We start from the raw sequence: 56,628 nt of genomic DNA, 5'->3' as shown, positions 1-56,628 counted from the left end.
GCCCGTACGCGGAGTCGGCCACGGGGAACCTCGCCACCGAGGACCTGCTCTGGATGCTCGACGGGCTCGGGATCACCACCGGCGTCTCCATGCCGCGCCTCGTGGAGACCGGGACCTGGCTGGAGGGGCACCTGGGGCGCCCGTCGCCGAGCCGCGTGCTGCAGGCGCTGCGGCCCTAGGCCCGTTCCTGCGCGGGCGCCTCCGCCGTCAGCCGGTGCAGCAGGGCCAGCGCCGCCTCGACCGGGCGCGTGGTGCGCGGCCGGCTGACGGACTGGAGCGAGAAGGGAAGCGCCGGGTCCAGGGGCCGGGTCACCGCGCCCGGGGTGGGGCGCAGCACGAAGGTGGGCACCACGGCGACGCCGAGCCCGGCGGCGACGAACCGGGAGACGAGCCCCATGTCCGGGCTCTCGACGACGACGTCCCGGCGCAGCCCGCGCACGGCCAGCAGCCGCTCGACGACCACCCGGTGGCCGAACCCGGGCGGCCCGTCGACGAACGGCTCGGCGACCAGCTCGTCGAGCGAGAGCACGGTGCGCCGCGCCAGCTCGTGGGACTCGGGGACCACCGCCACGAGCTCGTCCACCAGGATCTCGCGCGTGCGGAGGCCCTTGAGGTCGGCGAGCGGGAGCCCGGTGATCGCGACGTCGAGGTGACCGGCGCGGACGTCGTCGGCCAGGCCGGTGGAGCCGGTGGGGGACGCCACGACGCTGAGCGTGACCCCCGGATAGAGCTCGTGGAACCGCCCGGCGAAGGCGGGGGCGTCAACCACGTCGGAGTTGGGGAAGACGCCGAGGCGCAGGCGCCCGCGCAGGCCACTCTCGGTGGCGGCCACCACGTCGAAGACGCGGTCCACGGACTCGATGGCGGCGCGCGCCTCGGGCAGGAGCGCCCGGCCGGCGTCGGACAGCTCGACGCGGCGCGTGGAGCGCACGAACAGCGTGGCGCGCACCTCCCGTTCGAGCGTGCGCACCCCCGCGGACACCGCCGACTGGACGGTCTGCAGCCGGTGGGCGGCGCGGGTGAAGCTGCCCTCCTCCGCGACGGCGACGAAGTACTCCAGGTGCCGGGTGTCCATCCGCCGAGTATCTCTCATATATCGCAGAGCGCGATAAGCGTGATCAGAATGATTCGCTTGTGTGGATGAATGGGGCGGCCGCAGACTGCGGAGGTGACTACCGCGCACTCCGTCTCCGCACCCGCCGCTCGACCCACTCCCGCCGGCCCGCGCCGCCACGGCGCCGGGTTCTGGGTCACCGGCCTCACCTTCCTGCTGCTCATGGCGTTCGCGGCGGTGCCGAGCCCGCTCTACACGCTCTACGCGGCCCGGGACGGGTACGGCCCGTTCACGGTCACGGTGATCTTCGCGGCGTACGCCGTGGGGGTCGTCGCCAGCCTGTTCTTCGTCGGGCACCTGAGCGACCGGGTGGGCCGCCGTCCGCTGATCCTGCTCGCGGTGACGCTGGAGGTCCTGGCCGCCGTCGGCTTCCTGGTCTGGGACGACCTGGCGGGCCTCCTGGTGGCCCGCGTGGTCTCGGGTGTCGGGATCGGCGCGCTGACCGCCACGGCCACCGCCTACCTCGCGGAGCTCGACGGCGCTCGATCCCGGCCCGCGCCGGGACGCGCCGCGGTCGTCGCCACCGTGGCGAACCTGGGCGGGATCGGTCTGGGTCCGGTCCTGTCCGGGCTGCTCGCGGCGCCGTCCGCCCACCCGCTGGTGGTGCCGTACGCGGTGTTCGGCGTGGTGATGGTCGCGCTCCTGGTCGCCACGCTGTTCGTCCCGGAGACCGTGCTGCACCGGCCGGGCCTGCTGCCCTACCGGCCCCAGCGCGTGGCGATCGGCAGCGAGCTGCGCGGCCGTTTCGCGGCGAGCGGGGTCGGCGCGTTCACCGCGTTCGCGGTCTTCGGCCTGTTCAGCTCGGTGGCGGCGTCGTTCGTCCGCGACGAGCTGGGCCAGCCGTCCCTGATCGTCGCGGGCGCCGTCGCGGGGACGCCGTTCCTGGCCGGCGCCCTCGGCCAGACCCTCGTGGCCGCGCGCACGCAGGAGTCCCAGCTCCGCCTCGCGGCCGTGCTCATCGTCGCGGGCCCGGCCGGGCTGTTCGGCGGTGTGGTGCTGGCCTCCACGTGGCTCTTCGTGCTGGGCGGACTGCTGGCCGGCGGGGCCGCGGGGCTGCTGTTCAAGGCGGCGCTGGGCCGTACGGCCTCGCTCGTGCCGCCGGGGGAGCGGGCGGAGGCGCTGGCGCTCGTGTTCCTCGTCGCCTACGCGGGCCTGGTGGTCCCGGTGCTCGCGGTCGGCGTCGGCCTGGTGTACGTGCCGACCGCCGTGGTCCTGGGAGTCTTCGTGGTGCTGGTGGCGCTCGCGGGCGGATGGTCGGCATCGGCGATGCGGCGCGCGTGACCTGCCCGGATGTGATCTGCGCGACCTCCGTGTTCGGGTGTCGGTGATCGAGCGTAGGGTCGCAGCTGTGACTCTGAAGATCGGTTACAAGGCGTCCGCCGAGCAGTTCGGGCCGCGCGAGCTGGTTGAGCTCGCCGTACGCGCCGAGGAGGTGGGACTGGACAGCGCGATGGTCTCCGACCACTTCCTGCCGTGGCGGCACGAGGGTGGCCATGCGCCGTCGGCGCTGGCCTGGCTCGCGGCCGCGGGCGAGCGTACCTCGCGGATCCAGCTCGGCACGAGCGTGCTGACCCCGACGTTCCGCTACAACCCCGCCGTCATCGCGCAGCAGTTCGCCACGCTGGCGCTGCTCACCGAGAACCGCGTGCTCCTCGGCGTCGGGACGGGCGAGGCCCTCAACGAGATCGCCGTCTCGGGCCGCGAGTGGCCCGAGTTCAAGGAGCGGTTCGCCCGGCTGCGCGAGGCCGTGCAGCTCATGCGGGCCCTCTGGACCGAGGACAGCGTGGACTTCAAGGGCGACTACTACGAGCTGGTCGGCGCCCAGATCTACGACCGGCCCGAGAACCCGGTGCCGGTCTACATCGCGGCGGGCGGCCCCCTCGTGGCCAGGTACGCCGGCCGCGCGGGCGACGGCTTCATCTGCACCTCCGGCAAGGGCATGGACCTGTACACGGAGAAGCTGCTGCCGGCCGTCGCCGAGGGCACGGCCAAGGCGGAGCGCTCCGCTTCCGACGTCGACAAGATGATCGAGATCAAGATCTCGTACGACCGCGATGCCGCCACCGCGCTGGAGAACACCCGGTTCTGGGCGCCGCTGTCGCTCACGCCGGAGCAGAAGCACAGCGTCACCTCGGCCACCGAGATGGAGCAGCTGGCCGACGAGCTGCCGATCGAGCAGGTCGCGAAGCGCTGGATCGTCGCGTCCGACCCGGAGCAGGCCGTCGAGCTGATCAAGCCCTACGTCGACGCCGGCCTGAACCACCTCGTGGTGCACGGCCCCGGCCACGACCAGGAGCGGTTCCTGACGCAGTTCAGCGAGGACGTGCTGCCGCGCCTCAAGGCGCTGTGAGCCCGGGGACTCGTGCGGCTCACGGCCGCACGAGCCCCGTCTCGTAGGCGAGGATCACCAGTGCCGCGCGGTCCCGCGCGCCGAGCTTGGCCAGCAGGCGGCTCACGTAGGTGCGGGCGGTGGCGGGGCTGAGGTAGAGCTCGCGGGCGATCTCGTCGTTCGTCAGGCCCCGGCCCAGCTGCTGCAGCACCTCGCGCTCGCGCTCCGTGAGCCCGGCGAGCCGGTCGACGCCGGACCGGGGCGCCGGGCCCGCCGCGACCGCCCGCAGCACGGTGGCCGTGACGCCCGGGTCGAGCAGCGCCTCGCCCGCCGCGACCACGCGGACGGCGCGGCGCAGCTCGGCCGGGGCGACGTCCTTGAGCAGGTAGCCGGCGGCCCCGGACCGGATGGCCTCGAAGACGTGCTCGTCCTCGTCGAACGTGGTCAGGATCAGCACCCGCACGCCGGCCAGCGCCGGGTCGCTCACGATCTCCCTCGTCGCGGCCAGCCCGTCCAGGCGCGGCATCCGGACGTCCATGAGCACGACGTCGGGCCGCAGCTCCCGCACCCGGGACACCCCCGAGCGCCCGTCGGCCGCCTCGCCGACGACGGTGATGTCGCCCTCGCTCTCCGCCAGGGCACGCAGCCCCGCGCGCACGAGCTCCTGGTCGTCCACCAGCACTATGCGGATCATGCTTCTCCCGTCTCCAGCCGCAGCGGCAGGTTTGCGGCCACACGAAACCCGCCGCCGGGGGCATCGCCCATGGTGAGGGTGCCGCCGAGCAGGGCCACCCGCTCGCGCATCCCCGAGATCCCGGAGCCGGGCACGAGGCCGGGGCCGGCACCACGGCCGTCGTCGGCCACGCGGAGGGCGAGGCGGTCGTCGGCGACCGCCGCGGAGACCGTGACGCGCGTGGCCGCGGCGTGCCGCAGCACGTTGGTGAGCGACTCCTGCACCACCCGGTAGGCGGCGGCGTCGATGGCGCCGTCGAGGGTCCCTGCCGGCACGTCCAGCTCGACCTCGACGGCGAGCCCAGCGGCCCGCGCCGAGGCCGCCAGGGCTTCGACACCGGCCAGGCCGGTGGGCGCGGCGTCGGGCGCGGCGTCCCGCTGCGCCGAGGCACGCGCCGGGTCGCGCAGCACCCGGACCGTCGACCGCAGCTCGTGCAGCGTGCCCGACGTCGCCTCGCGCACGTGCGCGAGCGCGCCCCGGGCCGCGTCGTCGTCCCGGCCCACGGCCTCGGCGGCCACGCCCGAGTGCAGCGCGATCACCGACAGGTTGTGCCCCACGACGTCGTGCAGGTCGCGGGCGATGCGCAGGCGCTCGGCCTGCAGCCGCTGCTCGGCGGCGTGGGCCTCGTGGACCCGCGCCTCGCGGCTCAGCCGCACCGCCACCCCGAGCGCGATCGCCGCCGCGACCAGCGCCACGTCGGTGACGAGCTCGTACGGCGTCAGAGCCTCCTCGGGTGTGTTGCCCACCGTCCGGTAGTAGGTCGAGACGGCGATCAGCGCGGTGCCCGCACCGACGGCCCAGCCGGTCCGCCGCATCTCCGCCGCCGAGTACAGCGCCGCGACCGCGGGCAGCGCCATGCCGATGGGCGCGAACTGGAGCGTGTAGTAGACGAACACGCCCAGCACGGTGACCACGAGCACGGTGCGCGGCACCCGGCGCCGCAGCAGCACCAGCGCCCCGAAGCCCGCCGCGAACAGGTACGCACCCGGGCCGGCGTGCCGCAGGGCGTCGGGGTCCGCCGCGATGACGACCGCCACCACCAGCGCCATGGCGAGCCCCAGGGCGATGTCGGTGACACGGGGGTCGACTGTCTGCGGGGACACACTCGGCTCGGACACACCGTCACCCTACGGACGGGGCGGCCCTGAGGCATCAGCCCCGAGCCGTCCGGGCGCTGAGTCAGGGTTCTTGTCGCCCCCGGGCGACACGTGGAGACGATCCAGGGCCGATGTGGGACGGGCACCCCGGCGGGCACCGTCGAGGTATGACATCACCACACCTTCCCGCACAGCCCGCACCGGGCCGACCCGCATCGCCCACCATCCCCTGGGCGGTCGTCGCCGGCCTCTCCACGCTGGCCCTGCTCTGGCCGCTGACCGGCCTCACCGGCGCCCTCGGGACCGGCGCACCCCGGGCGCTGACCATCATCGGCATCACCGCCGTCGTCTGGATCGGGGTGGTCGGGCTGGGCCGCGTGCCGCGGCCCGTGCTCACCCTCACCCTCACCGGCGTGGCGTACGGGCTCGTCACGGTCGCGCTCGGCCTGCTCGTCCCGGCGCTCGGCGGCTTCGACGGGCCCGGCGGTTCGGCCGCCGAGCCGGCCTGGACCATCATCCCGGCGCTGCTCAGCGACGCGTTCTGGGGCGCGCTCGCCGGCCTGGCCGCCGCCGGCGTGCAGCGGCTGCGGGGGGCGGACCGATGAGGCGGACCGCCGCGCTCACCGGCCTCGCGAGCCTCGCCGCCCTAGCGCTCGCGGGCTGCGCGCTCATCCCCGGCTCGGTCACGTCGGTCGACGAGCCGGAGTTCACGAACGAGCTCGCCATCCCGCCGCTGGCGCCGTCGCGGGTCGTGGACGGCACGCGCGTCTTCTCCCTCACGGCGCAGGATGGTGTCACCGAGTTCCGGCCCGGCGTCGAGACGGAGACGTGGGGCTTCGACGGCTCCTACCTCGGGCCGACGCTGCGCGCCGGACGCGGCGAGCGGGTCACCGTCGAGGTGACCAACGACCTCGGCGAGCCGACCAGCGTGCACTGGCACGGCATGCACCTGCCCCCGGCGATGGACGGCGGGCCGCACCAGGAGGTCGAACCGGGCGCCACCTGGCGTCCCACCTGGGAGATCGACCAGCCCGCCGCGACGCTCTGGTACCACCCGCACCCGCACGGCGCCACGGAGGAGCACGTCTACCGCGGCCTGGCGGGCATGTTCCTCCTGGACGACGACGCCTCGCGTGCCGCCGACCTGCCGCAGAACTACGGCGTGGACGACGTCCCGGTGATCGTGCAGGACAAGGTCCTCGACGAGGACGGGCAGCTCGAGCTCTCGGACGACGGCAGCGAGCCCGGTACGCTCGGCGACGTCGTCATGACCAACGGCACCATCGGCGCGTACCAGGAGGTCACCACCGAACGCGTGCGGCTGCGCCTGCTCAACGGGTCGACCGCGCGCACGTTCCAGCTCGGCTTCCCGGACCGGGAGATGGACCTCGTCGCCACCGACGGCGGGCTGCTGGACGCCCCCGTCCGGCTCGACCACGTGCGGCTGGCCCCCGGCGAGCGCGCCGAGGTCATCGTGCGGATGCAGCCGGGCGAGACCACGCGCCTGCACTCGTTCGAGGCCGACCTGGGCGGCGTCGTCGTCCCGTTCGCGATGGGCGCCAACGACGCGTTCGACGTGCTGGAGCTCCGGGCCGCCGACGAGCTCGCGCCGTCGCCCGAGCCCGCCTGGCAGTCGTCGGCTCACGCCGCGCGGGACGCGCTGCACGAGGACGACGCGGCCGTGACCCGCACGTTCGAGCTCGACGACCGCAAGATCAACGGCCGGAGCATGGACATGGGGCGTATCGACGAGGTCGTCGACGAGGGCAGCACCGAGATCTGGGAGGTGCGCAGCATCGTGCCGATGCCGCACAGCTTCCACGTGCACGACGTGCAGTTCCGCATCCTGTCGATCGACGGCGACGGCCCGCCGCCCGAGCTGGCCGGCCCCAAGGACACCGTGTACCTCGAGCCGAACCGCACCTACCGGCTGCTCATGCGGTTCGACGACTACACGAACCCCGACGTCCCGTACATGTTCCACTGCCACATGCTGCTGCACGAGGACGAGGGGATGATGGGGCAGTTCGTCGTCGTCGAACCGGGGCAGGAGGCGGGGACCCCGCCCAGCCGCGGGCACGGCGGCGCGGACACCCACCAGGGCCACCACTGAACCTGTGGCACGCTCACCGGGTGACCCTCTCGCTTCCCCACCGCATCACGCACGTCCTGCTCGACCTCGACGGCACCCTCACCGACTCCGCGCCCGGGATCATCGCGTCCCTGCGCACCGGATTCGCGGACGCCGGGTTCGCCGTCCCGTCCGACGAAGTCCTGCGGACCTTCGTGGGCCCGCCCCTGGGGACGAGCCTGGCCCGGATCGGCCTGTCCGCCGCAGACGCCACCGCCACCATCGCCGCCTACCGGCGCGACTTCGAGGTGCACGGCATGTTCGACAACTCGGTGTTCGCGGGCGTGGCGGAGGAGCTCGCCGAACTGCGTGCCGCGGGGGTGACGCTGCTGGTCGCCACGGCCAAGCCGCAGTACTACGCGCGGAAGATCGTCGAGCACTTCGGGCTCGACGAACACCTCGCCGGCGGGCTCGACGGCGTCCACGGTGCCGCCGACTACTCGGCCGGCGAGATGCAGGGCAAGGAGGTGGTGGTCGAGCGCGCGCTGGCGCACGCAGTCGCGCTCGGCGCCGACGCCGGCGAGGTGGTCATGGTGGGCGACCGCGAGCACGACGTGCACGCGGCCGCCCACCACGGCGTCCCGACCGTTGGCGTGACCTGGGGTTACGCGGCGCCCGGTGAGCTGGAGGCCGCCGGCGCCGCCGCGATCGCCACGACGCCGCGCGAGCTGCGCAAGCTGCTCACGAGCTGACTCACATACGCCGTCGGTAGGCCCACGCGGCGAGCGGGGCCAGGACCAGGAGGGCGGCTCCGCCCCACAGCAGGGTCATCAGCACGGGCTCGGCGACGGGCCCGCCGAGCAGCAGCCGCCGGCTCGCGTCGATCGCGTGGCTCACCGGGTTGACCTCGGCCCAGGCCTGCAGCCAGCCGGGCATCGTCTCGGCGGGTGCCGCCATGCTCGTGCCGAAGACCAGGGGGAACGGCACGAGGAACGCGACCCAGCTCACCATGTTCTCGTCCCCGAGCAGCACGGCCACGAGCACCGTGAGCCAGCTCAGGGAGAACCCGAACCCGATAGTGAGGGCCACGGCGCCCAGGGCGGAGGCCAGGTCCGTCTCGACCCGGAAGCCGAGCAGGTAGCCGAGGCCGAACAACATCGTCACGGCCACCGGGTAGCGGACGGCGTCACCCAGCATCGAGCCGAGGAGCGGTGCCGAACGGGCGATCGGCATGCTGCGGAAGCGGTCGAACACCCCCTTCTTCATGTCGACCACGATGCTCACGCCGGTCGAGACCTGCCCGGTGAGGATCGTGGTGAGGACGAGCACGCCCGGGAAGACGTACTGGAGGTACTCCCGGGACGAGCCGCTCACGGCACCTCCGAAGAGGTAGACGAACATCAGCAGGAAGATGGCCGGCATGAACAGCGCCTCCAGAAGCATGCCGGGATTGCGCCAGGTCTTGGTGAGGCTCCGGCCGGCGAGGGCGAAGCTGTGCCGGAGCAAGGGCCAGGGCCGGGGTGCGTCCACGGCGGGTCGGCGGACGGCGGGTGCCTGCGTGCTGAGGGTGGTCATGCTGTCTCCTCGGTCCCGGTCGCGCTGGTCTCGGTCACACCGGTCAGGCTGAAGAACACCTCGTCGAGGCTCGGCAGGCGGAGCGCGAGCTCGGCGACGTCCACCCGGGCGGTCTCCAGCGCCCGCACGACGTCGGTGAACGCCCGCGCGGACTCGACCGGCGTGGTGAGCGCGCCGCCGTGCTGCTGCTCGACAGGCCGGCCGGTCACGCGCTCGACGACGCGGGCGGCGGCGCCCAGCAGCGCGGGATCGGACGGGCGGACGACGATGGTCCGGCCCCCGACCAGCTGCTTGAGCCCGGCCGGGGTGTCGTGCGCGATCACCCGGCCGTGGTCGATCACCGTGATCTCGTCGGCGAGGGCGTCGGCCTCCTCCAGGTACTGGGTGGTGAGCAGGACCGTGGCGCCCTCGGCGGCCAGGGCGCGGATCGTGGCCCACAGGTCCTCCCGCTTGCCCGGGTCGAGGCCGGTGGTTGGCTCGTCGAGGAACACGATCTCGGGGCGGCCGATCAGGCCCGCGGCGAGGTCGAGCCGGCGCCGCATCCCGCCGGAGTACGCCGACACCCGCAGGTGCGCGGCGTCCATCAGGCCGACCTGCGTCAGCAGCGCCCTCGCGCGCGACCGGGCGGCGGCGCGCGGCAGGTCGAGCAGCCGGCCGAGGAGCACGAGGTTCTCGGCACCGGTGAGGTCCTCGTCGACGGTGGCGTACTGGCCGGTGAGCCCCACCAGCCGGCCCACGCGGGCGGCGTCGCGCACGACGTCGAGCCCGCCCACCGTGGCGCGGCCGGCGTCGGGCCGGAGCAGCGTGGCGAGGATCTGGATGGCCGTCGTCTTGCCGGCGCCGTTGGGGCCCAGGACGCCGAGCACGGTCCCGCGCCGCGCGTGCAGGCTGACGCCCGCGAGCGCCGTCGTGCTGCCGTACCGCTTGACCAGGCCTTCGGCCTCGAACGCGTAGCTCACTGGTCCGGTCCTTCCGTGGGTGTGCCGTTGCCGGGCGCGCTGTTGCCGGGCGCGATGTTGTGGTTGCGCCCGAGAACGTTGTCGGGGTCGTACCGGCGCTTGGCCTCGGCCAGGCGGGCGTACGTCCGCGGCGGGTAGGCGGTCGCCAGGTCGGCCGCGGCGTCCGACCCCTGGAAGTTGAGGTAGACGCCGGTGCCCTGGCGCGCGACGGCCGCCCACGGGGCGAGGACGGCGTCGGCGTCGGCGTCGGTGGCGTCGGGCGGGAGGAACGCGCCGCAGACGATCATCGCCTCGGCGTCGCGGTGCGCGAACGCGGTGGCGTCCGCCGGTACCCGGCCGAAGGCGCCGCCGAGGCTGCGCAGCACGACGGAGGTGCCGCCGCGGTAGACGGCGACGGCGGCCTCGATGACGTCGTCGTCGAGGGCGCGCACCAGGGTGTTGCGGGAGAGCAGGCGGCCGCCCGGCGGCCGGTGCGCGTCCGCGAGGACGTCGGGGTACGGGAGCACGCGGACGTTGTCGGTGAGCACCTGGCCGATGGCCCGCAGCGGGCCGATCGCCCGCAGCGGGCCGACGGCGTCGTCCGTGTAGCAGAGTGTCACCGTGGCCGCCGCCGAGCCGCCGAACATCGGCGGGACCAGCGCGAGGGTGCTGGTGAGGCTGTCGGGGGCGGCGCGCATGTGGTCGCGCCAGGCCGTGACGAGCCGTTCGGGGTCGTCGGGACGGTAGGTGATGGAGCCGAAGTGCACGAGCTCGATCCGCGCGGCGACGAAGTCGAAGCTGACGACCACGCCGAAGTTGCCGCCGCCGCCCCGGATCGCCCAGAACAGGTCGGCGTGCTCGTCCGGGCCGGCCACCAGCACGCGCCCGTCCGCGGTGACGACCCGGGCCGCGACCAGGTTGTCGACGGCCAGGCCGTGCTTGCGGACCAGCCGGCCGATACCGCCACCGAGCGTCAGGCCGCCGACGCCGACGCCCGCCGTGTCGCCGGCCGTCAGGCCCAGCCCGTGCGGCGCGAGGGTCGCCATCGTGCGGCCCCAGGTGGCGCCCGCTCCGACCCGGACCACCCGGTTGACCGGGTCGACGAGCTCGACGGTGTCGAGGTGAGCCAGGTCCAGGACCATGCCGTCGTCGTTGGTGGCGGCGCCCAGGAGGCCGTGGCCCCCGGAACGGACCGAGAGGGCGAGCCCCTCCCGCCGGGCGTGGGCGATCGCTGCGGTGACGCCGGCGGCGTCGCGGGGCCGGACGACGATCGCGGGCTTGCCGCTCGCGAAGAAGGTGGTCGCGGCGTCGGCATAACCGTCGTCGCCGGGCAGCAGGACGTCGCCGGACAGGTTGTCGGCGGATCGGTCGCCGCCGGGCCGGCCGGTGCCGGGCAGACTGTCGTCGATCAGGTCGCTGCGCGCGTGGTTGCGTGGGCCATTGCTCGGGTCCTTGCGTGGACCCTTGCCCTGGTCCGTTCTCGGTGGCTCGTGGATCACGGTCACTCCTCGGTCGTCGGTCTCGTGGCGGTCGGTCTCGTCCGTGGTCGGTTCTCGGACGACATCGATCCTTCGCGGGGTGACCTCGGTTTTCGTCGTCCGAGGGGTGACACCTGCGGCTACCGGTGCGGCAGCAGCGTCGCGCTTGGCTACTACCCAGGGAGTAGCGCGGAGTGCTCCCTGCGGGGGATGCGTCAGGTGGCGGCCGCGCCATAGGCTCGACGACCATGCGCACCGATCTGGGCTGGCGACGGTTCTACGCGGCGGGCTGGCTCGCGACCGCGGGCGTCGCCGCTGTCGCGTTCGTGCTGTGGCGCGCCCACGTGCGCGAGGTGGAGCAGCGGGCGGACGACGCGGAGCGGACCCGCGAGGAAGTGGCCCGCCGGCGCGCCGTCGAGGAGCGGCTGCACATCGCCCGCGAGCTGCACGACTCGTTGACGCACAGCATCTCGGTGATCAACGTCCAGGTCGGCGTCGCGGCGCACCTGGCTCGCAAGCGCGGGGAGGAACCGGCCCCGGCGCTGCTCGCGATCCAGGAGGCGAGCAGCGACGCCGCCCGCGAGCTCCGCTCGACCCTCGACACGCTGCGCCGCGAGGACGACGGGAACGGCGCGGGGCTGGACCGGCTGCCCGCGCTGGTCGAGCGGGCGCGCTCGTCCGGTCTGCCGATCACCGTCACGGTCGAGGGAACGCCGCGGCCGCTGCCGCCCGAGGTCGACCAGACGGCGTACCGCGTCGTCCAGGAGGCGCTGACCAACGTCAGCCGGCACGCCGGCGAGGCGACGGCGACGGTGCGGATCACCTACGGCGCCGGAGTGCTGAGGGTGGGCGTCGACGACGACGGATCGGCGTCCCGGACGCCGCCCGTGCCCGGCCACGGGCTGATCGGCATGCGGGAGCGGGTCACCGGGCTGGGCGGACAGCTGCGGACCGGTCCCGGCCCCGCCGCGGGGTTCTCGGTGGCGGCCGAGCTGCCGACCGGGCAGGCAGGTCCGGCCCGGCCTGCTGGGGGACGGCCGTGATCTCGGTGGTCCTGGTCGACGACCAGGAGCTCATCCGCTCGGGGATCCGGGCGCTGCTGGACAGCGAGGACGACCTGAACGTGCTCGCCGAGGCGGGCAACGGCGAGGAGGGCGTTGCTGCCGCGCTCGATCACCGGCCCGACATCGTGCTGATGGACGTGCAGATGCCGGTGCTGGACGGCATCGAGGCGACCCGCCGCATCGTCGAGGACGACCGCCTGGCCGGCGTGCGGGTGGTGATCCTGACGAACTACGGCCTGGACGAGCACGTGTTCCGTGCCCTGCGTGCGGGTGCGGCAGGGTTCCTGCTCAAGGACACCGACCCGGCGAGCCTGTTGCAGGCGCTGCGCGTGGTGACGCGTGGGGACGCGCTGCTCTCGCCGTCCGTCACGCGGCAGCTGATCAGCGAGTTCGTGGCGCGTCCGCCTGACGTGCTCTCCTCGCCCGACCTCGACCTCCTCACCAACCGGGAGCGCGAGGTCGTGGCGCTGGTCGCGTACGGACTCAGCAACGACGAGATCGCCGAGCGGATGGTGCTCAGCCCGACGACGGCGAAGACCCATGTGAGCCGCGCGATGACCAAGCTGCACGCGCGGGACCGCGCCCAGCTCGTCGTGCTCGCCTACCAGTCGGGGCTCGTCTCGCCCCCGGTGCGCCGGGACTGATCGGCCGAACGCGCTGGACGTCGCCGGCGGCGCCGCGTAAGAAACGACAGTGATGACGCACGAAGCTTGGATCGTCGCCCCGGAGCCGTTCGACTCGCCCGACGCCGTCGCGCTGTGGCGCGAGTGCTACACCCACATGAGTGACAGCTGGTACCTGCTCAGGGAGAACCGCCGCACCGACCCAGACGAGCTCGAGCGAGAGATCGCCGCCGACCCGGGCACGGACTTCGCACCACCCGGAGGAGCACTGGTGATCGCGCGCTACGAGGGCGCGGCGGCGGGCATGGCCGGCGTCCGGCTGCTCGACGGTGCGCGGGTGGGTGATGCGCGGGTGGCCGATGCGCGTGCGGGCAACGCGCGGGCCGAGCTGAAACGGGTCTACCTGCGCCCGGAGTTCCGAGGCAAGGGCGGCGCCGAGCTCATCGTCGGCGCTGCCGAGGACGAGGCCCGACGCCTGGGGGCGACCCGCATGGTCCTGGAGACCCGGTCCGACTTCGTGGCCGCCCGTGCCTTGTACGAGCGGCTCGGCTACGACGAGATCGAGCCGTACACGTTCGCCCAGTACTCGGAGCACTGGTACGGCAAGGACCTGTGAGGCGCGGCTCGACTGCCGTGCCGGTCATGCGCCCGCGGGTCAGCACCGGACGGGCGCCGTCGGGCGGACTCTCTTGGGCAGGCAGGCGCGCCCGGTTGCCCGTCAGGCCGCCTGGAGCTCGGCGTCGAACATGTCCCGTAGCCGCTGGTCGAGCACCACGAACCGGACCTGTTTGGGGCTGGCGTCCGGGTGCTCGGCGAGCCAGGTACGGCAGGAGCCGACGGCGATGCGAGCGACGTCGGCCGTGGGCCAGCCGTAGGCGCCCGCGCTCACCGCCGGGAAGGCGACCGAGCGTACGTCGAGCTCGGCGGCGACGTCGAGGGACCGGGTGAAGCATGAGGCGAGCAGCGCGGGATCGTCCTGGCCGCGGTGCAGGTTCGGCCCGACGGTGTGGATGACCCAGGACGCCGGCAGGTCGAACGCCGGCGTGGCGACGGCGTCGCCGACCGTCAGGCCGTCGCGGTGGGTGGTGTTGCGCAGGCGTCGGCATGCCTCGAGCAGTCGGGGCCCGGCAGCGGCGTGGATGGCGCCGTCGACCCCACCACCGCCGAGGAGCGTGGAGTTCGCGGCGTTGACGACGGCGTCGGCCTCGACGCGGGTGAGGTCACCGATCTCGACGGACATGTTCATCCAACTGCTCCCCGTGTGACGGCTCCGGTCCCCGGCCGCTCCATCCATTTGAACTGGTCCGTGACCGGTTGCCAGCCGAACTGCTCGTACAGGCCGTGGGCGTCGGCCGTCGCGAGGAGCGTGCGGCGCAGGCCGAGCGGCTCGATGTCGGCGACCACGCCCGCGACGAGCAGCTTGCCGATGCCCTGCCCCCGCTCGTCCGGGTCGACGATGACGTCGGCGAGCCAGGCGAACGTCGCGCCGTCGGTCACGACGCGCGCGAACGCCACCTGCTTGCCCGTGTCGCGGCGGTAGACGCCGTAGGGCCGGGAGCCGGCGAGGGCGGCGTCCATCACCTCACGCGGGCGGTCCTTGGCCCAGTAGGTGTGCCGGGAGACGAGCTCGTGCACGCGGGCGGCGTCGATACGGGCCGGGTCAATGGAGAACTCATAGAGCGCGTCGTTCATGGTCCGGAGTCAATCACTGGTCACTGACACCGGCCGAGCGCAATGAGTGGGCGGGGTTAGGGTCGCGAGATGTTTCCCCACGTAGAGCCCTACGAATCCGGAACCCTGGAGACAGCCGGCGTGGCCCTGTACTGGGAGCAGTCCGGAGATCCCGCGGGCCGGCCCGCGCTCTACCTGCACGGCGGACCTGGCAGCGGCCTGCGCGACGGCCGGTACCGGACCTGGTTCGACCCGTCGGTCTTCCGGGTCGTGGGCCTGGACCAGCGGGGGAGCGGGCGCAGCCGCCCCCTCGCGACCGCCGCGCTGGACGTCCTCGATCAGAACACGACGCAGCAGCTGATCCGGGACATCGAGGCGCTGCGCGAGCAGCTGAGGATCGAGCGGTGGCTCCTGGCCGGCGTGTCCTGGGGCTCGACCCTGGCGCTGGCGTACGCCGAGGCACACCCCGAACGGGTCGACGGGCTTGCGCTGCTGGCAGTGACCACTACGAGCCGGGAAGAGGTGGACTGGATCACGGACGGCGTCTCGCGGCTGTTTCCCGAGTCATGGGCCCGACTGCTCGGCGTCGCCGAGCCGCGACCGGGGGAACGGGTGGTGGAGGCTGTGGCCCGCCGTCTGCGGAGCGCGGAACCCGAGATCCGGGAGCTGGCCGCCACCGCCTGGGCTGAGTGGGAGGCGACGCATGTCTCGCTCGACCCGGGATTCTCGCCGGGCCCGGTGGCCGTCGACCGGAACCAGGCGACGCTCGTGACGCACTACTGGGCGAATGACGCGTTCCTCGGCCCGACCGGCATCCTCGACGGCGTCTGGGCCCTGCGGAAGATCCCGGCGGTGCTGATCCACGGCCGGCGGGACGTGAGCAGCCCGGTCGTGACCGCCTGGCGGCTGCACCGGGCCTGGCCCGCGAGCGACCTGCACATCGTGGAGGACGAGGGGCACGGCGGACCTCGGATGCTGGAGCTGTTCGCCGAGGCGATCGCGGAGCTCGGGCGGCGCTGAGCGCCGTTGGCGCGGGCGCCGGTACCAGTGGATCGAGGCGCTCACACCTTCTTCTGCCTTCCTTCTGCGGACAGCAGATGATCGGGCGGGTGTCAGTGGTCGAAGCTAGAGTCGAACAAACGTCCGCAGATATGGCGTTGATGGTTACCCTTATGAACAACCCCACCCCGGTGAGGAGTGTGCCGTATGAGCGAGAAACTGCCGGACGACGACCTGGCCGGCTCTCTCCTGGACGACCCTGCCGTGGACCACCAGGCGCGTGGTGAGGGTCCCTGGGCGGGCGCGGTGTCTGGTCCCGACGAGATGCCGGAACCTGGACCGGAGTGGCCGCCGGACGCTGTCCCGGTGTTCCTGTGGCCGGAGGAGACCCTGCGACAGGCCCTGACCGGTGCGCCCGGCCCGTGGCTGGCGCGGGTGGTCGCCGAGGCGATCGACCTGGCTGGAAACCTCGCCCCCGACCACCTCGGGCACCCGGCTGCGCCCGACGACCTCGGTTCGGACGGGCTGGGTTCGGGCGTGCTCGACGGCATGTCGGACGACGCCCTGGGCGACCTGATGGTCGCGTGCGGGCGCCTGCAGTCGTGGGCGGCCGGTATCCAGGCTCGCGTCGTGGCCGAACGCGCGGCCCGGGAGTCTCACCCGCTCGCGCACAGCTCGCTGGTCGGGCAGGTCACCAGCGAGCTGGTCGTGACCGAGCCCGAAGCGACCGAGGTCGTGGTCCGGGCAGAGTCCGGCGCCCAGCACCCGAGCGTGATCCAGGCTCTGGTCGCGGGCCGGATCGACGTGCGCAAGGCGCACACCCTGCTGCGGTCCGCGTCCCAGCTGACCGTCGCTGAGCGCGCCGAGGCGATCCGCCGGTACCTGCCCCACGCGCCACGCCGGACGTGGAAGTGGCTGCAGCGCAAGATGCTCGTGTTCGCGAAGAACCGGCACGGCGCCGCCCAGACTGCGAAGGCCGAGGCGGCCCGACGGTCCGTGCACGTGGACCGGGCGGAGAACGACATGGGCTGGCTGTCCGCCTACCTGCCCGCGACCGACGCCGCAGCCGTCTGGGGCGTCGTGGACGACATGGCCCACCAGCTCCGCCACGCCACCGGCGAGGACCGCACCCTGGGACAACTGCGCGCCGACTCCCTGACCGGCATCATCACCGGCCGGCTCCTACCCGCCGACCGGTTTACCCACACCGACACCGACGAAGAGACCGACACCGACACCGCTGGCACCGACGCGGACGGCGCTACCCAGGCGCCGGTGTGCACCTGCGGCGGCAAGGCACCCGTCCAACAAGTCGTCGTGCAGGAAATCGTGCAACCCGTGCGGATCACACCGACCCGCCCCGTCATCCGGGTCACCATCCCGGCCAGCACCCTCCTCGGCCTGAACGACGCCCCAGGCGACCTGACCGGATACGGACCCATCCCCGCCGAGACCGCTGCAGCCATCGCCCAGGACGCGACCTGGCAACGCCTGCTCACCGACCCCGTCACCGGGATCCTGACCGACTACTCCACCACCACCTACCAACCCGGCACAGTCCTACGCGCAGCCGTCGAAGCCCGCGACAAGACCTGCACCTTCGGCTGGTGCGACACCACGGCCAGCCAATGCGACCTGGACCACATCCAACCCTTCAACCACGACCACAACAACGACCAGGCCACGACCACGAACACGCACGAGAACACGAGCACGAACGAGAACAGGAGCAAGAACAGGAGCAAGGACGCCGGACAGGAACAGACCCGCGCCCACAACCTCCACCCCCTGTGCCGCAAGCACCACCTCCTGAAAACCCACGCCGGCTGGGGCATCGTCCGCGACCCCGACACCGGCATCACCACCTGGACCACCCCCACCGGACGCACCCACACCCGACCACCCACCGTCCTGGACACCCACATCGACCTCGACGACATCGACCCCGACACCAGCCACGACCTCACCCTCCGAGCACTCACCGGCCAACACCTACCCCGCACCTACCAGGCAACCGAACCAGGAGCCGTACCGCCCGACACGACGCCGATCGACACAACCGCAGACCAGCCCGCCGACCCGAACGACCCACCCTTCTGACCGGGCCCCACATCGGCGTCAGCGAGGTCAGTGAGTCCGCGTCGCGTCGCAGGCCCGGCACCCCGCGGACCCACTGACGCACCCGAAGAGTCGGTCGGCGCCGTCGTGGACGTCGTTCGGACGTGCTCGACGCAGTGCCCAGCCCACCGGAGTGGCACTCGCGGGAGACTCGGCCGGCTGCTACGCCGCGTACCGGCGGCAGAACTCTCGCAGCGGGCCGGCCGGGATCACGTCCAGGAGCTCGCGGTAGCGGCCGGCGGCCTCGTCGGTCCGTCCGGTGCGCCGGGCGAGGTCGGCCAGGGCGAGGCTCGCGTCCCGGGCGGCGTACGGGGGACCGTCCGCGACGAGGTCCTCGAGCTCGCGCTCGATCGGGTCGAGATCACGGCCGAGACCGCTGCCGTCGTCGTCACGCAGGGCGAGCCGGCCGAGCACGACCAGCCGCGCTACACGCGTCGCAGGCGAAGGCCAGACCTGCAGCAAAGCGTCGTAGAGCTGCGCGAGTCGCGACCAGTCCGTGCCGCCCGCATTCCGGGCCGAGGCGTGCACGCCGGAGATCGCGGCCTCCAGCGCGAAGCGGCCCGGCGTCCCCGTGCGAGCGATCGCCGCCGTGGCGTCGTCCAGGCCGGCGGACAGCAGCCGCTGGTCCCAGGCCGACCGGTCGACCTCATCGAGGGGCAGCGCCACGCCGTCGCGCACCCGGCCGGGGCGCCTGGCCAGGCCGAGGCGGCACACGGCGCGCAGGCCGATCACCTCGGAATCGTCCGGGTACTGGGCGGCCAGCGCCTCGGCGAGCGTCAGCGCGTCGCGGGCCGGGTCCTGTGTGGCGTCGGCGGGCTCCAGCCCGTCCCGCTGGCCCACGGTGAACAGACCGGCCACGCAGGCGAGCACCACGGGCAGCCGCCGGGCCCGCGCTGCGCCGTCGGGCACCGCGAACTCGCCGCGGGCTTTGGCCAGCGCGGACTTGGCGCGGGTGAGCCGGGCGGCGGCCGTCGCCTCGGCGATGCCGAGATGTCCCGCGATCTGCCGGATCGTGAGGCCGCAGACGACCCGCATCGCGAGGACGAGCTGCGCGCCCGGCGTGATGGCGTCGTCGCAAGCGACGAAGAGCAGGGCGAGACGGTCGTCGAGGTCGTCGCCCGGCTCGGTCGGCACGTCCACGGCGGCCACCTCCGGGCGCGCGAGCTGGGGCTGGATCCGCGTGAACACGGCCTGGTGCCGCACCGTGTCGAGCCAGGTCCGGCGCCCGACCTGGACGCACCAGCCCACGAGGTCGTCGATCACGCCGTCCGGCTGGGCCGCGGCGCGCGCGAACGCCTCCGCGGCGTACTCCTCACCGCTGTCCAGGCTGCGCGTGGTCACCGCGAGCGACCGCACCACCTGGGGCCAGGCGGTGCGGAACGCCGCGGGGTCGATCTGCACCGAAGCTCAGGAACCGAAGTTGTGGACCTTGCGCCACTCGATCACGTTGCCGGTGGGCACGAGGGCCGCGATCTTGCGTGCCGTGGCCTCGTCGCACTCGAACTGGTAGAAGCCGGTGATGACCTCGTTGGTGTCGGTGAACGGCGCGTCGGTGTAGACCGGCTCGGCACCGTCCTTGCCCGGCGCCACCCAGCCGCCGTACTTGGCGTTCTGCAGGGCCGCGGCGCCCGTCATCTTGACGCCGAGCTCTTCGACGGCCTGCATGAAGCGCCCGTGCGCGGCCATGTCAGGGTCCTCGGAAGGGTCCCGCCCTTTCAGGTTCTCCGGGAGGTAGGCGTCCGAGTTCCAGTCGTTCTCGCGGATCAGGAAGACCCAGTTGTCAGCCATGTCGAGCTCCTCGTTCTTGGAATGTTGACACGCCTTGGACGGGCGAGCGACGCCAGAATCGACAGCCTCGGCAGAACTGGTTTCGACGGATCAGCCGATCACCGCGACCGGCGCCGCGATCGGGGTGCCCGACCCGTCACGACGCTCGTCCACCTCGGGCAGCTCGACCGGCTGGCCGCCGGCGCCGAGCGCACGCGGGGGAGCAGCACCCACCCAGGCCAGGATGAGGCCGTCCTCACCCTTGAGCAGCCGCTGCGACCGCACACCACCGGTCGCGCGGCCCTTGCCCGGGTACAGCGCGAACGGCGTCACCTTGCCCGCGCCGGGCTCCACGCCCGGCAGCGAGTCGGCGGCGCCGGCGATCGTCACCACCGTGGCATCGACTCCGGCCGGTACCGCGCCGAAGAACACCACCTTCTTGTCGGCGCCCAGCTTGATACCCGTCATGCCGCCGGCGGCGCGCCCCTGCGGCCGGACGGCGGAGGCGGGGAAGTGCAGCAGCGACGAGTCGTCGGCGACGAAGACGAGCTCGTCGTCGTCGCTCACCACGGCCGCGCCCACCACGACGTCGCCGTCCTTGAGCGCGATGACAGGCCACTCGTCGCCCTTGGCGGGAGCGTCGGACGGCGCCACACGCTTGACGATGCCCTGCGCCGTGCCGACGGCGACCGTCGGGGCGTCGGGGCCGAGCGCGGTGACCGTCTGCACGGTCTCGCCGTGCTCCAGCTCCACGAGCTCGCTGACCGGGATGCCGCCGGACAGCGACGGCGCGCCGTCGGTCGGCGGCAGCGACGGGAGGTCCAGCACGGAGATGCGCAGCATGCGGCCCGCCGACGTCACGAGGCCCACCTGGCCCCGGGTGGTCGCGGTGGTGTCGCCCCGCAGGGCGTCATGCGCCGCGCGGTTCCCGTCGCGCGCCACCGGAGCGTCGTCGGGGAGGCGCGCCAGCAGGCCGGTCGCGGACAGCACCACGCGGGTCGGGAGGTCCTTGATCTGCAGGTCGATGGGTTCCACTGCCTTCTTGCGCCCGTTCGACGGGGCCACGGCCACCGAGCCCACGGACCCGCCGGCGGCGTCGAGCAGGACCGTGCGGCGCGGCGTGCCGTACGTCTTGGCGACCTCGCCCATCTCGGTGCTGACCACGCGGCGCAGCAGCTTCTCGTCGCCGAGGATCCGCTCCAGCTCGGCGATCTCGCGGCGCAGCTCCTCGGCCTCCTTCTCCAGCTCGATGCGGGAGAACTTGGTCAGCCGGCGCAGCTGCAGGTCCAGGATGTAGGACGCCTGCGGCTCGGACAGGTCGAAGATCTCGCGCAGCCGGTCGCGGGCGATGCCGGCGTCGTCGGACGACCGGATCACCTGGATGACCTCGTCGATGTCGACGATCGCGACGAGCAGGCCGTCCACCAGGTGCAGCCGCTCGAGGCGCTTGTCCAGGCGGTGCTGCGACCGGCGCCGCACCACGAGGATGCGGTGCTCCACCCACACGCGCAGCATCTCGACCAGGCCGAGGGTGCGCGGCTGGCCGTCGACCAGCGCCACGTTGTTGATGCCGAACGAGTCCTCCAGCGGCGTCACGCGGTACAGCTGCTCCAGCACGGCGTCCGGGTCGAAGCCCGTCTTGACCTCGATGACCAGGCGCAGCCCGTGCGTGCGGTCGGTGAGGTCCTGCACGTTGGTCACGCCCTGGATGCGCTTGGCCTTGACGCCGTCGGCGATCTTCTCGATCACCTTTTCCGGGCCCACGAGGTAGGGCAGCTCGGTGACGACGATGCCCTTGCGGCGCGGGGTGACGTTCTCGATCCGCGCGGTCGCCCGGGTGCGGAAGCTGCCGCGGCCGGTGCGGTACGCGTCGCGCACGCCCTCCAGGCCCACGATCTTGCCGCCCGTGGGCAGGTCCGGGCCGGGGACGAACCGCTGCAGGTCCTCCAGCGTGGCCTCGGGGTTCTTGATCAGGTGCTGCGCCGCGGAGACGACCTCGACGAGGTTGTGCGGCGCCATGTTCGTCGCCATGCCGACGGCGATGCCGGACGCGCCGTTGACCAGCAGGTTCGGGATCGCCGAGGGCAGCACCTCGGGCTGGGTGAGCTTGTTGTCGTAGTTCGGCACGAAGTCCACGACGTTCTCGTCGAGGCCCGTGGTCATCGCCATCGACGGCGCGGCCAGGCGCGCCTCGGTGTACCGGGGGGCGGCCGGGCCGTCGTCGAGCGAACCGAAGTTGCCGTGCCCGTCCACGAGCGGTAGCCGCAGCGAGAAGTCCTGCGCCAGGCGCACCAGCGCGTCGTAGATGGGGGCGTCGCCGTGCGGGTGGAGCTTTCCCATCACCTCGCCCACCACGCGCGACGACTTCACGTGCGCACGGTCGGGGCGCAGCCCCATGTCCGACATCATGTAGAGGATGCGGCGCTGCACCGGCTTGAGGCCGTCGCGCGCGTCCGGGAGGGCGCGGGAGTAGATGACGGAGTAGGCGTACTCGAGGAACGAGGCCTCCATCTCCGAGGCGACGTCGATGTCCACGACCTTCTCGTGGATCTCGCTCTCGTCGAGCGGCTGCGACGGCTTGCGCGCCATGGTTCGTGGGGCTCCTGGACTCTGGGGCGGATCGGACAGGCAAACCGTACCCCGCGCCACCCACACTCCGGTGGCACCTCGCTGGACGTCGGGCGAGGTCAAGGGCCGAGACATGTGCACTTTTCCCGGCGCACCTGGCACTATGCGGGTATGCCCGAATTGCCGCTGCTCAGCAGGTCAACCACCCTGCCGGGATGGCTGGTCCGCATCGGGCTCGCCTACGGAGTGGTCGGGCTCAGCGTGGTGCCCGTCCTGGTGCTCGGCGCGCTGGTGACCTGGTGGATGCAGTCCTGGCAGTGCGCCCAGCAGGAGTGGGGCTGCCTCGAGGAGGGCATCACCATGTGGGCGGGCCTGGCGGTGCTCGCCGCCGTGCTGCACGTGGTCGTCGCGATGCGGGTCGGGCTCGGCGTGGTGCACGGCCTGGTGGTCGTCGCCGTCGCCGCGGTGTCCGCGAACGTGGCGCCGGCGCCGGGCGCGTGGCTCCTGCTCGCGGCGGGGCCGGCGGTCGCGGCCATCCTGACGGCGTCGGGCCCGAACCGCCGGCAGCGGCTGGTGCTCGTGGGGTTCGCGGTGATGCTGCTCGTCGGCATGGTGCTGATCCGCTGACACCCTGGCGGGGCGCAGTCGTTAGCCTTGGTCCCGTGGACCAGCCAGGACGGGCCGACCGACCGGTGGGCACGGTGCGCCTGCCCTACTCGACCGAGTACCCGGTGGAGTGGGAGGCCGACGTCGTGCTGCGCGACGGGTCGACCACGCACGTGCGCCCGATCCGCCCCGAGGACGCCGACGCGCTCCAGCGCTTCCAGATGGCCCAGTCGGAGCGCTCGACCTACCTGCGGTTCTTCGCGGCGCTGCAGCGCATCCCGGACCGCTTGCTCACCCAGCTCGTCACCGTGGACCACGTGCGGCGGACGGCGCTGGTCGCCGTCCGGCCGGGCCCGGGCAGGGACGGCGCCGCCGGCGAGGACATCGTCGGCGTCGCGCGCTACGACGTGACCGACGACCAGCCCGGCCGCCGCACCGCCGAGGTCGCGTTCAACATCGCGGACGCGCTCCAGGGCCACGGCCTCGGCTCGGTCCTGCTGGAGCACATCGCCGCCGCGGCGCGCGAACGGGGCGTGCACCGGTTCATCGCCGAGGTGCTGCCCCAGAACCGCGCGATGCTCGGCGTGTTCCGGGAGGCGGGCTACGCCGTCGAGCAGCACCTGGACGACGGCGTCGTCACGGTGTCGATCGATCTCGACCCGACCGACCGGTCCCGGGAGGTCATGGCCGACCGCGAGCACCGCACCGAGGCCCGCTCGATGCAGGGGCTGCTCTCGGCTCGGCGCGTGCTGCTGGTGGGCCCCTCGGAAAACGGCACCGTCGACGAGCTCCTGGCTGCGCGCGTCCGCGAGGCCCACGCGACCGACCCCGGCGACACCGAGCTAAGGGTGCTCGGCGACGACGTGACGTGGGCAGACCTCGGAACCGGGGCGTCCTGGGACGTCGACCTCGCGGTGGTCGCCGCCCCGCCGGACGAGGTGATCGACGCCGTCCGGCGTCTGCGTGGCACGAGCGCGCGGGGCGTCGTCGTGCTGTCGGCGGGCTGGGCCGAGACGGGGCCGGACGGCGTCGCCCGCCGCCGCGAGCTGCTGCGCACCGCGCACGCCCAGGGCATGCGGGTGGTGGGGCCGGCGAGCTACGGCCTGCTCACCAACGTCCCGGGCGCCCGCCTGCGGGCGAGCCTCGCGCTGACCACCCCGAAGCCCGGCCGCGTCGGCCTGTTCAGCCAGAGCTCGCCCGTGGCGGTCACGGCCGCCGAGACGGTCAAGCGCCGCGGCCTGGGCCTGTCCACGCTGGTCTCCGCGGGGCACCGGGCGGACGTGTCCGGCAACGACGTCATGCAGTACTGGCAGGACGACCCGCACACCGACGTCGTCTGCCTGTACCTGGAGACGCTCGGCAACCCCCGCAAGTTCTCGCGGATCGCCCGGCGGCTGGCGCAGGTCAAGCCCGTGGTCGTGGTCGTGGCGGGCCGCCACGGCAGCGTGGTGCCGCCCGGGCACACGGTCCGCGCCACGCGCGCGCCGCGGCGGATGCTCGACGAGGTGCTGCGGCAGTCCGGCGTCATCCGCGCGGAGAACACGCACCAGCTGATGGACGTCGCGCAAGTGCTGGCGCACCAGCCGCTCCCGGCGGGCGGCCGGGTGGGGATCCTCGCCAGCTCGCCGTCGCTCGCGGCGCTCGTGGCCGACGCCGTCGCCGCGGCGGGCCTGACCGTCGTCAGGCCGCCGGAGCCGCTGTCCGCCGGCGCGCCCGACGACGAGATCGCCGCCGCCGTCGACGCCCTCTACGCGCCTGGCGCCTGCGACGCCGTGGTCGTGGTCTCCGTGCCCGTGGTGCTGCCGCGCACCGACGCGATAGCCCGGGCCGTGGCCGCCGCCGCGGCGCGCACCGGCCGCACCACCGTCGTCAGCGCGCTCGGCCTGCACGGCATGCCCGACGAGCTCGCGTCCGGCGACGTCCGCATCCCCGCCTTCTCGACGCCGGAGGACGCCGTCTGGGCCCTCGGCGAGGTGGTCCGCTACGCGCAGTGGCGCACCCAGGACCACGGGACGCCGGTCCGCCCGGCCCTGCGGGAGGGGCTGTCCGACGGCGCCGCGCGGGCCCAGGCCCGCACGCTCGTCGAGTCGCTGCTCGGTTCGCTGCCGGGTGACGCCCCCGACGGCATGGTCCTGGACCAGGCGGCCGCCACCGAGCTGCTGGCCTGCTACGGCCTGACCCTGTGGGGGTCGCGGAGCGTGCGCACGGCGGACGAGGCGGTCGCCGCCGCCGAGGAGCTGGGCTGGCCGGTCGCGCTCAAGATCGCCGCGCCCGCCCTGCGCCACCGGGCCGACCTGGGCGGCGTGCGCCTCGACATCGCCGACGCCGAGGACCTGCGCGAGGATGCCGAGCGGATGCTGGCCGCGGCGACGTCCCTGCTGCCGGCGCCCGACCCGGTGCTGGAGGTGCAGGCCATGGCGCCCACCGGCGTGGCCTGCGTGGTGCGGTCGGTCGAGGACGAGCTGTTCGGACCCGTCGTGTCGTTCGGCGTGGCGGGCGACGCCGTCGACCTGCTCGACGACGTGACCCACGGCGTGCCGCCGCTGACCGACGTCGACGTGGCGCGCATGGTGCGCGGTGTGCGCGCGGCTCCCCGGCTGTTCGGGTACCAGGGCGCGCCCGCCGCCGATGTCGCGGCGCTCGAGGACGTGCTCGCGCGCGTGTCGGTCATGGCGGAGGACCTGCCGGAGCTCGCGTCGCTGGAGCTGTACCCCGTGGCGGTCGCGGAGCACGGCGCGTCCGTGCTGCACGCGGTGATCCGGCTGCGGCCCGCGGAGCGCCGGACGGACGCACCGCGCCGGGCGCTGCCGGGCTAACGGCGAGAGGCCCTCTCGTGGGATGATTCCCCCTGTGCCCCATGCCCCTACCGATGCCCGTGATGACCTGACCGCCCACCTGCACCGGGCCGGCTACTACCCGGAGCTCGTCGCGGACGTGCTCGATGTGGCGCTGGCCGACGAGGAGGTGGTGGCCCACCTCGTGCAGGCGGAGACGACCTTCGACTCGGAGGTGCGCCGGCACCTCACGGTCCTGGTGCTGACGCCGACCCGCCTGGTCACCGCCCACGTGGACGACCACTCGGGGGAGGACCCCGCCCGGCCCGGCTCCGCGTCGGCGACCACCGAGGTGGTGCCGGTGCGCGAGATCCGCTCCGTGGCGCTCACCCACGTGATCGCGGACCCGGAGCGCTACCCGCGCGCGGGCGCGACCCGCGAGGTCACGCTCGCGATCGGCTGGGGCGCCGTGTCCCGCGTCGACCTGGAGCCCGCCACCTGCGTGGACCCGAACTGCACGGCGGACCACGGCCTGACCGGCCAGGTGACACCCGACGACGTGGTGGTCCGGGTCTCCGGCGAGGCCGAGGGGAACGACGCCGTCCGGGCCGCCGTCGACTTCGCCCGTGCCCTGTCCAGGGCCACGTCCGCGCCGAAGTGACGGCACTGAACCTCCCCGACGGTCTGGTCGCGCCGACGTACGACACGACGAGCCTGGCCGCGGTGATGCCGGCGGTGGCCGGCGCGCTGGGCCATGACCTCACCACGGCCACCGGCCTCACCGCGGCCCACTGCCGCGATGCCCTCGGCCTGCCCGACGCCGAGCACGTGGTCGTCGTGCTGGTGGACGGCCTCGGGATCCGCAACCTCGCCGAGCGCGGTGGCCACGCGCCGTTCCTGCGCGGGCTCCTGCGGGAGCGGGACGCGCAGGCCGCCACCCTGACCTCCAGCTTCCCGTCCACCACGGCCGCCGGCCTGAGCATCCTCGGCACGGGCACGGCTCCCGGCCGCACGGGCATGCTCGGCTACACGCAGCGCAACCCGGCGACGGGCCACCTGGCCGCGGTGGTGCAGTGGAAGGACCTGGGCGACCCGGCCGACGTGCAGCGCGAGCCGACGGTGTTCGAGACGCTCGCCGCGGCCGGCACCCGGGTCACGGCCACCGGCCCGCGCAAGTTCGCCGGGTCCGGCATGACCCAGGCCGCGCTGCGCGGCCCGGTCTACGTGGCCGCCGAGACGTTCGAGCAGCGCGTCGACGCCACCGTGGCCGCCCTGCGGGAGCGGGGCACCGCGGGGCAGCGCCTCGTCTACCTGTACCAGGGCGAGGTCGACAAGATCGGCCACAGCCACGGCTGGGACTCCTGGCAGTGGGGCGACGCGCTGGAGTCCACCGACCGCGAGCTGCGCAGCCTGCTGCGCCGGGTCCCGCGCGGCACGCTCGTGCTGGTCACGGCCGACCACGGCCAGATCAAGGCGGACCTGACGACCCAGTGGGACGTCGCCTCCGACCCCGTGCTGCATCCCGGCGTCGTGCTGGTCGGCGGTGAGCCGCGCGCCCTGCACGTGTACACGGACGAGGGCACCGACCCGGCGGACGTCGCCCTGCGGTGGGCCGAGCGGCTGGGCGACCACGCCGTCGTCGTGCGGCGGGAGACGGCCGTCGCTGACGGCTGGTTCGGGCCCGTCGCCGAGCACGTGCTGCCCTCGATCGGCGACGTCGTGGTCGCGATGACCGGCGCCGCCACCGTCGTCGACTCCCGGGTGCACTCCGCGGACGCCCGGGCGCTGCCCGGCGTGCACGGCTCCCTGACCCCCCACGAGATGCTCGTGCCCATGCTGACCGCAGTCGCCTAGGGGGAACCGTGGCCGAGCTCGTCTTCTTCTCCGGGACCATGGACTCCGGAAAGTCCACCCTCGCCCTCCAGACGGACCACAACTACCGCGCCCGCGGGCGCGAGGGGCTCATCTTCAGCCGGGGCGACCGCGCGGGTGAGTCCCGGGTCTCCAGCCGGCTGGGGCTCGAGGTGGCGGCCCACGAGGTCACCGACACCACCGACTTCTGGGCCGAGATCAGCGGCCGGATCGCCGGCGGCGAGGCCGTGGACTACCTGGTGTGCGACGAGGCGCAGTTCTACTCGCCCGGGCAGGTGGAGCAGCTGGCCCGGCTCGTGGACGAGATGGAGATCGACATCTTCGCGTTCGGCATCACCACCGACTTCCGCACCAGGCTCTTCCCCGGCTCGGCCCGCCTCATCGAGCTCGCCGACCGGATCGAGGTGCTCCAGGTGCAGTCGCTCTGCTGGTGCGGTGCGCGCGCCACGCTCAACGCGCGCACCGTCGACGGCGTCATGGTCACCGAGGGCGAACAGGTGGTGATCGGCGATGTCGGCGAGCGCGAGACCCCGGCCGAGGTGGCTTACGAGGTGCTGTGCCGCCGCCACCACATGCGGCGGATGACGGCGCTCACCGCGCGGCGGCGGTCCGCCCACGAGTCGCTCTGGAGCTGAGCTAGACCTCCGGGCGCGAGCCGAACACGATCTCGTCCCAGCTCGGCACCTGCGCGCGCGACTTGCGGCCGCGCTTGGCCGCCGGGCGCTTGGGCGGCGCCTGCTCGGCCGGCTTCTCCGGCGGCTTGTCGGGCTCGGGCCTGGGCGCCGGGTTGTCGGTGGCCGTGGGCTCGTCCGCCGGGCGCGGGTCCGGGTCCGGCTTCTGCTCGGCGCTCGGCGCCCGGTCCGGGATCTCCCACTGGCTGGGACCCTCCCAGTCCAGGTCGGCGGGGGAGTCGGGCACCTTCACCGACGGCATCTTGGGGCGCGACCCGCCGCGCCGCGCGCCGATGTCGACGACGGCGGCGGACGGCTCCGCGGCGGGTTCGGGCTCGGGCGCCGGGTCCGGGGGTGCGTCGCGGCCGTCCGTGCGGCCGTCCAGGTCGTCGAGCTCCAGCAGGTCCGACACCTCGGCGTCCGGGATGGAGCGCCGGGCGGGCCGCTGGCCGCGGCGTTCCGACAGGTTGTCGAGCAGCAGGTCCGTGTCGTCGGGCTCGGGCGGCCGCGGGCGGGACGGGTGCTGGTTGCTCCGGTGCGGCGGCAGCGTGGACACGCCGGCGAGCGCCGGGCCGCCGTCGTCCTCCGGGAGCCCGAGCCAGCGCGCCTCGTCGTCGAGCGCCGTCACGAAGCCGCCGCGCGGTTCCAGGGACCAGCGGGCGACCCGCGGCCGGTCGGCGGCGGTGAACTCGACCTGCACGATCCAGGGGTGGGTGCCCTCGCGGGTGGCGGTCCACCGGGCGTCGTCGGGGCGGACGCCGCGCGAGCGCAGCCGCTCGTCGGCGACCTCGCCCAGGGTGGTGGCGCCGTCGTCATCGGTCAGGACGGCCTTGGCCCGGACCCGGGAGATCGAGTGCTCACGCTCGGAGATCACCGGGTACTCGAACCGGCGCACGTGGTCGATCGGCAGGCCGGAGGCCTCGGCGAGCTCCTCGCAGGTCTCGCCCGCGCGCAGGCGCGCCTGGATCTCGCGGGGGCGCAGCGCCGACTCCTCCTGGGCGCGGATCGACTCCATGCGCGGTCGGTCACCACGGATAGCGGCACGCAGGGCATCGGTGATGGGCAGGGTGCTCTGGGCGCCGTCGCGCGCGACGAGGACGAGTCGTTCACCGTCCTCGTGCAGCCGTACCAGCTCCAGCTCGTCCATGCCAGTCCTCCCGGGGTAGTCCTGTGAGGCGAGCCTGCCACCGCGCGGCGGTCGCGCGGCGCAGGCGCGTCGGTGTGCCGCGGGATAGTGGCCCGTAGGCGCTTGCGGCAGGATGGGTGCGTGATCTCACCCGCACTGCCCGAGCTGCCCGACGGCGTCACCGTCACCGCCCTCCGCGACCTCGCCGTCCGCCTCGCGACAGCAGCGGGTGCTCTGGTACGTGAGGGTAGACCGGACCGCGTGGTGGTCGCGGCCACCAAGTCGAGCGAGGTGGACCCGGTGACCGTCATGGACCGCGCCTCCGAGGACCTGCTGCGCGAGATCATCGCCGCCGAGCGGCCCGACGACGCGATCCTGGGCGAGGAGGGCGACGACGTCGCCGGCACCAGCGGCCTCACCTGGGTCCTCGACCCGATCGACGGCACGGTGAACTACCTGTACGGGGTGGCCTCCTGGGCCGTGTCGGTGGCCGTGGTGGCCGGCCCGCCCGAGCCCGGTGCGTGGACCGTGCTGGCCGGCTGCGTGCACAGCGTGGCGGACGGGCGTACCTGGTCGGCCGGGCTCGGCGAGGGCGCCACCCGCGACGGCGAGCCGATCCGGGTGGGTGCCGCGGCGTCCCTCGGCACCTCGCTGGTCGGCACGGGCTTCGGGTACGACGCCGGACGCCGCGCCCACCAGGCCCAGGTGCTCACCCAGGTGCTGCCGAAGATCCGCGACATCCGGCGGCTCGGCTCCGCGGCGATCGACCTGTGCCTGCTCGCGGACGGTTCGATGGACCTGTACTACGAGCGCGGGCTGAACCCGTGGGACATGGCCGCCGGCGTGGTGGTGGCCACCGAGGCGGGCGCCGTCGTGACCGGTCTGCGGGGCGGTCCCGCGGGTAATGCGATGACGGTGGCGGGTCGGCCCGAGCTCGTCGCGCAGCTTGCCGAGATCCTCGAGGCGGCCGACGCGGACGGGGCGGGAACCGACGAGATCGGGTGATCTTTTTTTCTGACACACCCCCGAGAGAGCCCTCACCCCTGATGGGGGTCCAAAGGCGATTATCCGGGCGTTGATGCAGGTCAGAGCGTACGTGACCGGGGTTACACCCGCAGATGTAGCGCGCCTGACAGAAATGGTGCACAATCCGTGGGCCGACTCGGGAACAAATCCGGGGCCGTGTGCATTATCTGCGCGTACACCCGTAACGGACGCCGTTCGACGGCGCTTGCGGTGACCCGGCCGGGGCGGCGTCGAATCCCCGGATGACCCGAAACCTTCCGGCGCGACCACCTACCGACGGAGAACACCACATGGCAACTGACTACGACGCCCCACGTAAGACCGATGAGGATGTCGAGCAGGATTCGATCCAGGAGCTGCAGGCACGTCGTTCTGACAAGTCCTCGGGCGTTGTGGACGAGGACGAGACCGAGGCGGCCGAGGGCTTCGAGCTCCCGGGCGCGGACCTGTCCGGCGAGGAGCTCGCAGTGCGCGTGCTGCCGCGTCAGGCGGACGAGTTCACGTGTTCCAGCTGCTTCCTCGTGCACCACCGCAGCCAGCTGGCCTACGAGAAGGCCGGCCAGATGATCTGCACGGAGTGCGCTGCCTGATCCACCAGGCCTTCGGCACTGACGACACGACCGGGCTGTCATGCGATGCGTGGCAGCCTTCGTCGTGTCCGGGTCAGGCTCTCAGCTCAGTTCCGCAGAGCCTGCACCAGCAGCTCCGGACGGCGCGTGGAGACGAGCCAGTAGGGGGTCGGGTCGGCGGGGTCGTCGAGCGCGACCCGCACCCCGGTACGGGCCCACGCGCGCAGGCACACGTAAGCCCGGGCGTCGAGCCCCGGGCCCAGCTCGTGCCGCATGGCGGCGACGTCGAGCGCCTCGGCAGGCCCGAGCAGCGTGACCGGGACACGGGCGTTCCCGGCGCGCAGGACGCCGTCGGACACCTCCACGACGGGGGAGGTCGCCGCCAGGGCGACCGCCGACCCCACGCACACCAGCAGCCCTGCGACGATCCCCGCCGCCGCGTGCACCGGCCACAGCGCGATCGCCGCGATGGCGCCCAGACCGACCGTGCCGAGCCAGCCACCGGGACCGGGCAGGAGACGCTCGTGGAACGTGAGGGTGGTCGCCGTCATGGGGACATCATCCCAGAGGTGGCGTACTCTTCCGGCGTGCCCACCCCTGTGCCAACCGACGACGGCAGCACGGTCGACGTGCTGATCAGCCTCCTCGACGACGTTCCCGCACCCCACTACGCGCACCCCGGCGACGCCGGCGCCGACCTGGTGACCACGGTCGACGTCGAGATCCCGCCCCAGGGCCGGGTGGTGGTGCCTACGGGAGTCTCGATAGCGCTGCCCGACGGCTACGCGGCGTTCGTGAACCCCAGGTCCGGCCTGGCGGCGAAGCACGGCGTCACGATAGTGAACGCGCCGGGCACGGTTGACGCGGGCTACCGCGGCGAGATCAAGGTCATCCTGCTCAACACCGACCCCACCGAGGCGGTGAAGCTCGCCCGGGGCGACCGGGTGGCGCAGCTCGTGATCCAGAAGGTCGAGCGGGCCCGGTTCCTGGTCGCCGAGACCCTGCCCGGCTCGCACCGTGGCGACGGCGGCTTCGGCTCCAGCGGCGGTTTCGCGGGGCGCTGAACGCCCGGGACCTAGCCGTCCCGACTTCCGTACCGGCTCTGCCCCGGACGGGTCTAGGCTATAAGTAACGAGTGGATAACGCTGCTGTGCGCTGCGATCGCGTGCGCACGCAGCCGGACGAACTACGAAGGAGCGTGGCTGTGGGTCTGTTCAGCCGACGAGGCACGGCGAATGAGCCCGCCCCGGTCGAGTGGGCGTCGGTGGAGGCCGAGCAGCAGAAGCGGCCGCACGGGCCGTTCGACCGGTCGCAGGTGGGCGAGATGGGCCCGCGCGTCGACCTCGGTGCCATCTGGCTGCCGGTGATGCCGGGCCTCGAGCTTCGCATGGAGATCGACAAGAAGACGCAGAAGGTGACCGGGGTGACGGCCGCGCTGGAGGGGTCGAACCTCCAGATACAGGCCTTCGCCGCGCCGCGCACCGAGGGCATCTGGGACGAGATCCGGCACGAGATCGCGCAGTCCGTGAGCGGGCAGGGCGGGATCGTCGACGACGTGCCCGGCGTGTTCGGGCGCGAGCTGCTGGTCCGGATGCCGGTCAAGGGCCCGGAGGGGCAGTCCGGGCAGCGGCCCGCGCGGTTCATCGGGGTGGACGGGCCGCGATGGTTCATCCGCGGCGTGCTCGCGGGCAAGGCGGCGCTCGACGCCGAGGCGGCCAAGGCGCTGGAGTCCGTGTTCGCGAACATCGTGGTGGTCCGCGACCAGAGCCCGCGACCGCCCCGTGACCTGCTGCCCCTGGCGCTGCCGAAGTCGGCGCGCAAGGATGATGCACAGTCGGCGGCGCCCGCTGCCGGCCCGGCGGACGCGGTACCGCAGATGTCCGACATCGACCCGCTGCGTCGCGGCCCCGAGATCACTCAGATCGGCTGAGGAAGTGAATCGCTGATGACGCTGCGCTCGGCGCTGGCGTCCCGCATCCGCGAGACGCTCGCGTCCAACGAGCAGGTCCAGGACACCGAGGAGCGTGCCGACGCCTCCCGGAACGTGGGCTGTACGGCCGTCGCGTCCGTGCCGGTCCGCAGCCGCGGCAAGATCGCGGGCGTGCTGCGCTCGGTGGTGCTGCGCCCCCGCGAGGGCGTGCCCGCGCTGGAGGCCGAGCTGTTCGACGGCTCCGGCGCCCTTGACCTCGTGTGGCTCGGGCGGCGGACCATCGACGGCATCGAGCCCGGCCGTCGCATCCGCGTCGAGGGCATGGTGTGCGACGTCGACGGGCGCCGCACCATGTTCAACCCGCGCTACGAGCTCCGGCCCCGGCCGGGTGAATGAGCACCCCGGCGAGCACGGCACAATAAACCCCATGAGCGAACCAGCACGTCCTGACGTGCCCCCGCAGCCCGGCCAGCAGTCCCATCCGGCCCCCGCGCGCGGGGTGCGCGCCCTCACCGGCGAGGAGTTCTCCGCGGCTCAGGCGGTGGGCGGGGTGCGCGGCCTGGTGGAGGCGGTGCTGCCCGGCCTGGTGTTCGTGGTCGCATTCGTGATCTTCACGGACCTGACCGTTCCACTGATCGCTTCGGTGGTCTCGGCGCTGGTGCTCGTCGTGGCGCGGCTGGTGCAGGGCACGCCCGTCACCCAGGCGCTGGGTGGCCTGCTCGGTATCGCGATCGGCGTGGTGTGGGCGTGGCGGTCCGGTGAGGCCGAGAACTACTACGCGGGCGGCCTCCTGCTCAACGCGGGCTACCTCGTGGTGCTGCTCGCGACCATCCTCGTGCGCCGCCCCGCCGTCGGCTACGTCGTGGAGGCACTGCGCGCCGGCCTGACGCCGGAGGCCGTGAAGGCCGAGGCGAACCGGGCCCCCGACGACGAGGCGCCGTCGGTGTTCGCCGCGCTGACCGCCTGGCGGGACGACCCGGCGAAGATGCGTACCTACGCCATCGCCACCTGGCTCTGGGTGGGCCTGTTCGCCGTGCGCCTCGCGGTGAAGGTGCCGCTGTTCTACCTGGGCTACATCGGCTGGCTCGGCACGTTCCACCTGGTGCTGGGCGTGCCGCTGTGGGCGCTCGTGCTGTACCTGACGTGGTACGTCGTGCGCCGGCCCCGGGTGGGCGCAGCGGCCTAGCCCTTCGGCACGAGCAGCTTCTGGAGGGCGTCGGTGTCGGCGTCGTCACCGGCGACCAGCAGCAGCTCGTCGCCGGCCTCCAGGGTGTCGTCCGGGCTGGGCACCAGGGGGCGGCCGTCGCGCACGATCGTCGAGAGCGTGACGTCGGCCGGCCACACGACCCGGCCCACGCGCGTCCCGGCGACGCGGGAGTCGGCGGGCAGGGTGAGCTCGAGCAGGTCGGCGTGCGACTGGCTGAAGCTGAAGATCTTCACGAGGTCGCCCACCGCGACGGCCTCCTCGACCATCGCGGTCATGATGCGCGGCGTCGAGACCGCGACGTCCACGCCCCACGACTGGTCGAACATCCACTCGTTCTTCGGGTTGTTCACCCGCGCGACGGTGCGCGGCACCCCGAACTCGGTCTTGCCCAGCAGCGAGAACACGAGGTTCACCTTGTCGTCGCCCGTGGCACCGACGACGACGTCGGCCTGTTCCATCTCGGAGGCCTCCAGCGCGGGCAGCTCGCACGCGTCGGCGAGCACCCACTCCGCCTCGGGCACCTGCGAGACCCGCATGGCAGAGGCGTTCTTGTCGATCAAGGTGACCTCGTGGTCGTGGCTCAGCAGCTCGCGGGCGATCGAGCGGCCCACCGAGCCGGCTCCTGCGATGACTACGCGCATCAGTCCTCCTCGGCGGGCGGGGCGGCGGTGAGGATCCGCTCGACGTCGGCGGAGGCGTCAGCCGTCATGAGCAGGTGCAGCACGTCGTTCTCCTGGAGCACGAGGTCCGGCGTGGGGAGCACCGCCGAGGTGTATCGCGTGACGAACGCGACTCGCGCGCCGGTGGCGGCCTCGACGTTGAGCACGGGCCGGCCCACCCAGCGCCGGTGGTAGTCGATCTGCGCGAGCCGGACCGTACCCGACGGGTCGCGGTACTCGTCGGTGGAGCCCAGCGGCAGCATGCGGCGCAGCACCTGGTCGGCGGTCCAGCGCACCGTGGCGACGGTCGGGATGCCCAGGCGCTGGTAGATCTCGGCGCGGTGCGGGTCGTAGATCCGGGCCACGACGTTGTCCACGCCGTAGGTCTCGCGCACCACGCGGGCCGACAGGATGTTCGAGTTGTCGCCGTCGGACACCGCGGCGAACGCGTACGCGTCCTCGATCCCGGCCTGGACGAGCATGTCCCGGTCGAAGCCGACGCCGGTGACCTTCTTGCCCGAGAAGTCCGCGGGCAAGCGCCGGAACGCGTCCGGATTCTGATCGATGATGGCCACGGAGTGCCCGCGGCTCTCGATCTCCTGGGCAAGGCTGGAGCCCACTCGGCCGCAGCCCATGATCACGAAGTGCACGGACGGAACGCTACCGCGACCTGGGCCCGGTGCGCTGTGCGTCAACACTGGGCATAGAGTCTTCCAACGTGTCGGACATCGTCGATGCGGCCAAACGACTCCTCGTCGGCCGCCCCAAACGTAGCGAGAGCTTGGGCCGCACCCTGCTGCCCAAGCGGATCGCTCTGCCCGTGTTCGCATCGGACGCGCTGTCGTCGGTCGCCTACGCGCCGGACGAGATCCTGCTGACCCTCTCGCTGGCCGGGATCGCGGCCATGGCCTTCTCGCCATGGGTCGGTCTCGTCGTGGTCGCGGTGCTGCTCATCGTGGTCGCGTCCTACCGCCAGAACGTGCGCGCCTACCCGTCGGGCGGCGGTGACTACGAGGTCGCCACCACCAACCTGGGCCGGACGGCGGGCATCGGCGTCGCCTCGGCGCTGCTCGTCGACTACGTGCTCACCGTGGCCGTGTCGATCTCGTCGGCGGCCCACTACGCGTCGTCGGCCATCCCCGGGCTGCGCGGGTACGAGGTGCTCGCCGCCGTCGGGGCGATCTCGGTGCTCACCCTCTTCAACCTGCGCGGCGTCCGGGAGTCGGGCACTGCGTTCGCGATCCCGACCTACTGCTACATGGCGGTCGTCGGTGCCCTGGTCGTGACCGGCGCCGTCCGCTACTTCGCGGGGAACCTACCGAAGGCCGAGAGCTCGGAGTTCGAGCTGGTGGGAGAGGCAGCGTTCGACCAAGGACTGGTCGGCATCGCTGGTGCGTTCCTCCTGGCCCGCGCGTTCGCGTCGGGCTGCGCGGCCCTGACCGGCGTCGAGGCGATCAGCAACGGGGTGCCCGCCTTCCGCAAGCCCAAATCGCGCAACGCGGCGACGACGCTGCTGCTGCTCGGCGCCATCTCCTCGACGATGATCATCTCGATCCTGCTGCTGGCCCAGGCCACCGGCGTCCGCTTCGCCGAGAACCCGCACGACCAGCTCCTGGTGAACGGTGAGCCGGTCTCCACCGACTACGTGCAGATCCCCGTGATCGGCCAGCTCGCCGAGGCCGTGTTCTCCGGCTTCCCCCCGGCCTTCTACGCCGTCTCCGCCGTCACCGGCCTCATCCTGGTCCTCGCCGCGAACACGGCGTTCAACGGGTTCCCCGTGCTGGGCTCGATCCTCGGGCGCGACGGCTACCTGCCGCGCCAGCTGCACACCCGCGGCGACCGGCTCGCCTTCTCGAACGGCATCGTGACCCTCGCGATCGCGGCGATCGTCCTGATCGTCGCGTTCGACGCCTCGACCACGCGCCTCATCCAGCTCTACATCGTGGGCGTGTTCGTCTCGTTCACGCTGTCCCAGCTCGGCATGCTGCGGCACTGGACACGTGAGCTGCGCACCGAGCCCAACCCCGTCGTGCGCGGCCGGATGAAGCGCTCGCGCGTGGTCAACGGCATCGGGTTCGGCTTCACCGGCACCGTCCTGATCATCGTGCTGGTGACCAAGTTCACCCACGGCGCGTGGATCACGCTGCTCGCGATGGGCGTGCTGTTCGTCCTCATGCGGGGGATCCGGAAGCACTACGACGGGGTGCGCGACGAGCTGGCGCTGGACGACGTCTCCGCCGCGCGCTCGCTGCCGAGCCGCGTGCACGCCATCGTGCTGGTCTCCAAGGTGCACAAGCCGACCATGCGGGCGGTGGCCTACGCGCGAGCCGCACGGCCCAACGTGCTCGAGGCCGTCACCGTCGGCGTGGACCGCGAGGAGATCGAGGGGCTCGTGGCCGAGTGGGAGGCGCTCGACCTGCCCGTCCCGCTGCGCATCCTCGACTCGCCGTTCCGCGAGATCACGCGGCCGGTGCTGAAGTACGTGCGGTCGGTGCACCGGGAGTCGCCGCGCGACCTGGTGATCGTCTACATCCCCGAGTATGTGGTCGGTCACTGGTGGGAGCAGCTGCTGCACAACCAGTCGGCGCTGCGGCTCAAGGGCAGTCTCCTGTTCACACCCGGTGTCGTGGTGGCGTCGGTGCCCTGGCAGCTCGCCTCGTCGCGGGGCCAGACCGGCCTTGAGGACGACACCTTCATCCGCGGCAGGCGGATCTGACCGGCGGGCAAGGGATACTGGGCACATGCCCCGCAACCCCGATCGCCGCACCGCGCCCGCCGACCCGGAGTCGGGCGGCCGTCCGCGCCGCCGTCCGCAGCGTTCCCCGCGGCCCGGCCGCGCGCGCCGCGTGAGCGACGCTCCGGCGCCCGAGGTGGGCACGGAGTTCGAGCTGGAGATCGGTCCGGTCGCGCACGGCGGCCACTGCGTGGCCCGCCTGGACGGCCGCGTCGTCTTCGTCCGCCACACCCTGCCGGGCGAACGGGTCCGCGCCCGCGTCACCGAGGGCGGCTCCGGCTTCTGGCGCGCCGACGCCGTCGAGGTGCTGGCGGCGTCGCCCGACCGCGTGGCGCCCGCCTGGCCGGCCGCCGGGGTCGACGGCGTCGGCGGCGGCGAGCTCTCGCACGTCGCACTGCCTGCGCAGCGGGACTGGAAGAAGACCGTGCTCGTCGAGCAGCTGCAGCGGCTGGCCCGCATCGACCCCGAGTGGCTGGAGCGCGAGGTCACCGTCGAGGCGGCGCCCGGCGACGAGGAGCGTCGCGGCCTGCACTACCGCACCCGGATCGAGCTGGTGGCCGACGCCGACGGGCGCGCCGGCATGCGCGCGCACCGCGGCCACGACGTCGTCGCGCTGAAGAAGATGCCGCTGGCCACCGCCGAGCTCTCGGCGTTCGCCGTGGCGGAGGACGTGTTCAGCCGCAGCTGGACGCCGGGCGCGCAGCTGAAGCTCGTGGCGCCGTCCGAGGGCGACCCGGTGCTGCTGGTCGACGGCGAGCCCTGGCGTCGTGGTAAGCCCGACTCCCGGCCCAACGCCCGCCGGTCCGTGACCGAGGTCGTGACCGGGCCCTGGGGCACCCACCGCTACCGTGTCGCCGCCGACGGGTTCTGGCAGGTGCACCGCGAGGCGCCGGCGCTGCTCACGGGCGCCGTGCTGGACGCCGCCGGGCCCGTCGAGGGCACCACCGTCCTGGACCTGTACTCCGGCGCCGGGCTGTTCACGCTGCCGCTGGCGGACGCCGTCGGGCCGCAGGGGCGGGTGATCGCCGTCGAGGGCGACGCCCAGGCCTCGAAGGACGCCCGCCGCAACGCGCACGCGTTCGGCCAGGTGACGCTCGAGGTGGGCGCGGTGGACAAGGTGCTGGCGGGCGCGCTGAGCGGGGGAGCGGCGGCCGACGTCGTGGTGCTGGACCCGCCGCGGACGGGCGCCGGGCGAGCGGTGGTCGACGCGATCGCCGCGCGTACCCCGCGCCGCATCGTCTACGTGGCGTGCGATCCGGCGGCGCTCGCGCGGGACGTCGGCTACCTGGCGGCGCACGGTTACGCCCTGACGAGCGTGCGCGGGTTCGACCTCTTCCCCCATACGCACCACGTCGAGGCCGTGGCCGTGCTCGACCGGCAGGCCTGACGAGCGAGCTGGACAAAACGCATCCTTCGGGGCGCATAGGATTCGCCCCGTGAAGCGTTGGCTGATGAGCGGCGGGATCGTCGCGGGTGTGGTGGTGGCGTTCGCCGTGGCGATAGTGGTGGGCATGATCGCCGGGGCGGGCGGCATCGCCGTCGGCGACGGCGTCGTGCAGGCGCAGCCGTCGGGGGCGGGGCGCGTGCCGACGCCCGCTCCTACGGGCACCCCCACTCCGACGCCCTCGCCGACCCCCACGCCGACGCCTCCCAAGAAGAAGGCGAAGCCGCCCGTGGCGCTGTTCGTCGGCGACTCGTACACGGTCGGCCAGGGCGCGTCGTCGTCCGCGAAGCGGTGGAGCACGCTGGTGGCCGACGAGATGGGCTGGACCGAGCTGAACGTCGCGCAGGGCGGCACCGGCTACGTGAGCCGGAGTGTCAAGATCCCGAAGCTCTCCTACGGCGAGCAGCTGCGGGCCGCGCCGAAGAAGGGCGTCCAGGTCGTGGTGATCGCGGGCGGCCAGAACGACTTCCCGGAGCTCCGGGAGGACCCGGAGCGGGTGTTCAGCACCGTCGCGCGGGCCTTCGAGCTGGCGCACCAGCGCTTCCCGGACGCGGAGATCGTCGCCGTCGGCCCCTCCACACCCTGGGACATCGGGCTGGAGGCGAGGGCTCTGGACAGCGCGGTCCGGGCCGCCGCGGAGAAGCAGGAGGCGACCTACGTCTCGCTGCTCGACCCCGATGTGGTGCCGGACCGCTTCGTGCACTCCGACGGCATCCACGTCACCGACAAGGGCTACGCGGCGATAGCGCACCGGGTGATCTCGCAGATATCTTGACGTCAAGATAAATGCGTTATGCTGGCCTGAGCAGCCCGGCTTAGGCTGGGTGAAGCCCCCTGGAACCCATGCGAAGGCTCCTTTGCGCGATGACCGCGCCTGTGAGAGCCGACGCACCGTCAGCCCCGCAGAAGGAGCCACAGTGAGCACCGTGGACACGTTCGGATCGAAGGGAACGCTGGAGGTCTCCGGCAAGTCCTACGAGATCTTCCGGCTCAGCGCGGTCGAGGGAGTGGAGCGCCTCCCGTACTCGCTGAAGATCCTCGCCGAGAACCTGCTGCGCACCGAGGACGGCGCGAACATCACCGCCGACCACGTGCGCGCCCTCGCGTCCTGGGACCCCGACGCGCAGCCCGACACCGAGATCCAGTTCACGCCGGCGCGCGTGATCATGCAGGACTTCACCGGCGTGCCGTGCGTCGTCGACCTCGCCACCATGCGTGAGGCCGTCGCGGCGCTCGGCGGCGACGCCACCCGGATCAACCCGCTGGCCCCCGCCGAGATGGTCATCGACCACTCCGTGCAGATCGACGTCGCCGGCCGCGCCGACGCGTTCCAGCGCAACGTCGAGTTCGAGTACCAGCGCAACCACGAGCGCTACCAATTCCTGCGCTGGGGCCAGACGGCGTTCGACGACTTCAAGGTCGTCCCGCCGGGCACCGGCATCGTGCACCAGGTCAACATCGAGTACCTGGCCCGCACGGTCATGACCCGCGAGGTCGGCGGCGTGCTGCGCGCGTACCCCGACACCTGTGTCGGCACCGACTCGCACACCACGATGGTCAACGGCCTGGGCGTGCTGGGCTGGGGCGTCGGCGGCATCGAGGCCGAGGCCGCGATGCTCGGCCAGCCGGTCTCGATGCTCATCCCGCGCGTCGTCGGCTTCAAGCTGAGCGGCTCCATCCCGGCGGCCGTGACGGCCACCGACGTCGTGCTCACGATCACCCAGATGCTGCGCCAGCACGGCGTGGTCGGCAAGTTCGTCGAGTTCTACGGTGAGGGCGTGGCCCAGGTGCCGCTCGCGAACCGCGCCACCATCGGCAACATGTCGCCGGAGTTCGGCTCCACGGCCGCGATCTTCCCGATCGACACCGTCACCGTCGACTACCTGCGCCTGACCGGCCGCTCCGACGAGCAGGTCGCGCTCGTCGAGGCGTACGCCAAGGAGCAGGGCCTGTGGCTCGACGCCGACTCGCCGGAGCCGCTGTTCTCCGAGTACCTCGAGCTCGACCTGTCGACCGTCGTCCCCTCGATCGCCGGGCCGAAGCGCCCGCAGGACCGCATCGAGCTGACGAACGCGAAGAGCGCGTTCATGCGCGACCTGCCCACGTACGCGCCCGAGGTCAGGGACCGCGTCGACGAGGCCGAGAAGGAATCGTTCCCCGCGTCCGACTCGCCGGCCATCACGCCCAACGGCCGCAAGCACGTGCACGTCACGAACAGCGAGGGCAAGGAGTTCGAGCTGTTCCACGGCGCCGTCGCGATCGCCTCGATCACGTCCTGCACCAACACCTCGAACCCGTCGGTCATGATCGCCGCGGCGCTGCTCGCGAAGAACGCCGTCGAGAAGGGCCTCGTGTCCAAGCCGTGGGTCAAGACGTCCATGGCACCGGGCTCGCAGGTCGTGACCAACTACTACGAGAAGGCCGGCCTCTGGCCGTACCTCGAGAAGCTGGGCTTCCACCTCGTGGGCTACGGCTGCGCCACGTGCATCGGCAACTCGGGCCCGCTGGACGAGAAGGTCTCCGAGGCCGTCAACGAGCACGACCTGTCGGTCGTCTCCGTGCTGTCGGGCAACCGCAACTTCGAGGGCCGCATCAACCCGGACGTCAAGATGAACTACCTGGCGTCCCCGCCGCTGGTCATCGCGTACGCCCTGGCCGGCACCATGGAGTTCGACTTCGAGCACGACCCGCTGGGCCGCGACGAGGCCGGCAAGCCGGTGTTCCTGCGTGATCTGTGGCCGACGCCGGACGAGGTCGAGAAGACCATCGCGTCCTCCATCGACCGCAAGATGTTCGAGTCCGACTACGCCGACGTGTTCAAGGGCGACGAGCGCTGGGCCGCGCTGGAGACCCCCGAGGGCGACACGTTCGCCTGGGACGCCGAGTCCACCTACGTGCGCAAGCCCCCGTACTTCGACGGCATGGGCATGACGCCGGAGCCCGTCACCGACTTCCGCGGAGCCCGCGTGCTCGCCAAGCTCGGCGACTCGGTCACCACCGACCACATCAGCCCGGCCGGCTCCATCAAGGCGGACAGCCCGGCGGGCAAGTACCTCGCCGAGCACGGTGTGGGCCGCCGCGACTTCAACTCCTACGGCTCGCGCCGCGGTAACCACGAGGTCATGATCCGCGGCACGTTTGCGAACATCCGCCTGCGCAACCAGCTGCTGGCCGCGGAGAACGACGGTGCGGGCGTCGAGGGCGGCTTCACCTTCAACTTCGTGAAGAACGCGCAGGACACGATCTACGACGCCGCGCAGGACTACGCCGCGGCCGGCATCCCGCTCGTGGTGCTCGGCGGCAAGGAGTACGGCTCCGGCTCGTCGCGTGACTGGGCCGCCAAGGGCACCGCGCTCCTGGGCGTCAAGGCTGTCATCACCGAGAGCTTCGAGCGCATCCATCGCTCGAACCTCATCGGCATGGGCGTGCTGCCGCTGCAGTTCCCGGTCGGCCAGAACGCCGAGTCGCTGGGCCTGGACGGCACGGAGACCTTCGACGTCACCGGCGTCACCGCGCTGAACGACGGCGTCACGCCGGAGACGGTCAAGGTCACCGCGACCAAGGCCGACGGTGCGAAGGTCGAGTTCGACGCTGTGGTCCGCATCGACACCCCGGGTGAGGCGGACTACTACCGCAACGGCGGCATCCTGCAGTACGTGCTGAGGTCGCTGGTCGCCTGACCCGCCCGTCATTGCTTGTGGGCGTGATCGTTGCGCCTGAAGCGGGCGTGTAGTCGCAACGATCACGCTCGCAACAAGGAGAGGCCTCGGCGGGCTCGACGAACAGTGGTCGAGCCCGCCGGGCACCTGGCTGCCTGGTGCGATGCGCCGGGTTTGGGCAGACTCGGCGGATGGACTCCACAAGTACGTGGGCAGTGGTCGGTGTCCCGTCCAGCGCCGCGGCGCACTCTCGTGGCCTCGAGAAGGCACCCGCCGCACTGCGCGCGGCCGGCCTGCTCGACGCGCTGAGTGACGCCGGCGTCGGCGTCCGGGACGACGGCGACCTGCCGACCGCCACCTGGCGCGCGCATCGCGGGCCGGGCGAGCCGAACGACGCCGAGCGCGTCACCGACGGCCTGCACGAGGTGCGCGATCGCGTCGGGGCCGTGCTGGACCGCGGCGAGCGTCCGCTGGTGATCGGTGGTGAGTGCACCGTGACCATCGGCGTCGTCGCCGCCGTCGCGGAGCGTCATCCGGAGGTGGCGCTCGTGTACGTGGACGGCGGTCAGGACCTCCAGCTGCCCCCGGACCACCCCGACGAGCCGATCCTCGACTCGATGGGCGTCGCGCACCTGCTGGACCTGCCCGGCACCTGGGAGCCGCTCGCCGCGCTCGGGCACCGGCGTCCGCTGCTGGACGGCGGCGGGCTCGTGTTCTTCGGGTACTCCGACGGCGAGGAGGACACCCACGGCCTCGTCCCCGCCGCGGCGCGGATACCGGTCGACGAGGTGCTCGCCGCCCCGGAGGACGCCGCACGCCGTGCCCTGGCCGCCACCGAGGACGCCCCGTTCGTGCTGCATCTCGACGTCGACGTCCTCGACTACCTGACCCTCCCGGTGGCCGACATCCCGACATACGGCCGCGGGCTCGACCCGGCGGCGCTGGGCCGCGCACTGGGCGTTCTCGGTTCGGCGCCGGGCCTGCTGGCCATGGTCTGCGCCGAGGTCAACCCGGACCACGCGGACGAGACGGCCCTGCGTGAGGTGGTGACCCTACTGACGGCAGCGCTCGCCGGCGCCTGACCTCGCGGGGACCGGGGCGGCGAGGTGGTCCAGGACGCTGCGGCGGACGGCGGGGTCCCGGAGGATCCGGTTGTGGCCGAGCCCCGTTGTGGTCACCAGCTCCGCGGAGTCCGCGTGCGCCGCGAGCATGCGCTCGGCATGGCGGTACGGGACCTGCCGGTCGTCCGTGTCATGCAGGAGCAGGGCGGGGACCGCGCCGGGCACCGGCCGTCGCGTGAGGTCGTACCGCTCGTAGATGTCGGGCACGTCGGGGAACCTGCGGCGGCGCACGACGTCGTCGAACCGCTGGCGCAGGCTCCGGGGCAGGCCGGTGATCGCGAAGAACCCGTCCGCCAGCGCGGACGCCGCCGAGGGGCCGGACACGCTGGTGAACCGGCGGGCCGCCACGCCGTCGGCCAGCGCGACCCCGGCCGCCAGCGCCCCGGCGGAATGCCCGACGATGCCCTCCCAGGGGGCCGGTTCGGCGTCCGACAGGCGGTGGACGATCGCCACGTCGTCGACGATCGTGCGCCGGCGGCCGCCCGAGTCGCCGTGTGCCGGCGCGTCGTAGGCGACGACGCGCAGGCCGGACGCCACCAGGTCCTCGACGAGCGGGGCGAAGAACGACGCGCGGGACTGCCAGCCGTGCACCAGGAGGACGCCGGGCGCGCCGGGCTCACCCCAGGCGTACACGACGACGTCGACGGGCTCGCGTCCGGTGGTGGCCGGGCGCCGGTACCGGATCGTGCTGCGGCGTGCCGCCTCGTGGGCCACGCGCTCCTGCGGGCGGACGGCGGCGGGCGGGCCGACGCGGAAGAAGAACCGGGTGGCGACCTCGGCCGCGAGCGGTGGCGCGGTGCGGGCGAGGGCCCGGAGCGAGGCGGCGGTGAGGCGGGGCATGGTGCGCTCCTCGTGCTGGGGAACTATCCGTACGATCGTACGGACACTAGCACGGTGCCTGGACACCCGTACACATAATTCCCGGACGGGCAGTCGGCAAGAAGTCAGGAGATCGGCAGCCCGGACTGCCGATCTCCTGACGTTCTGCCGATCCTCCGGCCTACCGCCCCACGTCGGAGCGGTTGGCCGCGCGCACCAGCCTGTCCGCCTCTCTGGCCGTGAGGGTGCCGGCCGCGGCGAGCCGGTCGGCGATCTGGCGGACGTGGCTCACGAACGCCGTGTGGCTGACCCACCCCCCGTCCGCGTCGACGAGGTCGGCGACGGTGCACCCGTTGCCGGTGTCGACGTTGGCCACCCTGCTGTCCACGTTCCCGAGGATGACCGTGGGACGCTCGTCGGAGACCGGGCAGGCGTCGGTGGCGTTCCGGGAGACGGAGAACCTGAGGGTCCCCGTCCGGGTGATGTTCCCGGCGTTGTCGGTCGCCCGGTACGCGAGCGCGTGGGCGCCCGGGTCGGTGACGTCGAACGGGCCGGTGTACTCGCGGAACGCGGTGTCGGCGAGCGCGTACTCGATGAACGCCACCCCGGACTCGTCGTCCCGCGCGGTGATGGACACCGTCGCGGCGTCGATGTAGGCGCCGAGCTCGTCCTGGTCCCCGTCGACCTGCGCCGACGCGATCGGCGGCGTCCGGTCCGGCGGGTCGCTGCCGCCGACGACGACCAGCTCCACCGTGCCCGGCGCCGAGGTGTTCCCGGCGACGTCCGTGGCCCGGTAGGACACCGTGTGCGCGCCCGTGACGTCGACGACCACCGGATCCGTGTAGGCCGTCCACCCCGCGCCGTCGAGGTCGTACTCGACCCTCGCCACGCCGGATCCGGCGTCCTCGGCCAGGATCGCCACCGTCGCCGAGGCGACGTACGCGCCGTCGGCGTCCTGCTCCCCGGTGACCTGGGTGGTCACGGTGGGTGGTGTGGTGTCCTCCTGGGACGGTTCGACGACGGTGAACGTCGCCGAGCCGGGCTCCGAGACGTTGCCGGCGTTGTCGGTGGACCGGTAGGACACCGTGTGCTCACCCGGTTCCTCGACGACCACCGGGTCCGTGTAAGCCGTCCACCCCGCGCCGTCCAGGTCGTACTCGACGCTCGCCACGCCGGAGCCGGCGTCCAGGGCCGCGAGGCTCACGGTCGCGGACCCCACGTAGGCGCCGTTGTCGTCGAGCTCGCCGGTGACCTCGGGTGTGACGACGGGCGCCGTCGTGTCCTCCCCGTCGGCGGGCACCACCACCACGTTCACCGTCCCCGGCTCCGAGACGTTGCCGGCGTTGTCGGTGGCCCGGTGCTCCAGTGTGTACGTACCGGGCTCGTCGAGGACGACGGGCTCGGTGTACGGGACGTACGCGCCGCCGTCGAGCGAGTACTCGACGGACGCGACGCCCGAGCTGTCGTCCTCGGCCGCGAGGTTCACGGTGGCCGAGCCGATGTAGGCGCCGTCGGCGTCCTGCTGCCCGGCGACCTGCGCCGTGACTACCGGGGCGGTGGTGTCCTCGCCCGGCCCCTCCGTGACCACGAGCTCGCCCATCATCGTGCCGTGGCCAGGGATCGCGCAGAAGTACCGGTACGTGCCCGGGGTCAGGACGACCTCGGCCTCGTACCGGCCGCCGTTGTTGTCCAGCGGGTTGGCCAGGATGTCCAGGGTGACGTCGTGGTTGTACCCCGGCGTGCTCGTGTCGAACGTCAGGGTGTGGGACATGCCGATGTTGTTGCCCGTGGCGGTGCTGTTCTCGAAGACCACGGTGGCGGCCCCGGCGGTCGCCGTGGCCGGGGCCGTGGCGTACTCCGAGACGCTGGCGTCCGCGGTCCAGGTCAGCACCTGGTCCGCTGCCTCAGCGGTCGCCTCGGCCTCGGCGGTCGCCTGGTCCTTCGCCCCGGCGGGGCTGGACCAGGACGTCACGCCGCCGTCGTAGGGCTCCGCGGCGACGGCCCCGGGCGAGGCCAGCGGCAGTGCCACGAAGGCACTGACCGCGGCCGCGGCCAGGAGACGGGACAGCTTCTGCCGGAACAGCTTCTGTCGGGACATGGGGGCGCCTCTCGTCTCGGCGGACATCACAGGTCACGCACCCGGATGTTGCGGAAGTCCATGGCGTCCGCGTCGCTGTGGTTCTGCAGCCCGACGAACCCGCTGAGGAACTGCCGCAGATCGGTCGGCGGGTCGCCGGCGCGCGAGGACTCCTTGCCCGGCGAGTTCTCGAACTCGTTGATCACGACGCCGTTGCGCAGGATCGTGTACTGCTGGCCGACCACCCGGATCTCGTAGTCGTTCCACTCGCCCTTCGGGGTCACGCCGGCGTCCGCCAGGCCGTTCGGGTCGAAGTTGTACACCGAGCCCGTCTTCTGGGGCTCGCCGGTCGCCCCGTCGTAGAGCTGGATCTCGTGGCCGCAGTAGATCGCCACCCAGGCCTCGGCGTCGGTCAGCTGACCGCACTCCGGGCGTTCGTCCCTGGGTACCCGCGGGTCGGGGAACCGGGTGAAGACGCCGCTGTTGGCGTGGCCGTCACCGGGGGCGACGTCCTTGAACTCCAGCTTCAGCGAGAAGTCCGCGAACTCCTCACCCGGGTACCAGAGCATGCCCAGCCCGCCCTGCGCCCGGATGGACCCGTCCTCGCGGAGGTCGAAGTTCCCGCCCGGGGCCTGCCGCCAGCCCGCGAGGGACTCCGCCGTGCCGTCGAACAGCCACCGGTAGCCGGTGCTGCCCTCCGCGCCGATGCCGGACTGCTCGGCGGTCTGGACCAGCGTCGTCTTCTCCCTGGGGGTGATGACCTTGTCGGCCTGGAGCTGGTCGGCCACCGCGGTGACGTGGTTCACGAACCGGCCGTTGGTGTCCCACTCGGCCTCGTCGCGGATCAGGTCGTTGATCGTGCAGCCGCCCAGGTCTTCGTTGGTGACGCCGCTGTTGTCGTCGCCGATCCAGACCGTGTCCCGGTCGTCCGGGATGGTGCACGTGGTCTCGACCGGTACGTCGACCGTCGTCGTCTCGCCGTCGGCGTAGGTCACCGTCAGCGTCGCGTCGTAGCTGCCGACCCGGGCGTAGGTGTGCCGCGGGTTCGCCTCGTCCGACGTCGTCCCGTCCCCGAAGTCCCAGGCGTAGGAGACGCCGCCCGAGCGGTCGCCCGTGAAGGCGACGGTGAGCGGGTCGCTCTGCACGCTCGCCCCGGAGGCGGCGGGAACCGGCGTCGCCGGACCGCCCTCGTAGCTGATCCGGACGAGCTTCTGGCGGTCGGTCAGGGAGAAGAACCCGCCGCCGTAGTCAAGCAGGTACAGGGCGCCGTCAGGGCCGAACTTGGCATCCATCCACTGGTCGACGTCGTCGTCAGCGTTGCCGCCGTGGACGATCTGACGCAGGTCCTCGGCGAACGCGGGGGCACCGGCATCCTCGACCGTGTCCGGGTTCACCGTGACGGCGATCCGGTTGTTCGAGTTCGACTGGTCACCGATGAACCACTTGCCGTCCCAGTACGCGGGCCAGGCGTCGCCGCTGCCCGTGTCGACCTCGGACCGGTGGTACGTCGGGCCGTTCATGACGGCCTGGCCGCCGCCCCGCAGGTACGGCTGCGTATAGGTCGCCTCGGAGTCCACGTACGACGGGATGCCGTTCTCCCGCTCCGGGAAGACCGGCCCGCCGCCGCTCGGCGAGTACCAGATCATGTTGTCCCGCACCGGCGGGAGGTCCACCAGGCCCGTGTTGCGCGGCGAGGTGTTCTTCGGGTTGTCGCAGTCGTACCAGCCGGTCAGGACCGTCGCGTCCTCGTTGCTGCGGTCCCGGTACGGCTGCCTGTTGCCCATGCAGTACGGCCAGCCCTGGTTGCCCGCCGACGTGATGATGGTCGCGGTCTCGTACTTCGCCGGCCCGAGCTCCGGGTTCGGCAGGCCTGCGTCCGGCCCGACCCACGCCGCCGTCAGCCAGTCGTTCTTCTTGTCGTAGGCCAGCCGCGAGATGTTGCGCACGCCCATGACGTAGATCTCCGGGCGCGTCTTGTCGCCCGGGTCGTCGGCCTCCGGGAACAGGTTCCCCTCCGGGATCGTGAACGTACCGTCCGGCTCGGGGTGGATCCGCAGGATCTTGCCGTTCAGGTCGTTCGTGTTACCGGCGGTGCGCCGCGCGTCCTGGAACGAGATACCCGCGTACTCCTGGGTCCAGTTGTTGCCGGAGTAGCCCTCGGAACCGCCCGAGGAGTTGCTGTCGCCGGACCCGATGTAGAGATTGCCGTCGTTGTCGAAGTCCATGCCGCCGCCCGCGTGGCAGCAGCTGTGGATCTGCGTCTCCCACTGCAGCATGTCCACGCGCGTGGACTGGTCGATCGTGTTCGCCTCGGCGTCGTACGTGAAGCGCGACACCGTCCGCTGCCCGACGCGCCGCTCGACGTCGATCGACTCGTGCGGCATCCAGTACAGGTAGACCCACCGGTTCTCGGCGAACGCCGGGTCCAGGGTGATGCCGAGCAGGCCCTCCTCGTTCTTGACCAGCTCGCTGCCGCTGCCGCGGTTGCCCATGACGTCGAGCGTCGTCAGCAGCTTCGTCGTCCCCGACTCCGGGTCCCAGCGGTGGACCGTGCCACAGCCGAGCCCCACGTCAGGGTCCTCCCACGGCACGACCGGACCCGACGGGCACGCCGCCTTGCCGATGTAGAAGACGCCGCCGTCCGGCGCCACCGTGAGCCCGTGCGGCTCGCCGATCTGGTCGAGCGTGCCCGCGGCGTTCTTCGCCGTCAGCCGCTCCGACTCGTAGTTCGACGCGATGGTCGCCTGGCAGTCGCCGCGGACCATGCCCGTCAACCACAGCAGGCCACCCAGCAGGTGGTCGCGGAACTCCGCCTCCGCATAGCTCGCGGTGGTGCCGCCCATGCCGGTGTAGAACGACCGGCCGCCGTCGTAGTCGCGGCACCACGAGATCGGGTGGAAGGCGCCGTTCGCGCCCTCGCCGGCGTCGTAGTCCCATTCCTCGACCTGCGCCACGGTGTGCACGTCGCCCACCGGGTTCGGCGACCAGTTCAGCCACCGGTCCGAGCGCTCCCAGTTCAGCGGCAGCCCGTCGTTGGCCGGATGCGCGCGGTCGACGACGTTGACCGTCGCCTCCTGCACCGGGACCACCGGGTCGGGCTCCCCCTCGCCGGAGGCGTCGAAGAGCTGGATCTCCGCGAGCTGGGTCAGGTTGTCGCCCGCGTTCGCCGTGATGTCGAGCCGGTAGTGCTGATAGGCGGTCGCGTTCTCGAACCGGTAGTCCTGCGCCGAGAAGCGGTCCGGGAAGTCCTGGTCCGCCCGCGTGTCCAGGTCGGTCCACGTCGTCCCGTCGGCCGAGCCCTGCAGCGTCCAGTCCTGCGGGTCGCGGCCGGCGGCGTCGTTGGCCGACGTCAGCGCGTACCGGGTGGCGACGACGGGCTCCGCCATCTCGAGCTCGATCCACGCCGTCGGCTCGAAGGCGAGCCACTTGGTGGCGCTGTCGCCGTCGATCAGCTTCGTCGCGATCTCGTTCGGCGGGTTCTCGGCGCTCGCGGTGACGCCCGCGACGGCCAGCGGGTCCGGCAGGTTGCCCGCCGGCCGCGTGCCGATCAGCCCGGTGAACCACTGCGAGCGGTCCTGGGCGCGCGCGGCGTCGCGGACCCCGAGGAACCCGCCACCACCCTGCACGTAGGTCTTGAGGGCGTCCTCCTGCGCGGTGCTGAGCTCCGTGCCCTCGGCGGACAGGAAGACGACGCCGCGGTACTCCGCGAGATTCTTCGCCGTGAAGACCTTCGGGTCGCTGGCCGTGTGCACGGTGAACCCGTGCTCCGCGCCGAGCTCCCGGAACGTCCGGACGGCGGCCGTCACCGGGTCGAGCTGCTGGGCGGGCGCCCCGTGGAACACGAGCACTGTGACGTCTGCGGCGGCCTGCGCCGCGGTGCGAGCCGCCGGTGCGGCGGGTGCGACGGCCGCCGGGGCGGCGTCGGTGGTCGTGCGCTGGGCCTGGGCGGGGACCGTCGCCAGACTGACGACGAGGGCCGTGCCGGCGAGTGCGGCCAGCGCGCCACGTGCCATCCTTCGCGGGGTGGCGGCCCCGCGGATCGTGCGTCTTCCTGTCCGTTCCATCACTGCTCCTTTGCGCGTGATCAGGGGTGTGGCGGTCAGTGTCCGGAGTGGTCCGCTGTCTCAGGCTCGGTCTCGCCGGCGGATCCTGCGGCCGGTTCGGTAGCCGCGCCCGCCGTGTGCCCGCCGTGCTCGTGGAACCGGTCGATGGCGTCCTGCGCGCCGTCGGGCATGGACCCGTCGGCGTTGCGGACCAGAAAGATCCCGGCCATGCCGCCGTCGGAGTGGAACTGGACGTGACAGTGGTACATCCACGCGCCCGCGCCGACCTTCTCCCCGGCCTTGACCTGGAACCCGAACGAGTCGCCGGGGTTGAGGTCGCGAGTGTCGATCACCTGGCTGGGGTCGTCGGGGCCGGTCAGGTACCCGGTCCGGTTGTTCGCCCAGCGGTGGGCGTGCAGGTGGAACGTGTGGAGCTGGTCGCCGTGCCCGATCGCGACGAACTCGACCTTCTCGCCGAGGTTCGCCTCGAACATCGGGGTGTCCGGCGCCGACTTGTTGTTGATGGTCATGTCGTTGAACACGACGGTGAAGGTGCGGTCGGGCAGGATGTCGCCCTTGCGTCGCACGATGAGCCCGCCGTACAGGCCCGCGCGCAGCCCGGCCGTCCCGTGCTCCCCGTCCATCGCGTGGTCGTGGTAGTGCCAGTAGCCCGCGGTGCCGGGGATCCAGTGACCGTCGTCGAGCTGGGTCTGTACGTGGCTGCCCCAGGTGTAGGTGCGGGTCTCGCCGGGCTCGTTGAACGAGTCGTTGAACGGGCTGCCGTCGGACTCGGTCTTGTAGTCGACGCCGTGCGGGTGGATCGACAGGCGCTTGTCGGTGTTGTTGACCAGCTCGACCTGGAGGGTGTCGCCCTCCCACATCTCCAGCAGCGGGCCGGGGATGGTGGCCTTGCCCGGGGCGAGCCCGTAGCCGTAGCGGCCGCCGGGCAGCGGCTCGGCGTAGACGGTGATGTGCCGGGTGGTGCCGAGGGTCGTGATCGGCTTCGAGCCGGCGGCGATCGCACTGTCGGCGCCGAGGGAGAGCGCCCCGGCCGGCGCCATCAGGCCGGCGAGAGTGCCGGTCAGGATCGTGCGGCGGGACACGCCGCCCTGCGGGGATCGGGTGTCGGTGCTGTTCTCGGGCATGTGTCTCCGTTCGACACCGCCGGGCAGGCGTTCGAGCCGTCCCGACGAGGCAGGGATCAGGAGGGACTGGGGCTCAGGCGCGCGAAGCTGGCGGCGACGCCGTGATTGACAGCGTTGTCACGAAGGTGGACCACATCGTCGTTCCCTCCAAGGACATCGGCTCGCGACCGTCAGCGGCGACGGCCACGCCCTCATGACCCATGCGGCCGCCTTTGTCGGAAAGACCTCGGATGGCTCGCATGTGTGTTGTGCGCCACAAGGTGGCTTTGCGAACCTATGGCGACTTCTGTCGGGTGTCAAGCAAAAGATGGAGGAAGGGCGTCAGACTTCTCCGGATCCTCCAGGTAAAGGGCGCGCGGCGGCTAGGGTGGCGGCAGGAGCGTCCACACCGCGGTGCCGACCAGTACCGCCCCGGTGAGCAGGCCGGTCAGAGGGTGTGCGAGCGCCGCCGTCGACCGGTGGCTGCGCTGGCGGACGACCGTGCGCAGCGCCCAGCCGAGCGGCCAGGCGAGGACGGCGGCCAGGAGCCCGGCGGCGGCGCCGAGGTAGAGGCCGGGCACCGCCAGGGTGTTGGCGATCACCGCCACCTGGATCGCCGTGGAGAGGGCGACGATCGTCGGTATCAGGTGGATCCGCGGCTTGCCCGCGGTGACACCCGCCTTGTCCTCGTCCTTGGCCGCCGCCACCGCCCGGCGGTACTTGCTCGCGATGAGCCCGGTGCACAGGCGCGTCAGGGCACCGTGGACGAGGAGCGCCGCGACGTAGATGCTGACGACCCGCCCGGTCACCACCGTGCCGTCGGGCCAGGTGCCGACGGCGGTCAGGACGCCGGCGGCCACGACGACGCCGGCCAGCACGAGCCCCGTGACGGGGACGATCCGGCCCCACGGACCGGAGTGCCGGACCGTCCAGGTGAACCACAGGGCCGCCAGGGCGGCGACAGCGGTCGCCGCCAGGGCGTGGTCGCTCGCGTAGGCCATAGTCTTCCCCTCAGTGAAACCGGTACAAACCGGACGTGAGCCTACGGGTGTCTTTGCAGGTCAGGGAAGGTTTTGCGTATCCGGGTGGTGATGTTGGCAGGAGTTCACGCCGAGTTCACCGCGCGGGCGGCGAATGGCCCGGCGGTATCCGAACGGTCGTACACTTTTCACCATGACGACTCAGACAGACGGCCGGCGCCTCCGCGGCGACCGCACGCGCCGCACCGTGCTGGACGGCGCGGTGCAGGAGGCGTCCGTGCGCGGGCTGGACGCGTTGTCGTTCGGCGCGCTGGCGGCGTCCGCACCCGTCAACAAGAGTGCGGTCGCCGGGCTGTTCGGGTCCAAGGAGAACCTCCAGCTCGCCACCGTGGAGCGGGCGTCGGAGATCTACACCGAGCACGTGATAGTCCCGGCCCGGTCCGCGGAGCGAGGCCTGGCGCGCCTGTGGGCGCTGGTGGTGGCCTGGACCGAGTACTCCCGGTCGCGGGTGTTCCGGGGCGGGTGCTTCTTCCGCACGGTCGAGGTGGAGTTCGACATGCGCGAGGGGTGCGCGGTCCGCGACGCCGTCGTCGCGGCGCAGGAGTCCTGGGAGTCCTACCTGGTGCACCAGGGGCAGCTCGCGGTCGACGCCGGTGAGCTGGCCGCCGACACCGATCCGGCCCAGGTGGCGTTCGAGATCAACGCGCTGCTGAACGCGGCGAACGACCGGTCCCTCCTGCTCGGCGACGACGGCGTGTACGAGCGCGCCCTGACGGCCGCGCGGTCCCTGCTGGTGGCGCGGGGCGCCGACCGCGCGATGCTCGGTTAGCACGATGTTCAGATGTTTCAGGACCGTATACATCGGGTCGTTACCCTCTGTTCATGGTGATGTGGCACGAGGTTCCCGACGGCGCGGCCGAACCACCTGAGACCGTCGCGCTCGCCACCACCCGCTGGGGTGCCGGGCCGGGCCGGGCGCTGCTGCTGCACGGCATCGTGTCCGCCGGGGCGACCTGGTGGCGGCTCGCCGAGACGCTCGCCGAGGAGGGCTACGAGGTGTTGGCCCCCGACCTGCGCGGGCACGGGTCGAGCCCGCGTGCCGACTCCTACCTGCTGGCCGAGCACGTCGCCGACATCCGTGCGCTCGGCAGCGGCTGGGACCTCGTGGTGGGGCACAGTTTCGGCGCCCTGCTCGGGGCCCTGGCCACCGACGCCGACCGCCGGTTCACGCGCCGCCTCGTGCTGCTCGACCCGGCGCTGGACATCCCCGACGACCGGTTCGCCGCCGGCGCCGAGGAGGAGATCGCCCTGGCGACGCACCCGCCGTCGGCCCGGGCGGTACAGGCCGCGCACACGGCCTGGGACCGGCGCGACGCCGTGGCGGTGGCCGCCGCCGCGAAGGCCGCCGACGCCTCCGCGGTCGCGCACACCCTGCGCGACAACGGGCCGTGGCGGCACACCGACGTCGTCACGCGCCTCGTGGTGCCCACGCTCGTGCTCGGGGCCGATCCCGCCCACGGCGCGCTGTTCCGGCCGCGCACCGGCGTCGAGCTCATGATCCGCAACCCGAGCGTGCGGGTGCGTGTCGTGGTGGGCGCCGGGCACGCCGTGCACCGCGACCGGCCGACCGCGGTGGCGACCGCCATCCGGTCGTTCCTCTGGTGAACGGGAGTGTCGTGGGCGGGGGTTAAGGTCGGTCGGTGAGCTCATTGGCATCCGCACGCAAGCAGCTGGTCGCGCTCGCCGAGCGGGGCTTCGAGGGGCCCTGGCGGCATGCGCGAGGAGACTTCTCGGACGCCGCGCGCCCGGCCTCGGTCCTCGTGCTGTTCGGGGTGCTGGACGACCTGGCCGCCGAGCGCGACGACCACGACCTGGCCGTGCCCGACGACCTCGACGTCCTGCTGCTCGCGCGGGCCGCGACCCTGCGCAGCCACGCCGGGCAGGTCGCCTTCCCGGGCGGCCGCGCCGACGAGGGGGAGGACGCCGTCACCGCGGCCCTGCGCGAGGCCGTCGAGGAGACCGGGCTGGACCCCGCCGGCATCGAGGTGCTGGGCACGTTCGACGAGCTGCCCATGCCGGTCAGCAACCACGTCGTCACCCCCGTGCTCGGCTGGTGGGCCCGCCCCACGCCCGTCCACGTCGTCGACGTCGCCGAGTCCGCGCACGTCTTCCGCGCCCCCGTGGCCGACCTCCTGGACCCCGCCAACCGGTTCACCGTCGTGGCCCGCCGCGGCAACCAGACCTGGCGCGGCCCGGGCTTCCACGTGCACGACGGCGACCTGACCCACCTCGTGTGGGGGTTTACCGCCGGCGTGCTCGACGCCATGTTCGACCAGCTCGGCTGGACCGAGGACTGGGACCGCACCAAGGAGCTGGGGATCTCATGACCGACGTGACCCGCGACGCGATCCGCGCCGCCGAGACCGTGATCCGCCCACACGTGCGGCACACGCCCGTTCTGGACGTGGACCTCGCGGACTTCGGCCGCCCCGCGCACCCCGTGGCGCTCAAGCTCGAGTGTCTGCAGCACTCCGGCTCGTTCAAGGCCCGCGGCGCGTTCACCAACCTCCTGACCCGCGAGGTGCCCGACTCCGGCGTGGTCGCCGCCTCGGGCGGCAACCACGGGGCCGCCGTCGCCTACGCCGCGGCCCGGCTCGGGATCCCGGCCACGATCTTCGTGCCGAGCGTCACCTCGCCGGCCAAGGCCGAGCGGATCGGCTCCTACGGCGCGAAGCTCGTCGTGGGCGGCGACCGGTATGCCGACGCGCTCGCCGCCAGCGAGGAGTTCGTCGCCGGCACCGGCGCCCTGACCGTGCACGCCTACGACCAGCCCGAGACGCTCATCGGGCAGGGCACGCTCGGGCTGGAGATCGCCCAGGACCTGCCGGACCTCGACACGCTGCTCGTCGCGGTGGGCGGTGGCGGGCTGATCGGGGGCATCTCCGCCTGGTTCCGCTGTGACGTGCGCATAGTCGCCGTCGAGCCGGAAGGCGCACCGACCCTGCACCGGGCGCTCGCCGCGGGCGAGCCCGTCGACGCGCCGACCGAGGGCATCGCCGCGGACTCGCTCGCGCCCAAGCAGGTGGGGCAGCTCATGTTCCCGATCGCGCAGCAGTTCGTCGCCGATTCGGTGCTGGTCACCGACGACGCGATCGCCGCGGCCCAGCTCTCGCTGTGGGAGACGGCCCGCGTCGTGGCCGAGCCTGGCGGCGCGGCGGCGCTGGCCGCGCTCCTGTCCGGTGCCTACGTGCCGGAGCCGGGGGAGCGGGTGGCCGTGCTGGTGTGCGGGGCGAACACGACGGCCGTGCGGTTCTGACCGCGTCCCGGTCAGCTCAGGCGCCGATCGTGACAGGGACCTCCTCGTCCTGGTCCTCGTCGTCCTCCGGCTTCTCCGGGCCGGCGACCAGGAGGTCGATGTGCATACCGAGGAGCGCCCCGTCGGCGTCGTGGGTTGTGACGACCGGGTAGAAGCCGTCGCCCCAGCCGGAGTGGCTGAGCACGATGTTCTCGCCGGCGGTGGCCAGCGGCATGGTGATGTTGGCGCAGCCGTGCCGGTAGTGACCCGGGTCGTCCTGGAGCGCGAACCAGGACCGCTCGGTGCCGTTGTCGAAGAGGTCCTCGTACCAGTCGTCCTCCCGGGGAGGCATGCAAGCGGTGACCGCCCCGGCGTCCGCGAACGCCACCGTCCCCGCGTCCACGCCGACCCCGTAGAACTCGTCGCCGGTCGGCGGCTCGGCGCCGTCCGGTGAGACGAGTCGCACCTCCGCGACCGCTGCGGCGTCGGAGATCACCAGCGACAAGTAGGCCTCCCGCGGGTGGCTGCCGTCCCGGGCTTTCGAGACGTCGGCGACCGTGACCCGCACCGGGTAGGAGCCGGGCGGCACCGTGGCCACGAGGCCGTCGCCCAGGGTGACGTACGGGTCGGACGCCTCGACCCGTCCCGACGGCACGCGCAGGACGCCGAGGTCGTGCACCGTCTGGGGGTATGGGGTGCCCTCGGGAGTGCCGGGCATGAGGGCGAAGAGGGGCCTGAAGTAGGACA

The 56,628-nt window shown here is 72.7% G+C and carries 52 protein-coding genes (2 of these 52 only partly in view); 31 read left to right on the top strand and 21 right to left on the bottom strand.

All coding sequences use genetic code 11. The features are described 5' to 3' along the window. Positions 1 to 179 carry the final stretch of a hydroxymethylglutaryl-CoA lyase gene (locus tag EW117_RS07115; protein WP_129785134.1) on the top strand. It extends 769 nt beyond the left edge of the window, so only the last 179 of its 948 coding nucleotides appear in the window; its start codon lies beyond the left edge, outside the window; the stop codon is at positions 177 to 179. Here EW117_RS07115 and EW117_RS07110 read toward each other — a convergent pair. Continuing rightward, a complete protein-coding gene (locus tag EW117_RS07110; protein ID WP_129785132.1) occupies positions 176 to 1,075 on the bottom strand; it encodes a LysR family transcriptional regulator in 900 nt (299 codons plus the stop codon). The genes EW117_RS07115 and EW117_RS07110 overlap by 4 nt on opposite strands. A gap of 93 nt (positions 1,076 to 1,168) precedes the next feature. Between EW117_RS07110 and EW117_RS07105 the strand changes: the two genes are divergently transcribed. Both EW117_RS07105 and fgd read left to right on the top strand, forming a co-directional pair. Continuing rightward, positions 1,169 to 2,395 (top strand): MFS transporter, encoded by a 1,227-nt coding sequence (locus EW117_RS07105; RefSeq protein WP_165362547.1) that lies wholly within the window; start codon positions 1,169 to 1,171, stop codon positions 2,393 to 2,395. A gap of 67 nt (positions 2,396 to 2,462) precedes the next feature. Next, the gene (fgd, locus tag EW117_RS07100; RefSeq protein WP_129785128.1) at positions 2,463 to 3,464 is read left to right on the top strand and encodes a glucose-6-phosphate dehydrogenase (coenzyme-F420); all 1,002 of its coding nucleotides are present in this window, start codon (positions 2,463 to 2,465) and stop codon (positions 3,462 to 3,464) included. A 19-nt stretch (positions 3,465 to 3,483) separates the two neighbouring features. Here the strand turns inward: fgd and EW117_RS07095 are convergent, their stop codons facing one another. Both EW117_RS07095 and EW117_RS07090 read right to left on the bottom strand, forming a co-directional pair. After that, entirely contained in the window at positions 3,484 to 4,137 is a 654-nt protein-coding gene (locus tag EW117_RS07095; RefSeq protein ID WP_129785126.1) for a response regulator transcription factor, read from the bottom strand. Beyond that, positions 4,134 to 5,294 (bottom strand): sensor histidine kinase, encoded by a 1,161-nt coding sequence (locus EW117_RS07090; protein WP_242504132.1) that lies wholly within the window; start codon positions 5,292 to 5,294, stop codon positions 4,134 to 4,136. Before EW117_RS07090 ends, EW117_RS07095 begins: the two co-directional genes overlap by 4 nt. Before the next feature lie 146 nt (positions 5,295 to 5,440). Here EW117_RS07090 and EW117_RS07085 point away from each other — a divergent pair, with 146 nt between their 5' ends. The 3 genes from EW117_RS07085 to EW117_RS07075 are packed head-to-tail and all read left to right on the top strand — an operon-like array spanning position 5,441 to position 8,096. Next, entirely contained in the window at positions 5,441 to 5,878 is a 438-nt protein-coding gene (locus EW117_RS07085) for a hypothetical protein (protein ID WP_129785124.1), read from the top strand. Beyond that, entirely contained in the window at positions 5,875 to 7,386 is a 1,512-nt protein-coding gene (locus EW117_RS07080) for a multicopper oxidase family protein (RefSeq protein ID WP_129785123.1), read from the top strand. The genes EW117_RS07085 and EW117_RS07080 overlap by 4 nt, the downstream gene beginning before the upstream one ends. A gap of 20 nt (positions 7,387 to 7,406) precedes the next feature. Then, entirely contained in the window at positions 7,407 to 8,096 is a 690-nt protein-coding gene (locus EW117_RS07075; protein ID WP_242504131.1) for an HAD hydrolase-like protein, read from the top strand. Position 8,097: 1 nt separating this feature from the next. Here the strand turns inward: EW117_RS07075 and EW117_RS07070 are convergent, their stop codons facing one another. From EW117_RS07070 to EW117_RS07060, 3 genes are read right to left on the bottom strand one after another with little or no spacing between them, the layout of a single operon-like run. Beyond that, entirely contained in the window at positions 8,098 to 8,919 is an 822-nt protein-coding gene (locus EW117_RS07070; RefSeq protein WP_129785122.1) for an ABC transporter permease, read from the bottom strand. Continuing rightward, a complete protein-coding gene (locus EW117_RS07065) occupies positions 8,916 to 9,878 on the bottom strand; it encodes an ATP-binding cassette domain-containing protein (RefSeq protein ID WP_129785121.1) in 963 nt (320 codons plus the stop codon). The genes EW117_RS07070 and EW117_RS07065 overlap by 4 nt, the downstream gene beginning before the upstream one ends. Then, complete coding sequence (locus tag EW117_RS07060; RefSeq protein ID WP_129785120.1) at positions 9,875 to 11,356, bottom strand: FAD-binding oxidoreductase; 1,482 nt, start codon at positions 11,354 to 11,356, stop codon at positions 9,875 to 9,877. The genes EW117_RS07065 and EW117_RS07060 overlap by 4 nt, the downstream gene beginning before the upstream one ends. A gap of 227 nt (positions 11,357 to 11,583) precedes the next feature. Here EW117_RS07060 and EW117_RS07055 point away from each other — a divergent pair, with 227 nt between their 5' ends. Genes EW117_RS07055 through EW117_RS07045 form a run of 3 tightly spaced genes read left to right on the top strand, consistent with a single transcriptional unit; the run spans position 11,584 to position 13,638 of the window. After that, entirely contained in the window at positions 11,584 to 12,378 is a 795-nt protein-coding gene (locus EW117_RS07055; RefSeq protein WP_129785119.1) for a sensor histidine kinase, read from the top strand. Then, positions 12,375 to 13,043, top strand: a complete 669-nt coding sequence (locus EW117_RS07050) for a response regulator (RefSeq protein WP_129785118.1) — start codon at positions 12,375 to 12,377, stop codon at positions 13,041 to 13,043. The genes EW117_RS07055 and EW117_RS07050 overlap by 4 nt, the downstream gene beginning before the upstream one ends. A gap of 52 nt (positions 13,044 to 13,095) precedes the next feature. Then, on the top strand, positions 13,096 to 13,638 hold the full coding sequence (locus EW117_RS07045; RefSeq protein ID WP_129785117.1) for a GNAT family N-acetyltransferase: 543 nt from the start codon (positions 13,096 to 13,098) through the stop codon (positions 13,636 to 13,638). 102 nt (positions 13,639 to 13,740) lie between these two features. Here EW117_RS07045 and EW117_RS07040 read toward each other — a convergent pair whose 3' ends face one another. Both EW117_RS07040 and EW117_RS07035 read right to left on the bottom strand, forming a co-directional pair. Then, positions 13,741 to 14,268 (bottom strand): O-acetyl-ADP-ribose deacetylase, encoded by a 528-nt coding sequence (locus EW117_RS07040; RefSeq protein WP_129785116.1) that lies wholly within the window; start codon positions 14,266 to 14,268, stop codon positions 13,741 to 13,743. Continuing rightward, positions 14,265 to 14,714, bottom strand: a complete 450-nt coding sequence (locus EW117_RS07035) for a GNAT family N-acetyltransferase (protein WP_129785114.1) — start codon at positions 14,712 to 14,714, stop codon at positions 14,265 to 14,267. The genes EW117_RS07040 and EW117_RS07035 overlap by 4 nt, the downstream gene beginning before the upstream one ends. A gap of 69 nt (positions 14,715 to 14,783) precedes the next feature. On the opposite strand from EW117_RS07035, the gene pip reads away from it, so the two are divergent. Then, positions 14,784 to 15,713 carry a prolyl aminopeptidase gene (gene pip / locus EW117_RS07030; RefSeq protein ID WP_129785112.1) on the top strand — a complete coding sequence of 310 codons (930 nt, stop codon included), beginning with the start codon at positions 14,784 to 14,786 and terminating at the stop codon, positions 15,711 to 15,713. Positions 15,714 to 15,899: 186 nt separating this feature from the next. After that, entirely contained in the window at positions 15,900 to 17,792 is a 1,893-nt protein-coding gene (locus tag EW117_RS07025) for a 13E12 repeat family protein (RefSeq protein WP_129785110.1), read from the top strand. 180 nt (positions 17,793 to 17,972) lie between these two features. Here the strand turns inward: EW117_RS07025 and EW117_RS07020 are convergent, their stop codons facing one another. The 3 genes from EW117_RS07020 to EW117_RS07010 form a co-directional block, all read right to left on the bottom strand. Continuing rightward, a complete protein-coding gene (locus EW117_RS07020) occupies positions 17,973 to 19,211 on the bottom strand; it encodes a DUF6596 domain-containing protein (protein WP_129785108.1) in 1,239 nt (412 codons plus the stop codon). A gap of 6 nt (positions 19,212 to 19,217) precedes the next feature. Then, on the bottom strand, positions 19,218 to 19,598 hold the full coding sequence (locus tag EW117_RS07015) for a YciI family protein (protein ID WP_129785106.1): 381 nt from the start codon (positions 19,596 to 19,598) through the stop codon (positions 19,218 to 19,220). Positions 19,599 to 19,688: 90 nt separating this feature from the next. Next, the gene (locus EW117_RS07010) at positions 19,689 to 22,166 is read right to left on the bottom strand and encodes a DNA gyrase/topoisomerase IV subunit A (RefSeq protein ID WP_129785104.1); all 2,478 of its coding nucleotides are present in this window, start codon (positions 22,164 to 22,166) and stop codon (positions 19,689 to 19,691) included. A gap of 150 nt (positions 22,167 to 22,316) precedes the next feature. Between EW117_RS07010 and EW117_RS07005 the strand changes: the two genes are divergently transcribed. Genes EW117_RS07005 through EW117_RS06985 form a run of 5 tightly spaced genes read left to right on the top strand, consistent with a single transcriptional unit; the run spans position 22,317 to position 28,032 of the window. After that, positions 22,317 to 22,772 (top strand): hypothetical protein, encoded by a 456-nt coding sequence (locus EW117_RS07005; protein WP_129785102.1) that lies wholly within the window; start codon positions 22,317 to 22,319, stop codon positions 22,770 to 22,772. A 35-nt stretch (positions 22,773 to 22,807) separates the two neighbouring features. After that, positions 22,808 to 25,567, top strand: a complete 2,760-nt coding sequence (locus tag EW117_RS07000) for a GNAT family N-acetyltransferase (RefSeq protein ID WP_422890391.1) — start codon at positions 22,808 to 22,810, stop codon at positions 25,565 to 25,567. Positions 25,568 to 25,601: 34 nt separating this feature from the next. Then, complete coding sequence (locus EW117_RS06995; protein WP_129785100.1) at positions 25,602 to 26,186, top strand: DUF5998 family protein; 585 nt, start codon at positions 25,602 to 25,604, stop codon at positions 26,184 to 26,186. Further along, positions 26,183 to 27,379 (top strand): alkaline phosphatase family protein, encoded by a 1,197-nt coding sequence (locus EW117_RS06990; RefSeq protein ID WP_129785098.1) that lies wholly within the window; start codon positions 26,183 to 26,185, stop codon positions 27,377 to 27,379. The genes EW117_RS06995 and EW117_RS06990 overlap by 4 nt, the downstream gene beginning before the upstream one ends. Before the next feature lie 8 nt (positions 27,380 to 27,387). Continuing rightward, positions 27,388 to 28,032, top strand: a complete 645-nt coding sequence (locus tag EW117_RS06985) for a thymidine kinase (RefSeq protein ID WP_129785096.1) — start codon at positions 27,388 to 27,390, stop codon at positions 28,030 to 28,032. A 1-nt stretch (position 28,033) separates the two neighbouring features. Here EW117_RS06985 and sepH read toward each other — a convergent pair whose 3' ends face one another. Further along, the gene (gene sepH, locus EW117_RS06980) at positions 28,034 to 29,215 is read right to left on the bottom strand and encodes a septation protein SepH (protein ID WP_129785094.1); all 1,182 of its coding nucleotides are present in this window, start codon (positions 29,213 to 29,215) and stop codon (positions 28,034 to 28,036) included. Positions 29,216 to 29,335: 120 nt separating this feature from the next. On the opposite strand from sepH, the gene EW117_RS06975 reads away from it, so the two are divergent. Continuing rightward, the gene (locus EW117_RS06975; RefSeq protein WP_129785092.1) at positions 29,336 to 30,199 is read left to right on the top strand and encodes an inositol monophosphatase family protein; all 864 of its coding nucleotides are present in this window, start codon (positions 29,336 to 29,338) and stop codon (positions 30,197 to 30,199) included. Between the two features lie 311 nt (positions 30,200 to 30,510). Then, positions 30,511 to 30,810, top strand: a complete 300-nt coding sequence (locus EW117_RS06970) for a DUF4193 domain-containing protein (RefSeq protein ID WP_116675819.1) — start codon at positions 30,511 to 30,513, stop codon at positions 30,808 to 30,810. A gap of 86 nt (positions 30,811 to 30,896) precedes the next feature. Here the strand turns inward: EW117_RS06970 and EW117_RS06965 are convergent, their stop codons facing one another. Then, complete coding sequence (locus EW117_RS06965) at positions 30,897 to 31,340, bottom strand: DUF3093 domain-containing protein (RefSeq protein WP_129785090.1); 444 nt, start codon at positions 31,338 to 31,340, stop codon at positions 30,897 to 30,899. A 36-nt stretch (positions 31,341 to 31,376) separates the two neighbouring features. Between EW117_RS06965 and dut the strand changes: the two genes are divergently transcribed. The 4 genes from dut (at position 31,377) to EW117_RS06945 (ending at position 33,905) form a co-directional block, all read left to right on the top strand. Next, a complete protein-coding gene (gene dut, locus EW117_RS06960) occupies positions 31,377 to 31,853 on the top strand; it encodes a dUTP diphosphatase (protein ID WP_242504130.1) in 477 nt (158 codons plus the stop codon). Between the two features lie 140 nt (positions 31,854 to 31,993). Then, positions 31,994 to 32,719: a DUF3710 domain-containing protein gene (locus EW117_RS06955; RefSeq protein ID WP_129785088.1), complete on the top strand. Its 726-nt coding sequence runs from the start codon at positions 31,994 to 31,996 to the stop codon at positions 32,717 to 32,719. A gap of 15 nt (positions 32,720 to 32,734) precedes the next feature. Beyond that, complete coding sequence (locus EW117_RS06950) at positions 32,735 to 33,115, top strand: OB-fold nucleic acid binding domain-containing protein (RefSeq protein WP_129785086.1); 381 nt, start codon at positions 32,735 to 32,737, stop codon at positions 33,113 to 33,115. A gap of 31 nt (positions 33,116 to 33,146) precedes the next feature. Continuing rightward, positions 33,147 to 33,905, top strand: coding sequence for a DUF3159 domain-containing protein (locus tag EW117_RS06945; protein WP_129785084.1), 759 nt, complete (start codon positions 33,147 to 33,149; stop codon positions 33,903 to 33,905). On the opposite strand, the gene EW117_RS06940 is transcribed toward EW117_RS06945, so the two are convergent. Together EW117_RS06940 and EW117_RS06935 are read right to left on the bottom strand one after the other, a co-directional pair. After that, positions 33,902 to 34,567 carry a potassium channel family protein gene (locus EW117_RS06940; protein ID WP_129785082.1) on the bottom strand — a complete coding sequence of 222 codons (666 nt, stop codon included), beginning with the start codon at positions 34,565 to 34,567 and terminating at the stop codon, positions 33,902 to 33,904. The genes EW117_RS06945 and EW117_RS06940 overlap by 4 nt on opposite strands. Continuing rightward, entirely contained in the window at positions 34,567 to 35,220 is a 654-nt protein-coding gene (locus EW117_RS06935) for a potassium channel family protein (RefSeq protein ID WP_129785395.1), read from the bottom strand. The genes EW117_RS06940 and EW117_RS06935 overlap by 1 nt, the downstream gene beginning before the upstream one ends. A gap of 83 nt (positions 35,221 to 35,303) precedes the next feature. Between EW117_RS06935 and EW117_RS06930 the strand changes: the two genes are divergently transcribed. The 5 genes from EW117_RS06930 to EW117_RS06910 all read left to right on the top strand — a co-directional run bounded on the left by EW117_RS06930 (position 35,304) and on the right by EW117_RS06910 (position 43,504). Then, positions 35,304 to 37,301: an APC family permease gene (locus tag EW117_RS06930; RefSeq protein WP_129785080.1), complete on the top strand. Its 1,998-nt coding sequence runs from the start codon at positions 35,304 to 35,306 to the stop codon at positions 37,299 to 37,301. Positions 37,302 to 37,326: 25 nt separating this feature from the next. Then, a complete protein-coding gene (locus tag EW117_RS06925) occupies positions 37,327 to 38,706 on the top strand; it encodes a class I SAM-dependent RNA methyltransferase (protein ID WP_129785078.1) in 1,380 nt (459 codons plus the stop codon). 49 nt (positions 38,707 to 38,755) lie between these two features. Then, positions 38,756 to 39,538, top strand: a complete 783-nt coding sequence (locus EW117_RS06920; RefSeq protein ID WP_129785076.1) for an SGNH/GDSL hydrolase family protein — start codon at positions 38,756 to 38,758, stop codon at positions 39,536 to 39,538. 142 nt (positions 39,539 to 39,680) lie between these two features. Further along, the gene (acnA, locus tag EW117_RS06915; RefSeq protein WP_129785074.1) at positions 39,681 to 42,443 is read left to right on the top strand and encodes an aconitate hydratase AcnA; all 2,763 of its coding nucleotides are present in this window, start codon (positions 39,681 to 39,683) and stop codon (positions 42,441 to 42,443) included. Positions 42,444 to 42,613: 170 nt separating this feature from the next. Continuing rightward, complete coding sequence (locus tag EW117_RS06910) at positions 42,614 to 43,504, top strand: arginase family protein (protein ID WP_129785072.1); 891 nt, start codon at positions 42,614 to 42,616, stop codon at positions 43,502 to 43,504. Here the strand turns inward: EW117_RS06910 and EW117_RS06905 are convergent. From EW117_RS06905 to EW117_RS06885, 5 genes are all read right to left on the bottom strand, one after another. Beyond that, positions 43,475 to 44,383 carry an alpha/beta hydrolase gene (locus EW117_RS06905; RefSeq protein ID WP_129785070.1) on the bottom strand — a complete coding sequence of 303 codons (909 nt, stop codon included), beginning with the start codon at positions 44,381 to 44,383 and terminating at the stop codon, positions 43,475 to 43,477. The genes EW117_RS06910 and EW117_RS06905 overlap by 30 nt on opposite strands. Positions 44,384 to 44,543: 160 nt before the next feature. Further along, complete coding sequence (locus tag EW117_RS06900) at positions 44,544 to 46,460, bottom strand: OmpL47-type beta-barrel domain-containing protein (RefSeq protein WP_129785068.1); 1,917 nt, start codon at positions 46,458 to 46,460, stop codon at positions 44,544 to 44,546. Positions 46,461 to 46,486: 26 nt separating this feature from the next. Beyond that, positions 46,487 to 50,503: a ThuA domain-containing protein gene (locus tag EW117_RS06895; RefSeq protein ID WP_207211780.1), complete on the bottom strand. Its 4,017-nt coding sequence runs from the start codon at positions 50,501 to 50,503 to the stop codon at positions 46,487 to 46,489. A 35-nt stretch (positions 50,504 to 50,538) separates the two neighbouring features. After that, positions 50,539 to 51,627 carry a multicopper oxidase domain-containing protein gene (locus EW117_RS06890; RefSeq protein ID WP_129785066.1) on the bottom strand — a complete coding sequence of 363 codons (1,089 nt, stop codon included), beginning with the start codon at positions 51,625 to 51,627 and terminating at the stop codon, positions 50,539 to 50,541. Positions 51,628 to 51,989: 362 nt separating this feature from the next. Beyond that, entirely contained in the window at positions 51,990 to 52,607 is a 618-nt protein-coding gene (locus EW117_RS06885; protein WP_129785064.1) for a hypothetical protein, read from the bottom strand. Between the two features lie 172 nt (positions 52,608 to 52,779). On the opposite strand from EW117_RS06885, the gene EW117_RS06880 reads away from it, so the two are divergent. From EW117_RS06880 to EW117_RS06865, 4 genes are read left to right on the top strand one after another with little or no spacing between them, the layout of a single operon-like run. Beyond that, positions 52,780 to 53,415, top strand: a complete 636-nt coding sequence (locus EW117_RS06880; protein ID WP_129785062.1) for a TetR/AcrR family transcriptional regulator — start codon at positions 52,780 to 52,782, stop codon at positions 53,413 to 53,415. Positions 53,416 to 53,468: 53 nt separating this feature from the next. Next, a complete protein-coding gene (locus EW117_RS06875) occupies positions 53,469 to 54,251 on the top strand; it encodes an alpha/beta fold hydrolase (RefSeq protein ID WP_129785060.1) in 783 nt (260 codons plus the stop codon). Between the two features lie 35 nt (positions 54,252 to 54,286). Then, positions 54,287 to 54,973, top strand: coding sequence for an NUDIX hydrolase (locus tag EW117_RS06870; RefSeq protein ID WP_129785058.1), 687 nt, complete (start codon positions 54,287 to 54,289; stop codon positions 54,971 to 54,973). Continuing rightward, entirely contained in the window at positions 54,970 to 55,902 is a 933-nt protein-coding gene (locus tag EW117_RS06865; protein ID WP_129785056.1) for a threonine/serine dehydratase, read from the top strand. The genes EW117_RS06870 and EW117_RS06865 overlap by 4 nt, the downstream gene beginning before the upstream one ends. Positions 55,903 to 55,918: 16 nt before the next feature. Here EW117_RS06865 and EW117_RS06860 read toward each other — a convergent pair whose 3' ends face one another. Beyond that, positions 55,919 to 56,628 carry the 3' portion of a DUF4241 domain-containing protein gene (locus EW117_RS06860; RefSeq protein ID WP_129785054.1) on the bottom strand. It continues 1 nt past the right edge of the window, so only the last 710 of its 711 coding nucleotides appear in the window; only part of the start codon is in view: it crosses the right edge, with 2 bases visible at positions 56,627 to 56,628; its stop codon occupies positions 55,919 to 55,921.

The sequence above is a fragment of the Promicromonospora panici genome, from assembly GCF_900608595.1.
GTDB classification, from domain to species: domain Bacteria; phylum Actinomycetota; class Actinomycetes; order Actinomycetales; family Cellulomonadaceae; genus Promicromonospora; species Promicromonospora panici.
This window is presented reverse-complemented; position numbering and strand designations above follow the sequence as displayed.

Excerpts from the sequence above, each read along its gene's own strand:
- EW117_RS07110 (WP_129785132.1), bottom strand. The coding sequence starts at position 1,075 with ATGGACACCCGGCACCTGGAGTACTTCGTCGCCGTCGCGGAGGAGGGC.
- EW117_RS07095 (WP_129785126.1), bottom strand. The coding sequence starts at position 4,137 with ATGATCCGCATAGTGCTGGTGGACGACCAGGAGCTCGTGCGCGCGGGG.
- EW117_RS07085 (WP_129785124.1), top strand. The coding sequence starts at position 5,441 with ATGACATCACCACACCTTCCCGCACAGCCCGCACCGGGCCGACCCGCA.
- EW117_RS07080 (WP_129785123.1), top strand. The coding sequence starts at position 5,875 with ATGAGGCGGACCGCCGCGCTCACCGGCCTCGCGAGCCTCGCCGCCCTA.
- EW117_RS07070 (WP_129785122.1), bottom strand. The coding sequence starts at position 8,919 with ATGACCACCCTCAGCACGCAGGCACCCGCCGTCCGCCGACCCGCCGTG.
- EW117_RS07055 (WP_129785119.1), top strand. The coding sequence starts at position 11,584 with ATGCGCACCGATCTGGGCTGGCGACGGTTCTACGCGGCGGGCTGGCTC.
- EW117_RS07045 (WP_129785117.1), top strand. The coding sequence starts at position 13,096 with ATGACGCACGAAGCTTGGATCGTCGCCCCGGAGCCGTTCGACTCGCCC.
- EW117_RS07040 (WP_129785116.1), bottom strand. The coding sequence starts at position 14,268 with ATGAACATGTCCGTCGAGATCGGTGACCTCACCCGCGTCGAGGCCGAC.
- EW117_RS07035 (WP_129785114.1), bottom strand. The coding sequence starts at position 14,714 with ATGAACGACGCGCTCTATGAGTTCTCCATTGACCCGGCCCGTATCGAC.
- pip (WP_129785112.1), top strand. The coding sequence starts at position 14,784 with ATGTTTCCCCACGTAGAGCCCTACGAATCCGGAACCCTGGAGACAGCC.
- EW117_RS07025 (WP_129785110.1), top strand. The coding sequence starts at position 15,900 with ATGAGCGAGAAACTGCCGGACGACGACCTGGCCGGCTCTCTCCTGGAC.
- EW117_RS07015 (WP_129785106.1), bottom strand. The coding sequence starts at position 19,598 with ATGGCTGACAACTGGGTCTTCCTGATCCGCGAGAACGACTGGAACTCG.
- EW117_RS07010 (WP_129785104.1), bottom strand. The coding sequence starts at position 22,166 with ATGGCGCGCAAGCCGTCGCAGCCGCTCGACGAGAGCGAGATCCACGAG.
- EW117_RS07005 (WP_129785102.1), top strand. The coding sequence starts at position 22,317 with ATGCCCGAATTGCCGCTGCTCAGCAGGTCAACCACCCTGCCGGGATGG.
- sepH (WP_129785094.1), bottom strand. The coding sequence starts at position 29,215 with ATGGACGAGCTGGAGCTGGTACGGCTGCACGAGGACGGTGAACGACTC.
- EW117_RS06970 (WP_116675819.1), top strand. The coding sequence starts at position 30,511 with ATGGCAACTGACTACGACGCCCCACGTAAGACCGATGAGGATGTCGAG.
- EW117_RS06965 (WP_129785090.1), bottom strand. The coding sequence starts at position 31,340 with ATGACGGCGACCACCCTCACGTTCCACGAGCGTCTCCTGCCCGGTCCC.
- EW117_RS06950 (WP_129785086.1), top strand. The coding sequence starts at position 32,735 with ATGACGCTGCGCTCGGCGCTGGCGTCCCGCATCCGCGAGACGCTCGCG.
- EW117_RS06945 (WP_129785084.1), top strand. The coding sequence starts at position 33,147 with ATGAGCGAACCAGCACGTCCTGACGTGCCCCCGCAGCCCGGCCAGCAG.
- EW117_RS06940 (WP_129785082.1), bottom strand. The coding sequence starts at position 34,567 with ATGCGCGTAGTCATCGCAGGAGCCGGCTCGGTGGGCCGCTCGATCGCC.
- EW117_RS06935 (WP_129785395.1), bottom strand. The coding sequence starts at position 35,220 with ATGGGCTGCGGCCGAGTGGGCTCCAGCCTTGCCCAGGAGATCGAGAGC.
- EW117_RS06925 (WP_129785078.1), top strand. The coding sequence starts at position 37,327 with ATGCCCCGCAACCCCGATCGCCGCACCGCGCCCGCCGACCCGGAGTCG.
- EW117_RS06910 (WP_129785072.1), top strand. The coding sequence starts at position 42,614 with ATGGACTCCACAAGTACGTGGGCAGTGGTCGGTGTCCCGTCCAGCGCC.
- EW117_RS06905 (WP_129785070.1), bottom strand. The coding sequence starts at position 44,383 with ATGCCCCGCCTCACCGCCGCCTCGCTCCGGGCCCTCGCCCGCACCGCG.
- EW117_RS06900 (WP_129785068.1), bottom strand. The coding sequence starts at position 46,460 with ATGTCCCGACAGAAGCTGTTCCGGCAGAAGCTGTCCCGTCTCCTGGCC.
- EW117_RS06895 (WP_207211780.1), bottom strand. The coding sequence starts at position 50,503 with ATGGAACGGACAGGAAGACGCACGATCCGCGGGGCCGCCACCCCGCGA.
- EW117_RS06890 (WP_129785066.1), bottom strand. The coding sequence starts at position 51,627 with ATGCCCGAGAACAGCACCGACACCCGATCCCCGCAGGGCGGCGTGTCC.
- EW117_RS06885 (WP_129785064.1), bottom strand. The coding sequence starts at position 52,607 with ATGGCCTACGCGAGCGACCACGCCCTGGCGGCGACCGCTGTCGCCGCC.
- EW117_RS06880 (WP_129785062.1), top strand. The coding sequence starts at position 52,780 with ATGACGACTCAGACAGACGGCCGGCGCCTCCGCGGCGACCGCACGCGC.
- EW117_RS06875 (WP_129785060.1), top strand. The coding sequence starts at position 53,469 with ATGGTGATGTGGCACGAGGTTCCCGACGGCGCGGCCGAACCACCTGAG.
- EW117_RS06865 (WP_129785056.1), top strand. The coding sequence starts at position 54,970 with ATGACCGACGTGACCCGCGACGCGATCCGCGCCGCCGAGACCGTGATC.